At 68.8% G+C, this 57013-nt stretch carries 50 protein-coding genes and 1 pseudogene (1 of these 51 only partly in view); 33 read left to right on the top strand and 18 right to left on the bottom strand.

What is annotated here, in order from left to right; genetic code table 11:
- The 3 genes in view from trbG to HL658_RS17660 are tightly spaced (each overlapping or abutting the next) and all read left to right on the top strand, a layout consistent with a single transcriptional unit that may run on beyond the window.
- A protein-coding gene (gene trbG, locus HL658_RS17650) for a P-type conjugative transfer protein TrbG (protein ID WP_180285039.1) crosses the window boundary here: on the top strand, positions 1–630 show its 3' portion. 96 nt of this gene lie to the left of the window's left edge; only the last 630 of its 726 coding nucleotides appear in the window; its start codon lies beyond the left edge, outside the window; the stop codon is at positions 628–630.
- Positions 627–1379, top strand: a complete 753-nt coding sequence (locus HL658_RS17655; protein WP_180285038.1) for a hypothetical protein — start codon at positions 627–629, stop codon at positions 1377–1379. Before trbG ends, HL658_RS17655 begins: the two co-directional genes overlap by 4 nt.
- Positions 1333–1788 carry a TraB/TrbI/VirB10 family type IV secretion system protein gene (locus HL658_RS17660; protein ID WP_211109775.1) on the top strand — a complete coding sequence of 152 codons (456 nt, stop codon included), beginning with the start codon at positions 1333–1335 and terminating at the stop codon, positions 1786–1788. The genes HL658_RS17655 and HL658_RS17660 overlap by 47 nt, the downstream gene beginning before the upstream one ends.
- Before the next feature lie 122 nt (positions 1789–1910).
- Here the strand turns inward: HL658_RS17660 and HL658_RS17665 are convergent, their stop codons facing one another.
- From HL658_RS17665 to HL658_RS17690, 6 genes are all read right to left on the bottom strand, one after another.
- Entirely contained in the window at positions 1911–2270 is a 360-nt protein-coding gene (locus HL658_RS17665) for a helix-turn-helix domain-containing protein (protein WP_180285036.1), read from the bottom strand.
- Entirely contained in the window at positions 2251–2529 is a 279-nt protein-coding gene (locus HL658_RS17670) for a BrnT family toxin (protein WP_246337670.1), read from the bottom strand. The genes HL658_RS17665 and HL658_RS17670 overlap by 20 nt, the downstream gene beginning before the upstream one ends.
- Before the next feature lie 477 nt (positions 2530–3006).
- Complete coding sequence (locus HL658_RS17675) at positions 3007–3801, bottom strand: ParB/RepB/Spo0J family partition protein (protein ID WP_180285035.1); 795 nt, start codon at positions 3799–3801, stop codon at positions 3007–3009.
- Between the two features lie 52 nt (positions 3802–3853).
- Positions 3854–4882, bottom strand: a complete 1029-nt coding sequence (locus tag HL658_RS17680) for an AAA family ATPase (RefSeq protein ID WP_180285034.1) — start codon at positions 4880–4882, stop codon at positions 3854–3856.
- A 384-nt stretch (positions 4883–5266) separates the two neighbouring features.
- Complete coding sequence (locus HL658_RS17685; RefSeq protein ID WP_180285033.1) at positions 5267–6196, bottom strand: replication protein RepA; 930 nt, start codon at positions 6194–6196, stop codon at positions 5267–5269.
- 693 nt (positions 6197–6889) lie between these two features.
- Positions 6890–7771 carry a LysR substrate-binding domain-containing protein gene (locus HL658_RS17690; protein ID WP_180285032.1) on the bottom strand — a complete coding sequence of 294 codons (882 nt, stop codon included), beginning with the start codon at positions 7769–7771 and terminating at the stop codon, positions 6890–6892.
- Between the two features lie 135 nt (positions 7772–7906).
- Here HL658_RS17690 and HL658_RS17695 point away from each other — a divergent pair, with 135 nt between their 5' ends.
- From HL658_RS17695 to HL658_RS17715, 5 genes are all read left to right on the top strand, one after another.
- Positions 7907–9112 (top strand): saccharopine dehydrogenase family protein, encoded by a 1206-nt coding sequence (locus HL658_RS17695; RefSeq protein WP_180285031.1) that lies wholly within the window; start codon positions 7907–7909, stop codon positions 9110–9112.
- Between the two features lie 66 nt (positions 9113–9178).
- The gene (locus HL658_RS17700) at positions 9179–11203 is read left to right on the top strand and encodes a hydantoinase/oxoprolinase family protein (RefSeq protein WP_180285030.1); all 2025 of its coding nucleotides are present in this window, start codon (positions 9179–9181) and stop codon (positions 11201–11203) included.
- Positions 11204–11205: 2 nt separating this feature from the next.
- Positions 11206–12870: a hydantoinase B/oxoprolinase family protein gene (locus tag HL658_RS17705; RefSeq protein ID WP_180285029.1), complete on the top strand. Its 1665-nt coding sequence runs from the start codon at positions 11206–11208 to the stop codon at positions 12868–12870.
- A 61-nt stretch (positions 12871–12931) separates the two neighbouring features.
- On the top strand, positions 12932–14137 hold the full coding sequence (locus tag HL658_RS17710; protein ID WP_180285028.1) for an ABC transporter substrate-binding protein: 1206 nt from the start codon (positions 12932–12934) through the stop codon (positions 14135–14137).
- Between the two features lie 151 nt (positions 14138–14288).
- Positions 14289–15764 (top strand): aldehyde dehydrogenase family protein, encoded by a 1476-nt coding sequence (locus tag HL658_RS17715; RefSeq protein ID WP_180285027.1) that lies wholly within the window; start codon positions 14289–14291, stop codon positions 15762–15764.
- 59 nt (positions 15765–15823) lie between these two features.
- Here HL658_RS17715 and HL658_RS17720 read toward each other — a convergent pair whose 3' ends face one another.
- The 10 genes from HL658_RS17720 to HL658_RS17765 form a co-directional block, all read right to left on the bottom strand.
- Positions 15824–16792: an IS5 family transposase gene (locus HL658_RS17720; protein WP_180285026.1), complete on the bottom strand. Its 969-nt coding sequence runs from the start codon at positions 16790–16792 to the stop codon at positions 15824–15826.
- Positions 16793–17039: 247 nt separating this feature from the next.
- Complete coding sequence (locus HL658_RS17725; protein WP_246337672.1) at positions 17040–18452, bottom strand: ABC transporter substrate-binding protein; 1413 nt, start codon at positions 18450–18452, stop codon at positions 17040–17042.
- A 184-nt stretch (positions 18453–18636) separates the two neighbouring features.
- Entirely contained in the window at positions 18637–20340 is a 1704-nt protein-coding gene (locus HL658_RS17730; RefSeq protein ID WP_180285024.1) for an acetate--CoA ligase, read from the bottom strand.
- A 68-nt stretch (positions 20341–20408) separates the two neighbouring features.
- Positions 20409–21590, bottom strand: coding sequence for an acyl-CoA dehydrogenase family protein (locus HL658_RS17735; protein ID WP_180285023.1), 1182 nt, complete (start codon positions 21588–21590; stop codon positions 20409–20411).
- A 388-nt stretch (positions 21591–21978) separates the two neighbouring features.
- On the bottom strand, positions 21979–22740 hold the full coding sequence (locus tag HL658_RS17740) for an SDR family NAD(P)-dependent oxidoreductase (RefSeq protein WP_180285022.1): 762 nt from the start codon (positions 22738–22740) through the stop codon (positions 21979–21981).
- 107 nt (positions 22741–22847) lie between these two features.
- Positions 22848–23552: a nitroreductase gene (locus HL658_RS17745; protein ID WP_180285021.1), complete on the bottom strand. Its 705-nt coding sequence runs from the start codon at positions 23550–23552 to the stop codon at positions 22848–22850.
- Positions 23553–23579: 27 nt separating this feature from the next.
- On the bottom strand, positions 23580–24806 hold the full coding sequence (locus HL658_RS17750; protein ID WP_180285020.1) for a CaiB/BaiF CoA transferase family protein: 1227 nt from the start codon (positions 24804–24806) through the stop codon (positions 23580–23582).
- On the bottom strand, positions 24803–25588 hold the full coding sequence (locus HL658_RS17755; RefSeq protein ID WP_180285019.1) for an SDR family NAD(P)-dependent oxidoreductase: 786 nt from the start codon (positions 25586–25588) through the stop codon (positions 24803–24805). The genes HL658_RS17750 and HL658_RS17755 overlap by 4 nt, the downstream gene beginning before the upstream one ends.
- Positions 25585–26766: an acyl-CoA dehydrogenase family protein gene (locus HL658_RS17760; RefSeq protein ID WP_180285018.1), complete on the bottom strand. Its 1182-nt coding sequence runs from the start codon at positions 26764–26766 to the stop codon at positions 25585–25587. Before HL658_RS17760 ends, HL658_RS17755 begins: the two co-directional genes overlap by 4 nt.
- 27 nt (positions 26767–26793) lie before the next feature.
- The gene (locus HL658_RS17765) at positions 26794–27915 is read right to left on the bottom strand and encodes a phosphotransferase family protein (RefSeq protein WP_211109776.1); all 1122 of its coding nucleotides are present in this window, start codon (positions 27913–27915) and stop codon (positions 26794–26796) included.
- Positions 27916–28294: 379 nt separating this feature from the next.
- Between HL658_RS17765 and HL658_RS17770 the strand changes: the two genes are divergently transcribed.
- The 7 genes from HL658_RS17770 to HL658_RS17800 are packed head-to-tail and all read left to right on the top strand — an operon-like array spanning position 28295 to position 36438.
- Positions 28295–29320, top strand: a complete 1026-nt coding sequence (locus HL658_RS17770) for a TRAP transporter substrate-binding protein (protein ID WP_180285017.1) — start codon at positions 28295–28297, stop codon at positions 29318–29320.
- 57 nt (positions 29321–29377) lie between these two features.
- On the top strand, positions 29378–29884 hold the full coding sequence (locus HL658_RS17775; protein WP_180285016.1) for a TRAP transporter small permease: 507 nt from the start codon (positions 29378–29380) through the stop codon (positions 29882–29884).
- Between the two features lie 12 nt (positions 29885–29896).
- Positions 29897–31195 carry a TRAP transporter large permease gene (locus HL658_RS17780; RefSeq protein WP_180285015.1) on the top strand — a complete coding sequence of 433 codons (1299 nt, stop codon included), beginning with the start codon at positions 29897–29899 and terminating at the stop codon, positions 31193–31195.
- Between the two features lie 43 nt (positions 31196–31238).
- Entirely contained in the window at positions 31239–31685 is a 447-nt protein-coding gene (locus tag HL658_RS17785) for a (2Fe-2S)-binding protein (RefSeq protein WP_180285014.1), read from the top strand.
- Positions 31686–31714: 29 nt separating this feature from the next.
- On the top strand, positions 31715–33883 hold the full coding sequence (locus HL658_RS17790; protein ID WP_180285013.1) for a xanthine dehydrogenase family protein molybdopterin-binding subunit: 2169 nt from the start codon (positions 31715–31717) through the stop codon (positions 33881–33883).
- A gap of 33 nt (positions 33884–33916) precedes the next feature.
- Positions 33917–34309 carry a carboxymuconolactone decarboxylase family protein gene (locus HL658_RS17795; RefSeq protein WP_180285012.1) on the top strand — a complete coding sequence of 131 codons (393 nt, stop codon included), beginning with the start codon at positions 33917–33919 and terminating at the stop codon, positions 34307–34309.
- A gap of 56 nt (positions 34310–34365) precedes the next feature.
- The gene (locus tag HL658_RS17800) at positions 34366–36438 is read left to right on the top strand and encodes an FAD-dependent oxidoreductase (protein WP_180285011.1); all 2073 of its coding nucleotides are present in this window, start codon (positions 34366–34368) and stop codon (positions 36436–36438) included.
- A 39-nt stretch (positions 36439–36477) separates the two neighbouring features.
- Here the strand turns inward: HL658_RS17800 and HL658_RS17805 are convergent, their stop codons facing one another.
- On the bottom strand, positions 36478–37230 hold the full coding sequence (locus HL658_RS17805; protein WP_343055184.1) for a FadR/GntR family transcriptional regulator: 753 nt from the start codon (positions 37228–37230) through the stop codon (positions 36478–36480).
- A 319-nt stretch (positions 37231–37549) separates the two neighbouring features.
- Between HL658_RS17805 and HL658_RS17810 the strand changes: the two genes are divergently transcribed.
- The 10 genes from HL658_RS17810 (at position 37550) to HL658_RS17855 (ending at position 47344) form a co-directional block, all read left to right on the top strand.
- Positions 37550–37828, top strand: a complete 279-nt coding sequence (locus HL658_RS17810) for a hypothetical protein (protein ID WP_180285010.1) — start codon at positions 37550–37552, stop codon at positions 37826–37828.
- Positions 37825–38661: an ATP-binding cassette domain-containing protein gene (locus HL658_RS17815; protein WP_180285009.1), complete on the top strand. Its 837-nt coding sequence runs from the start codon at positions 37825–37827 to the stop codon at positions 38659–38661. The genes HL658_RS17810 and HL658_RS17815 overlap by 4 nt, the downstream gene beginning before the upstream one ends.
- Positions 38658–40304, top strand: coding sequence for an AMP-binding protein (locus tag HL658_RS17820; protein ID WP_180285008.1), 1647 nt, complete (start codon positions 38658–38660; stop codon positions 40302–40304). Before HL658_RS17815 ends, HL658_RS17820 begins: the two co-directional genes overlap by 4 nt.
- On the top strand, positions 40301–41101 hold the full coding sequence (locus HL658_RS17825) for an ABC transporter ATP-binding protein (protein WP_180285007.1): 801 nt from the start codon (positions 40301–40303) through the stop codon (positions 41099–41101). The genes HL658_RS17820 and HL658_RS17825 overlap by 4 nt, the downstream gene beginning before the upstream one ends.
- A gap of 9 nt (positions 41102–41110) precedes the next feature.
- Positions 41111–42001 (top strand): branched-chain amino acid ABC transporter permease, encoded by an 891-nt coding sequence (locus tag HL658_RS17830; protein WP_180285006.1) that lies wholly within the window; start codon positions 41111–41113, stop codon positions 41999–42001.
- 3 nt (positions 42002–42004) lie between these two features.
- On the top strand, positions 42005–43075 hold the full coding sequence (locus HL658_RS17835; RefSeq protein ID WP_180285005.1) for a branched-chain amino acid ABC transporter permease: 1071 nt from the start codon (positions 42005–42007) through the stop codon (positions 43073–43075).
- 5 nt (positions 43076–43080) lie between these two features.
- Positions 43081–44247 carry an acetyl-CoA acetyltransferase gene (locus HL658_RS17840; protein ID WP_180285004.1) on the top strand — a complete coding sequence of 389 codons (1167 nt, stop codon included), beginning with the start codon at positions 43081–43083 and terminating at the stop codon, positions 44245–44247.
- 30 nt (positions 44248–44277) lie between these two features.
- Entirely contained in the window at positions 44278–45051 is a 774-nt protein-coding gene (locus tag HL658_RS17845) for an enoyl-CoA hydratase (RefSeq protein WP_180285003.1), read from the top strand.
- A gap of 314 nt (positions 45052–45365) precedes the next feature.
- Positions 45366–46541 (top strand): IS110 family RNA-guided transposase, encoded by a 1176-nt coding sequence (locus HL658_RS17850; protein WP_180285002.1) that lies wholly within the window; start codon positions 45366–45368, stop codon positions 46539–46541.
- 479 nt (positions 46542–47020) lie between these two features.
- Complete coding sequence (locus HL658_RS17855; protein WP_180287647.1) at positions 47021–47344, top strand: hypothetical protein; 324 nt, start codon at positions 47021–47023, stop codon at positions 47342–47344.
- 198 nt (positions 47345–47542) lie between these two features.
- On the opposite strand, the gene HL658_RS17860 is transcribed toward HL658_RS17855, so the two are convergent.
- Entirely contained in the window at positions 47543–48442 is a 900-nt protein-coding gene (locus HL658_RS17860) for a sensor histidine kinase (protein ID WP_246337673.1), read from the bottom strand.
- Between HL658_RS17860 and HL658_RS17865 the strand changes: the two are divergent.
- The 8 genes and pseudogenes from HL658_RS17865 to HL658_RS17900 form a co-directional block, all read left to right on the top strand.
- Positions 48417–48740, top strand: a pseudogene (locus HL658_RS17865) (IS6 family transposase); the annotation flags it as partial. The gene HL658_RS17860 and the pseudogene HL658_RS17865 overlap by 26 nt on opposite strands.
- A gap of 273 nt (positions 48741–49013) precedes the next feature.
- The gene (locus HL658_RS17870; RefSeq protein ID WP_211109779.1) at positions 49014–50309 is read left to right on the top strand and encodes a sensor histidine kinase; all 1296 of its coding nucleotides are present in this window, start codon (positions 49014–49016) and stop codon (positions 50307–50309) included.
- The gene (locus tag HL658_RS17875) at positions 50297–51037 is read left to right on the top strand and encodes a response regulator transcription factor (RefSeq protein WP_180285000.1); all 741 of its coding nucleotides are present in this window, start codon (positions 50297–50299) and stop codon (positions 51035–51037) included. Before HL658_RS17870 ends, HL658_RS17875 begins: the two co-directional genes overlap by 13 nt.
- 204 nt (positions 51038–51241) lie before the next feature.
- Positions 51242–52369, top strand: coding sequence for a sugar ABC transporter substrate-binding protein (locus HL658_RS17880; RefSeq protein WP_180284999.1), 1128 nt, complete (start codon positions 51242–51244; stop codon positions 52367–52369).
- A 44-nt stretch (positions 52370–52413) separates the two neighbouring features.
- Positions 52414–53976, top strand: coding sequence for a sugar ABC transporter ATP-binding protein (locus HL658_RS17885; RefSeq protein WP_180284998.1), 1563 nt, complete (start codon positions 52414–52416; stop codon positions 53974–53976).
- A complete protein-coding gene (locus tag HL658_RS17890; RefSeq protein ID WP_211109780.1) occupies positions 53973–55040 on the top strand; it encodes an ABC transporter permease in 1068 nt (355 codons plus the stop codon). Before HL658_RS17885 ends, HL658_RS17890 begins: the two co-directional genes overlap by 4 nt.
- 7 nt (positions 55041–55047) lie before the next feature.
- A complete protein-coding gene (locus tag HL658_RS17895) occupies positions 55048–55998 on the top strand; it encodes an ABC transporter permease (protein ID WP_180284997.1) in 951 nt (316 codons plus the stop codon).
- A gap of 54 nt (positions 55999–56052) precedes the next feature.
- A complete protein-coding gene (locus tag HL658_RS17900; protein ID WP_180284996.1) occupies positions 56053–57006 on the top strand; it encodes an SMP-30/gluconolactonase/LRE family protein in 954 nt (317 codons plus the stop codon).
- The last annotated feature ends 7 nt before the right edge of the window (positions 57007–57013 follow it).

Consider the following 57013-nt stretch of genomic DNA (forward strand, 5'->3'; position numbering starts at 1 on the left):
ATCGACCCCGGCGATCCGGTGCGCTGGAAGGTGACGCCGACCGTCTTCGGCAGCGGTGCCGCGGCCACCTCGGCGGTGGTGGTGAAGCCGTCGGACAGCGGGCTCACCACCAGCATGACGGTGGCCACCGACCGCCGCCTCTACGTCGTCCCGCTCGTCAGCCGGACCAAGGACTGGATTCCGGTGGTGGCCTTCGCCTACCCCGAGGACGAGCACGCCGCCTGGAAGGCCTACCGCGCCGCACCCGGGCGCGAGGCGGAGGCGGCCGACGGCCTGAGCGGGCTCGACCCGGCGGACCTCGACTTCGGCTTCCGGGTCAGCGTCGACCGCCCGTCCTGGCGGCCGCTCAGGGTCTACACCGACGGTGTGCGCACCTACGTGCAGGTCCCGCCGGCCATGCGCCACGACGAGGCGCCGGCGCTGGTGGCGATCGGCTCGGACGCGCGCGAGCAGCTGGTGAACTATCGCCTCACCGGCGAGCGCTTCGTGGTGGACACCGTGCTGCGCCACGCCGCCCTGGTGCGCTTCGAGTTCGGCGGGGCGGTGGCCGGCCGCTGGTACGCGCGCTCACGGCGCGGTGCCCTGTCGGCCGGCTCGCCCTTCACCGTGCGCGAGGCACTGCCGGAATGATGGACCCAGCGCACACGCCCGACGGGCTGGAGCCGCAACGCGGCGGCCGGCGGGTGACCCGGGTGCCGCTCTACGTGGCGCTGGGGCTGGTGGCGCTGATGGTGGGCGCCATCGGCTACACCTACCACGACCGCCTGGAGCGCCAGCGCGCCGAGGCGGGGCGGGAGGCGAGGGCGCTCGAGCCGGCCGAGCCGCCGCCGCTGCGCGGCGCTCCCGACGCCGGCGTCATTCCCGCCCTCCGCCCGCCGGCTCCGGAAGCCCTCGCGCGCGAGCCGCCGCCTCCGGCCGTGCCGGCCGTCGTGGCTGCGGCCACGGCACCGGACGCGGAGGTGGCCGAGGCGCTGCGCCGGGCCTGGGAGCGCCACGACGCGGAGCGGGCGCGGGTCGAGGAGGAGCACCGCCGGGCGCTGGCCTCGGCGCTGACGGCGGAAACCACGGTGCCGGCGGGGAAGGGTGGGGGCGGGTTCGCGGCGCTGGCGGGCCCGCAGGTCGGCGCGCGCGCGACCGCGGTCGGCCTAGAGGCGCTGGCCGGCGGCTCGGGCGGGGCCGGCCGGTCGGGAGGGGAGGGGCAGGGGGATGCGGTGGACCTGTCGGGCCCGCGGGATGGGCCGGAGACGCCGTACCTGAACGAGACGCGCGAGCCGCCGCGCTCGGTCTTAGCTGAAGGCCGGCGGTGTCATCCCCGGGGTGATGATCGGCGGCGTGTCCAGCGACCTTCCCGGCACGCTGGTGGCGCAGGTGCGTCATAACGTCTACGACACCGCGACCGGCCGGCGCCTGCTGATCCCGCAAGGCGCGCGGCTCGTGGGCCGCTACGACAGCCGGGTCACGCCGGGACGGGAGCGGGTGGAAGTCGCGTGGACCCGGCTGGTGTTCCCCGATGCCTCGACCCTGGAGCTGGGCGGCATGCCCGGCGCCGACCAGGGCGGCTATGGCGGCCTGAGCGACCGTGTGAACAACCATGTCGGCCGGGTCATCGGCAACGTGCTCCTGCTGTCGGTGTTTTCGGCCGGGGGTGCAGCTGTCCCATCCGCAGACGCGCGGCGGCAGCACCTACGACAGCCAGCAGATCGCGGCGGGGGCGCTCGGCCAGCAGCTGGACCGGCTCGGCAGCGAGTACGCCCGCCGCGGCCTGGGGTCCCGGCGTCGGCTCGGTGAGGGAGCGCGGCAGCGCGGACGAGGAGAGCCGGAGGAACCCGGCACAGCAAGCCCGGCGCCCTGCCGGCTCCCGCTCACCCGCGGTTTCGGCTGTCGCGGGCGTGTGCCGCGTCCGCTTCGGCCTACTCCGCGGACAACGCTCGACCTACGGCGTCCGGGTTGCGAACGATCACGGTGAGCAGCGTGCGCGCCGGCCCGTTCGGCTCGAGGCGGTGATGTTCCCTGTCCCGCAGGGTCCAGAGGTTCACGCCGAACTGGCTGGCGAACTGCTCCTGGGCCAGGCCCAATCGGATGCGCAAGGCACGGACATCCGGTGCGGGATGGCGGACGGAGAACTCGCACGCCGGGGTGTCGCCCAGATCCGGTGCGGTGTCCGGATCCATGTCGATCTGACGGCGGATGTCGTCTTCGGAGGTTGCGGACATCATCGCCCAATCGACCGGCTGTGAGGTCCTCGCATCATCAAGGGAAAAACGCGGCATAGACCCTCCGTTCCCCTCGGCTCGCCAGCTGGGCCGAGATGATCCAACGCATGGCGGTGCCGTCCTCGTCGGTGCGCCATGTGTAGACAACGCTCAGGACGTCCGATCCGATCCGGCCGATGGCTATGATCCTCTCCTCGCCGTAGTCCCGGCGAATGTCCGGACGCTCTGGTGCTTCCCAGAAAAATCCGAGCGGCGAACAGAAAGCGGAATCCGCGCTCCCGCTCGTTCGGTTCGTTTTTCCTCTGGTCGAAACCAACGATCATGGGGGCATGCTAGGGGACTGCCTCAGCAGCAGTCAACGCCGCTGACGGCGGTTCTCTCCCTCGTTGCCCCCGGCCGCAGGCTCGTCCAATCGACGATTGCGACCGACCATGATGGCCAAGACATGGCTGATGCCTTGCACCGCCCGCCGTCCAGGCCCGCTGTCCAGGGATGATGGAGCGGCCACCAACGACCACGGCCACAAGGCCGCGTGGCGGCGTTGCTCGAGCTCTTGGGAAATCTCGTGCCGGCCGGGGAGGGTGATGACGCCGACAGGCTCGCAAGTATGGCCGGCTTGGAGGCACTTGCTATCGGCTCGGACGATCGTTGGTTTGCTTTAACGGGGCGCATGCTTGTCGAGGGCGGGGCGGGGCAGTCAGGTACCGGATGCTCCCGCTGTGACATCGCAGGTCGCCGACAGGTTGCATATGCGAACAACCATGGGACGATCTGTGACGTCACAGGGTTGGCGTCAGCCGTCGGCCAACAGATGGCCGATCTCCGCGTGCAGCTCGGCGAGGCGGCTGCGATGGATGTTCGGGAGGGGGGAGCCGTTCGCCTTGAGCTTCTCGATTGCGCGGCCGATGGCCTTGATGGACTTGGCGACGGCGAGCGTCTCGGCGTTGCCGGGCTCACCCGTCGCTTCGGCCTTCTTCGCGGCGCGCAGCTGTTGGACCGTCAGCCCTTGCGACGCCCGCTTCCATAGCCGTCGTTGGGTGTCCTCGTTCCCCGTCTCGGCGATCTCGCGAAGAACGCTGGCGCTGACCGCACGGGCACGGTTTGTCTGATAGTCCGCCAGGATGTCGGATGGCAGGCGCAGAACCGTGAGGGCCTTGGTGACGACCGTGGCGTCCTTGCCGATCACGGCGCCGAGGGCTTCGTGCGTGTAGCCGTGGGTTTCGATCAGGCGCTCCAGACCCCTAGCGAAATCCACCGCGTCGAGATCCTCGCGGAGGACGTTCTCGATGATGGTGATCTCTTCGGGCTTGCCCGTGGTGATGATCGCATAGATCGTCTTGCGCCCGAGCCTTTGGTGCGCCCGCAGGCGCCGCTCCCCGGCCACCAGCCGGTAGGTGCCGCGCTCCGGCAACTCGGCGATGAGGATCGGCTGCTGAAGTCCGTAGCGCTCGATGGAGTCGGCCAGGGCGTTGAGAGCCTCCTCGTCGAACACAGTCCGCGGCTGGTCGGGGTTGTCACGGATGCTATCGATGTCGGCCTCGATCAGCCGGGGGAAGTTCCCCGACACACCGGTGAGGCCGTCGACCACCCCGATTCCCCCCTGGTCGTAGGCACCGAGCTTGGTCGGCTTCCGTGCAAGTCTAGGCGGCATCCGCGGTCTCCATGCGCTCGGCGGCCCCGATCAGGTCCTTGGCGATTTCTATGTAGCTCTCCATGCCCGGCGCTCCGGGGTCGGCGGCCAGGGTGATGGTCTGCGCGGCGGACGCCTGGGCGTAGATGGCGCTGCGCGGCACGGGCTCGTACACTTTGAAATGCTGCCCCCACAGATCACGAATCTCGTCGAGCGAGGCTCGGTCCTGGGTCTGGCGAGCGTTGTACAGGGTCGGCAGGATGCCGAGAACCTTGAGGCGCGGGTTCTCGCGCTTGCGCAGCGCGTTGATCGTCTCCTGGACCAGATCCTCCACAGCCATCACCGCGAAAGACTCCGTCTGGCATGGCATCAGCACGTAGTCGGCCGCCACCAGGGCGTTGAGCGTCACGGTTCCGATGGCAGGAGCGCAGTCGATGATCACGAACGCGTACCGGCCGGAGACGCTCCGGATCACTTCGGAGAGGCGGGCCAGACGCCCGAATTGCTGGCCGTTCAACTCGCTCTCGGCCCGCGCCAGGGCAATGCTCGACGGCAGTATGTCGAGATAAGCAACCTGCTCGACGGGAACGATCGCGTCGACTGCGGGCGTGCGGTCGAGGATCACGTCGGCCAGCGTCCGCTGAGCCTTCGTCAGGGCGACCAGCCGCTCCTTGTCGAGGCCGACATGGACTGAGGCGTTGGCCTGGCTGTCCGCATCCACCAGGAGAGTCCTGTAACCGGCGCGGGCCAGGATGTAGGCGATGCAGACGGCGGATTCCGACTTCGCGCTGCCGCCTTTTGTCAGGGTTGTGGACACCACGAGCGGCCTGCCCGACGTGCCGACGTCCTTGCGCCCTCCAAGCGAGGCGATGAGCAATGTGCCCTCGATCTCCCGTGGGATCTTCTCCCGTTCCGTTTCCCACCGGCTGATCTTCGCGCCGTCGTACCTGCGGGACAGGAGCCCGTTCAGCCACGCGGCGAAGTCGGGCTGATTCAACCCCCTGGCCTCGCGGATGGCCCTCATCTGATTGCCGTCCATGCTGGTTCCCCATAGAAGATGGCGAGGGATCCTATTGGGTTGATACAAGACCGTCAACGGCATCAAGTTGCGGTGCCGGATCGTTGCTGGCTGGTGCTCTCCCGCACCGGCCTGACCGCGGCCTACCGGCGGGGGAACACGCCGCCGCCGGCCGGGAGGAAACGGCGTGTTCCCGCGTCTTCCCGTTACGCGGATCGATCACCGATGGTGATGCCGTCGCCAAGGCCGGTCGGTCGCGCGTAGGCTGTCGGATCGGTGTCCATAAACCGGGCGAAGGGCAGGGGAGCAACGGTGTCGACCGGCGGGTGACAGTCGTAGGTCATACCGGATGTCGCGCGTGACTTCGAACCGGTGTTGTCGCCCTGGTCGCGAAAGTACACGCCCTCAGCGGGCGATCACGCGGCGTTCCGGGATCGGTGGGGGTGACGGGTTCATGACGATCCCGGTTTCGTCGACTCCAACCCGTGCATCGGGATAGACGGCCAGCGCCATCTTCAGGGCCTCGACAAAGCGCGGCTTGAAGTGCTTCATGGTGGCATAGCTGAAGCCGAACTGCTGGTACAGAGCCGCCCAGGTGATCGGGGTTGCCCGTTCCAGCACATGCAGGCGGTAAGCGAGCCAAACGTAGATGTCGATCGCCAGGCTCTTGTTCGCGATGAGCTTCATGGCCGGCTCCCAAACAGGCACCGGGTGCTCCCGCAAAGCCTTGAAGAAACTGTCGGACAGCCGGACCGTGTCGACCCATAGCCGAGGCTGATCTTCCTCCGCCTCGTAAAGCTGGATGCCACCCTTGACGATGCTGTCCTTGGCGAATTGAGCCCGGCGACCATCGTCGTCCCATACGAAGGTCAAGTGGCAGGCGCTGATTCGGGCCGCCTGTTCCCGGACGTCCTTGTATTGCTTTCCACCGACCGATACACCCATGCGGCCCAACCAGTCGCGCATGCTCGAGCCGAGTTCCACTTCCGCCGACCCGGTTTGGATCGCGCGGGTTTGAAGATAGATCAGAATCAGTCGTGCCCGGGAGCCGTAGGGAACGCCATAAAGGCGATCGCCGCCGCCGGGGGTCGGCAAACGGCCGGGTTCGATGATCAGGCGCACCTTGTGGCCGGCCCGGCGCCAGACCTCATCGTCCGGAAGCGCGTTGTGCGGCAGGCTCGTCAGGCAGAAGCCGGCGTAGGTGATGCCCAACGCCCGGCTCTCGTTGGCCAGTGCCTGGGCAGCCACGTCGACCAGACGCCGTTCACCGGCTGACACGAGCGCGCGGGCAGCGTTCACACCATGTCGAGCGATCAATTCGTGGACGTTGCCCATGGGAAGTCTCCGGCGCTTCAGTGCTGGGATCGTGCAACGGTGTTATCCACAGGGCAACTTGTACTTTCGCGACCTTCCTAATTGAAGGTTATTTGTAATCTCTTCTAGTTGCTTGGTCGCCAAAGTACAGTGGATAAGCCCGAGTCGGGTCGAGTCGCCGGTTTGCAACGGTCGCGAAAGTACACGGGTCCGTCGCAGGAGTACAAGGTCCGGGGTGTGGATGATGGGTCCGGTCGCGAAAGTACAAGGGTTCCTGATCGCGAATCGGACATGCGGCTGGGAACGGCCCGGTCGCGAAAGTACAAGGGTGACGAGGTGCGTCCGAGCCATGGCGACGAGAGCGGCCCTGACGGCCCATCCGGTCGTCCGGAGCCATCCGTCAGGGTTCTTGAAGGAGCCATCCCTCAGGGTTCTTGAATATGTGGACCATCAGTTCACACGGATTATCGGCGCAGGTCATGCGGACGGCCGGTTGTGGGGCACCGAAGAGATTGGTGGTATCGCAGACTTCACCGATGCCCCCAGTCAGCTGCAGAAGTTTAGACTAAACCTGACGGTTGGCTAGAATGGCGGGGAGATTGCCGCCGGGGGTGGGGCGGAGCGGAGCCCCGTAGGGGCGCAGCGCGGCACCACTTCCGCGGCGCTCGCCTGATGCTCATGCTTCATCGCAACTGTGATGTTAATCAGCGTCACTCACCGTTCCGCGGGCACGGCTTCGACCTGATCGAGCAGCATCGCGACGAAGGCTTCCACTGCATGGCTTCGGCCCACATCCGGTTGGATGATGAAGTACGGGTTGGGCGCCGGCACCTCGATGCCGATCGGTCGGACCAACGTGCCACGCCGCAGATCTTCGGCACAGAGGATCGAGGTACCGACCGCGATGCCCAGTCCTTCGCGAGCGGCCTGGATGGACAGGTGCGCGTCTGGCAGGATCACCTCCTGACGGAAGTGTATGGGGCGCTTCGAGGAGGCTCCCAACAGGCGTGACCAATCCGTCCGGTCACGGGCATGCAGTCCCACGAGGCCTGAAAGCGATTCCGGCTTCGTGACCTCGCATTGGTAGGCAAGCGCGGGGCTGCAGACCGGGAAGTAGACCTCATCGCGAAGAATGGCGATCCGCGTGCCCGGGGCGGAGCACTCGCCATACGCGATCACGACATCCATCGTACCGTCCGCCTGATCCATTTGATACAGGCGAACGCTCATGAACGGGAAGCTCTGAGCGAAGGCGTCGATCACCCTCATCAGGCGAAGCGCCGCGAACGCGGGCGCACAGGAGACGCGAAGCTCGCCTTTGACATCCGTGGCACTGAGGTCCCGGCACACGGATGCAATATCCGCGAAGGCGCGTCCGACCGACTCGAACAACTTGGTCCCAGCCGCCGTCAGCGTGAGATCACGCTTGCTGCGAACGAACAGTGACTGCCCGACCTCCTGCTCCAACTGCCGCAACTGATGTCGGATCGCCCCCGGCGTGACATTGAGCGCCTTGGCCGCCGCCGCGATGCCACCCGCTGACACCATGGCGTGAAAGGAGCGAAGAGCCGTCAGATTTTGGCTGGGAGTTTTCATGAGCGATCGCCCAATTCGTCAAATGAATTGACGAATTATACTATTTTTATTCGCTCAGGTCAATTCAAGTATCGATGTTAATAATGTGCAACGGTCCTATTGGTGCTGCCACAATTGCGGAGGTCGGTGGGCGCGATGAAGATCCTGGTCCTGGGAGGCGCAGGCGGCATGGCAAGCGGCACAGTCCGTGACCTGGTCGCACCCTATTCTCGAAACGTCATCGACATCGTTGTGGCCGACACGTCATTCCAGAAGGCCGATGCGTTGGTCACCGAGCTTGGAGACACCCGCCTCGGTGCCCGCATGCTCGACGTCTCGGATCGGCGCGCTCTGCGCGACGCTCTCGAGGGCAGGGATCTCTGCATCAATGCCGTGCCGACCTTCGCCGGTCACCAGATGGCGATCTTCGAGGCCTGCTTCGATGCGCGCGTGGCCTATGTCGACTTTGGCGGCATGGGGGTCTTCACGGTTCGGCAGAAGGCCCACCACGCCCGCTGGCAAGAGGCCGGGGTGACGGCGGTTCTCGGACTCGGCGCCGACCCTGGTGTTTCGAACGTCATCTGCAAGGCCGTGGCGGAACGGCTCGACCGGATCGACGCCATAAACCTGTATTGGGCTGCGAAGAAGTTCGGCGCCGAGAGCCCTGTGCTCGAACCACCCTATGCCGTCTCGACCGTTCTCGCGGAATACGCCAACCCCTCGCAGCAATTCATCGGGGGCGAGCTGCGGGAAATGCCGCCCCGGTCGGGTCGCGAGGTGCTCCACCTGCCCGATCCGTTCGGCCCGACGGAGTTCATGTTCACCCAGCATTCCGAGCCGCTCACCGTTCCGTTCGCGGACGGTATCCGCGAGAAGGGCATCCGCGAGTTCACCTGGAAGCTCCATCTGCCCGATCGCGAGCACGAGGCCTGGACGGGCCTCGTGAAGGCCGGGTTCGGCGGCTTCGACGACCCGCTGACGGTCGACGGCGTCGCCGTCACGCCGGGCCGATTCCTCGATGCGCTGATCCGGCGGAACGTCGAGCGGAATTCCCACAGCATTCCGGAGACGACGTCGCAGGAGTTGCACCTCGCCGTCGGCCATGGCGAGGCGAACGGCTGCCCGACGACGGTCAACTGCGCGGTGATGAGCCGCTCGGACCCCTTCTACGCCAAGTACCTCGACGCGGGCACATCGATGGGTCTGTCCATCGGGGTCCAGCTGATGGGCGACGCACCGTTGCGCCCCGGCGTCTGGGGGCCGGAGGAGTACTTCGAGGTCAGCCCCTTCCTCCAGGAGCTGAAGCGACGCCGCTTCATCGTCGTCAACGATCTGCCGCTCGGCCGAGGCGACATTCGCTGAAGCGGCAAAGGATCAGGAACAGGTCAGATGACACAAATGGCGCAAAGATCCGAGCCGCGGGTCAAGATGGCGATCGAGGTCGGTGGCACCTTCACCGATCTCATCTGGATCGAAGGTGACGAGGTCAAGACGCACAAGGTGCCGTCCACGCCGCACGATGCGTCGGTCGGCGTCATCGCCGGGCTGTCCGAGGCGCTGGAGCGCGACCTGTCGCGGCTGGAACAGCTCTTCCACGGCTCCACGGTGGCGACCAACGCGGTGATCGAGCGCAAGGGCTGCCGAACCGCGTTCGTAACCACGGCCGGCTTTCGCGACGTGTTGGCGTTGCAGCGCCAGCTCCGGCCGAATGTCTATGCCATCGCCTGCCGCAAGCCCGAGCCCCTCGTGCCGCTCAATCTTTGCGTCGAAGCGTCCGAGCGGATCGGCGTGCGGGGCGAGACCGTGACGCCTCTCGACGAAGCGGCCCTGATCGACACCATGGCGCGCCTCGTCGAGCGGGAGAAGCCCGAGGCGGTGGCGGTGTGCCTGCTGCACGCCTATCGCGAGCCTGCGCACGAGCTCCGGGTGCGGGAGATCATCACCCGCCACCACCCGGATCTGCCGGTCGTGCTGTCCTCGGACGTACTGCCGACCTTCCGCGAGTACGAGCGTGCCTCGACGACGGCGATGGCCGCGTACCTGGTGCCGCTGGTCGGCCGCTATCTCCACCGGCTGGAGCGCCACCTCGACGAGGGCGCGCCCGGCGGCAAGCTGTTCGTGATGCAGTCCGCGGGCGGCGTCCTGCCCAGCCGAGGTCTGCACGGGCGCGGCGTCGAGATGCTGAACTCCGGCCCCGCCGCGGGCGTGATCGGGGCGACCCGCATGGCGCAGGCCATCGGGGACGCCGACGTCATCACCCTCGATGTCGGCGGGACGAGCGCGGACATCTGCCTGATTGCGCAAGGCCGCCCCAGCGTGACGTCGGAGACCCAGGTGGCGGGGCTTCCTGTCGGCCTGCCGAGCATCGACATCGCCAATATCGGGGCCGGCGGGGGAAGCCTCGGCTGGGTCGATGCCGGCGGCATGTTGCAGGTCGGTCCCCGCTCGGCAGGGGCGCAGCCCGGTCCTGCCTGCTACGGCCGCGGCGGTACCGTGCCGGCACTGACCGACGCGCTGGTGCAGCTCGGCTGGATTCGACCCCATCGCTTCCTCGGGGGCCGCATGACGCTGCTGCCCGACCGTGCGACCGCCGCTCTCACGGATCTGGCCGCTCCCCTCGGCCAGGGTCCCGACGACATGGCCCGCGCCATGGTCGAGATCGGGGCGGCCAATGTCAGCCAGGGAATCCGGCTCGTCTCGGTGCAGCGGGGGCACGACCCGAAGGATTATGCGCTCTACGCCTATGGCGGCATGGGCCCGATGCTGGGGGCGCTCTCGGCGGGCGAGCTGAAGATCCGTCGCGTCGTGGTGCCGCCCTATCCGGGCCTCTTCTCGGCATTGGGCCTCCTGGTCGCGGATCTCAAGCGCATCTATCGTGAGACCCGGTTCCTGCGGGTCACCGACACCGTGGCCGCGGAAGTAGGGGCGGCCTTCGCACGACTGCGTGCCCAGGCCGAAGCCGAATTCGCCGGCTTTGGCCGCGCCCCGGAGGACATCCGGTTCGAGCACGAGCTGGAGATGCGGTTCGTCGGCCAAGGGTACGAGCTGCACTCGGGCATCGATCTGGACCGGCTTGCGGCGGAGGGGCGCCGGTATGTCGAGGCCCGGTTCAAGGCGGCGCACGAGGCCCGCTACGGTGTCGTCCTGGCCATGGACATGGTCGAGATCGTGACGCTGCGCCTGACGGCCTCCGTACCCACCGACGACACCGTCATGGGCTCCCTGACCCGGCCGGGGATCGTGGCGGCAAATCCCCGCATCGAGGAGAGCGCGATCCTGTTCGAGGGCCGGACGGTACCGTGCCGCTTCGCGTGGCGGGCCGACCTCGCGCCGGGCACGGCGCTCCAGGGAGCCGCCATCATCGAGGAGCCGACCGCGACGAGTTTCGTCCCGCCGGGCTGGACGGCGCGGGTCGACGCGACCGGCGCCCTCATCCTGACGTCGGAGGTCTGACGATGTCCGCCAAGCTCAGCCAATCCACCTTCAACATCATCAGCAACGGCCTCCACGGCATCGCCCAGGAGATGGGCGAGAAGCTCGTGCGCTCGGCCTATTCCACCATCATCCGCGAGGCGCGCGACTGCTCGACCTCGCTGCTCGACAGGCAGGGCCGGATCATCGCCCAGGCCCAGTTCTGCCCGATCCACATGAACTCCTTCGGCAAGGTCTTCGAGGCTTTTGCCAAGCGGTTCGATCTCTCGACGATCGGACCCGGCGAAGGCCTGATCACAAACGATCCCTACAGCGGCGCGCAGCACCTGAACGACATCGTGCTGTTCACGCCTGTCTTTCACGGCGGCAGGCTGGTCGCCTTCAGCGCCTCGCTCGGGCATCACATCGATGTCGGCGGCGGTGCGGCCGGCCCGAACGCCTCGGCCTCCGATGTCTACTCGGAAGGGCTCCGCATCCCGCTCCTGCGCTTCGACATCGCACGCGATCTCGGCGACGGCATGCTGGAACAGTTCATCCGGACCAACGTGCGGCCGCCGGATCAGGTCATGGGCGACATCTACGCGCAGATCGCCGCGAACCGCAGCGGCGAGGCGCGTTTCGTCGAAATGCTGGAGCGCTTCGGCGAGGAGACGGTGCTGGCCGGTGCGGCCGAGTTGCAGGACTATTCCGAGCGTCTCGCCCGCGAGGCGATCCGGACGATACCCGACGGCGTGTACGAGGCCGAGGATTTCGTCGACGACAACGGCTTCACGGACAGCCCCCTGCGCGTCGCCGTCAGGATCACCGTACACGGCGACAGCATCGGGATCGATTTCACCGGGTCCGCCCCGCAGACGAAGGGCATCATCAACTCGCCCCTCGCCTCCACGGTATCGGCGGCCCTGGGGGCGATGGCCGTCATGCTCGGCGGCGGCGACATTCCGGTGAACGACGGGCTCTATCGGCCGATCGGACGCATCCACGTCCCGTTCGGCAGCTTCCTCAACCCGAGTCAGCCGGTCGCCGTGCGGGCCCGGAACAACGCCTGTCACCGCGTCTACAACGCCATCATGCTGGCGATGTCCGAGGTCGCACCGACCCGGGTCCTGGCCTCCGGACACGACACGACCAACGCGATCGGCCTCGGGCACATGTCGGAGGACCGCTACCACGTCTACATGGAGGTCGTCGGCGGCGGCTGGGGAGCCTCGGCGGGGGCGGACGGGGCCGATGTGGTCGATGGTTACGTCGGCAACTGCTCGAACGTCCCGGTCGAGTCCCTGGAGGCCGACTACCCCTTCCTGCGCATCGAGGAGTACGCGCTCAGGCGGAACTCCGCCGGGGCCGGCGAGCGACGCGGCGGCCTCGGCGCCCGCCGCGTCTATCGCATCCTGGAGGACGGCGTCACCTTCAACTCCTACTCCGACCGCTTCAAGGTCGCCCCCTGGGGGCTCCACGGCGGCCAGCCCGGCCAGCATTCACGGTTCTTCGTCGAGCGGGAGGGGACCCCGATCCACTTGCCTTCCAAGGGCAACACCACGCTCGGAAAGGGCGACCGACTGATCATCGAGACCGCCGGGGGCGGAGGCTTCGGCCCGCCGGCGAAGCGGGACCGGGCCCTCGTCGCCCGGGAGGTCGCGGAGGGGCTCCTCAGCCCCGAGGAGGCCGCCAGGATCTACGGCTTTTGACGGGGGGCCGGCCCCCGTGCCGCCGGCGCTGGACAACGCAACAACGAAGGAGGCTTCAGATATGACACGACACCTCGTTGCGGGCGCAGCGCTCGCCTTGCTCGGCTGTCTCGGCAGCGCCCCGGTCTCCGCCGAGATCGGGAAACCGGTCATCAGAATCGGGATACTCAACGACAGGAGCGGTCCTTATGCCGATCTCGGCGGCCCGGGATCGGTCGTCGCCGCGCAGCTCGCGATCGAGGATGCCGGCGGCAAGGTCAACGGCGCCGCAATCGAGCTCGTCTCGGCGGATCACCAGAACAAGCCCGACATCGGCTCGGGCATCGCGCGGCGCTGGCTGGACCAGGACGGTGTGGACGTGATCGCCGACGTGCCGGTCTCCTCGGTCGCCCTCGCGGTCCAGGAGATCGGCCGGCAGGCGAAGCGCATCACGCTGATGCAGGCGACGACGTCCGACCTCAGCGGCAAGGCCTGTTCGCCCTACAGCACGGCGTGGCAGGACGACACTTACTCCTTTTCCAAGGCGACCGCGCAGGCGGTCGTCGCAACCGGCAGCAAGAGATGGTTCTTCATCTCGGCCGACTACGCGTTCGGCCATGCGCTGGAACGGGACGCCGGCAAGTTCATCAAGGAGGCCGGCGGCACCGTGACGGGTGCCGTCAGGCATCCGATCAACGCCGGCGACATGAGCTCCTACCTTGTGCAGGCCCAAAGCTCGAAAGCCGATGTCGTCGCGTTTGCGAACGGCGGCGCCGATCTGATCAACTCGATCAAGCAAGCCGACGAGTTCGGCGTTACGGCCGGCGGACAGAAGCTTGTCGGGTTCCTTCTCTATCTCACCGACGTTCATGCGCTGGGCCTGCCGGTCACGAAAGGCCTGTTGCTGTCCGAAGGTTTCTACTGGAATCAGAACGAGGCCGCGCGAACCTGGTCGAAGCGCTTTTTCGAGAAGACGAAGCGGATGCCGACCAAGCAGCATGCCTCCGTCTACGCCTCGGTCGCCCACTACCTGAAGGCCGTGAAGGCCGCCGACACGCTCGATGCCGATGCGGTAGCGGCGCAGATGCGGACAATGCCGGTCGATTACTTCGGCCATTCCGGAACAGTCCGGCAGGACGGTCGTGTCGTCTACCCGATGACGCTCTACGAGGTGAAGTCCCCGGCCGAGAGCAAGGAGCCCTGGGATTACCTCAAGCCTGTGCGGGAGATCACCGCGGCGGAGGCCTTCCGGCCGATTTCCGAGGGTGGATGCGGCCTCGTGAAATGACGGCGACGGCCGTCGGGCCGTCCCCGTCACATCGTTCTTCCACCCGCGCGCCGCGGAAGGTCCGGAGGCCGGGAGCAGGGCGGCGCCCACGGTCGCGGGTCCTTCCCGGCACTGCGGGCGATCCCGGATCGCCACGCTCGGAGCGAGAGGCATGAGATCGGAACTCTACATCGATGGCGAGTGGCGGGCCGCGGCCTCGGGCGGGATGATCGCGGTCGTCGATCCCGCGACCGAGGAGGTCTTCCATCACGTGGCGGATGCCGGCCCGACCGACGTTGATCGGGCCGTGACCGCCGCGCGCGAGGCTTTCGACGGCGTCTGGGGCCGGACGACCGGCCGGGAGCGCGCCGAGGTGCTCCGGGCCATCGCCGGCGCGATCGCCGGGCGGCGCGACGCCTTCGGCACGCTCGAAGTCCGCGACAACGGCAAGCCCCTGGCGGAGGCACTTTGGGATATCGACGACGCGGCCGGCTGCTTCGCGTATTACGCCGATCTTGCCGAAGAACTCGACGGCCGACAGGACGAGCCGGTGGAACTCCCCGATGCCCGTTTCACGTCGCAGGTGCGGCGCGAGCCGGTGGGTGTCGCGGGCCAGATCATCCCATGGAACTATCCACTCCTCATGGCGGCGTGGAAGGTGGCGCCGGCCCTCGCCGCCGGTGCGACGTGCGTCCTCAAGCCCTCCGAACTGACTCCCCTGACAGCTCTCGAACTCGCCGACATCGTGCACCAGGCTGGTCTGCCGCGCGGCGCGCTGAACGTCGTGACGGGTACCGGCCAGGCGGGCGCTGCGCTCGCCGAACACCCTGGCGTCGATAAGCTCGCCTTTACCGGATCCGTGTCCACCGGGGCGAAGGTCATGGCGGCGGGAGCCCGTGATATCAAGGCGGTGAGCCTGGAACTCGGCGGCAAGTCGGCTTTCCTGGTCTTCGACGATGCGGACATCGACAAGGCCGTCGAATGGATCATGTTCGGGATCTTCTGGAACCAGGGCCAGGTCTGCAGCGCGACCTCACGTCTCCTGGTGCAGGCCGGGATCGCCGATGCGTTGATCGAACGGCTTGCGATCGAGGCGGCCCGAATTCCAATCGGGCACGGCCTCGACCCGAAGACGCTGCTCGGACCGCTCGTCAGCCGGGGACACTATGAGAAGGTGACTGGTTACATCGCAGAGGGCCGCCGCGAAGGTCTCCGTTGCATCACCGGAGGAGACAGGCCGGAGCACTTGCCGAAGGGATATTTCCTGCAGCCTACGATCTTCGACGACGTGCCTGAAACGTCCCGGCTCTGGCGCGAGGAAATTTTCGGGCCGGTCCTCTGCATTCGACGTTTTCAGACCGAGGAGGAAAGTGTGCTTTTGGCCAACGCCTCCCCGTTTGGCCTGGCAGCGGCTATCATGTCGGCCGACGACGAGCGCTGCCGTCGCGTGTCGCGCGCGCTTCGCGCCGGCATCGTCTGGGTCAACTGCTCGCAGCCAACGTTCACGCAAGCGCCGTGGGGAGGCGTCAAGCAAAGTGGCATCGGTCGCGAACTCGGCCCATGGGGCCTTGATAATTATCTGGAGATAAAGCAGGTAACGCGCTTTGGCAGCGACGAAAATTGGGGATGGTACATCAAACAACCGTAACCGATGACGTTGGTGCAGAACTCGGCCTGAGGCCGGATTTCGCTCAGCGGCGATTGTGATCAGGCGAGCTTGCATGAGACCGGCATGCCGAGGCTGGTCATCCGATTGAGGACGGCGCAGGCGATCCGGGCCTCGACCTTCTGAGCGGGCAGAGTCCTGGCCCGGAGGCTCCGTCCGATGAGAACCTTGCAGCGGAAGAAAGCGGTTTCCACGAGGGCGCGCCTTCCATAGCCGGTCGTCGCCTGCCAGCTCATTCGGCCCTTCTCGGCGATCTGCTGGATGTGGTGGTCGCGCTGAGTGGGAGTGGTGTCGGCCTTCTGGCCCGGCACCGTCGTGGCGCGGGGCGGGATGATCACCGCGGCAGTGGGGTGGCGGTCGGAAATGGCACGGTAGACGGGATCTCCATCATATGCGCCGTCCGCCAGCACCGCGTTGACCGGGCCGGGGATCTGGTCGAGCAAGGGGCCGACCTGGGAGGCGTCGCCGTCCTCGGTGGTGGTCAGCTCCGCAGCCAGGATGTCACCGCTGTCCGGATCGATGGCAATGTGCAGTTTTCGCCGACTCCGGCGCAGCTTTCCGCCGTGCTTTTCCAAGTGCCACTCGCTGGCTCCGACCATCTTCAGGCCCGAGCTGTCGATCACCATGGTCACAGGGCCGTTCGGCTTCATCAGCGCGGCCGCCAGCGACAGGCGGGCACTGCGTCGGGCCAGCGTCGTGTAGTCGGGAACCGGCAACTCCATGCCGAGGATCTGGACAATGGAGCGCAGCAGCCCCTCCGTCTGCCGCCATGGGCGCCCAAAGGCCAGGCGCAGCATGACCCCGGTCTCTATGGCGATGTCCGAGTGGGCTGCTGGACGGCCTCTCCGGCCGGTGACGGCGGGTGTCCATGCCGCGAGAGCCCCGGGTGTCACCCAGATCGTCAGGCTCCCGCATTGCCGAAGAGCCCGGTTGTACTCTCCCCAGTTCTCGACCTTGTACTTGGACTTCGGGATCCGGTGACGGCGCGGTTCATTGTGCTTATACGGCATGCGGGCACTCGGCGGCGGAGCCCACCTCTATACCGGCTGCGCCGACGTCCCGCACCACGAACCGGATCTATACAACAACGCCACCGGACCCAGCACCACGTAGCCCGATGCGGTCAGGTCGGGGATGCACCGGGGTGACCTGAATGGCTGGTCTGCCCGAAGCGATCCTGGCGCTGATCGATGCCGCGATCGCGGCGCTGAACCGCACCGCCTTGGCCGGCCGTCCTCCCTTGCGGATGGCCGGCTGTCAGGTGCCGCAGTCGCGTGGCGTGATGCCCTTTTCTCGGGCGTATTGCGCCGCGGAGGCCTCGACCATCGGCCGGACGATGGACGGGTCGGGCTGCACCCAGTCGGAGATCATGGCCCATTTCCCACCGTCCCACTGCTGGAAGCGAATGCCCCCGCCGCCTTCATGATCGGCACAAGTCACCTTCAGCGGCGGCATCAGACCGTCGATCCCCAATTGGCGGAGGCGTTCCGGACTGATCTCCATGTTTTCAAGGCCCCAGCGCACCTCGTCGCCGGTCAGCGGCCGGTTGCCGAACCGGGCCATGGCGGTGCGCATGCCTTCCACCAGGACCACGCCGTGCAGCACGCCGCGCACGTAATACACCGACCCGATGCGGTTGGGCTCGACGTTGCCTTTGCCCTTTTCATAAACGAACTTGCGGATATCGCCGAACACCGGGAAGTCCTGGCCGGTGGCATGGAACTGGGAGGTGATGAACCCCTTGGCGGCGTCGCCGGCTGGGGTGACGTCCTCCTCCGACCCGGACCACCACCAACCGATCATCCGGTCGCGCGGGATGGCGACGCGGGCGGCTTCCTTGAGGCCGGCCGTGGTGGCGGATCCCCAGCCGGCGAACAGGATCCAGTCGGGCCGATACTGGCGCACCTGCAGCCACACCGCCCGCTGGTCGAGGCCGGGTGGCGCTATCGGGAAGTTCCGGACCTCGAAGCCGTGCATGCCCGCCTGCTTCTCCAGCACCGGGCCGGTCTCGCGGGCCGAGGGGAAGTCGACCAGGACATTGGCGATCTTCTTCCCCTTCAGCTTTTCGAAGCCGCCTTCCTTCTCGGCGATGAAGCGGATGGTGGCGGTGTTCTGAGTCCAGTAATTGGCGATGAGCGTGAACATGTAGGGGAAAACCCGGCCGTCGGAAGCGTCGGTGCGGCCATAGCCCAGCGTGATGCTCGGAATTTTATCCTCGGTCATGCGCTCGATCAGGGCGTAGACGGATCCGGTTCCCGACGGGGCGAAGGCGGCGGCGCCGGTCGGTCCCTTGTTCTTCAGGCGCTCGTAGCACTCGATCATGCGATCGGGCTGATAGGCCGTCTCGCATTCCTCGAACACCAGCTTGACACCGTTGACCCCGCCGTCGCGCTCGTTCACGAGCGCCAGATAATCGGCGTAGGCACCGTAGATACCGCTTCCGCCGGAGGCGTAGGGGCCGGTGCGATAGATGGCGATCGGGACGAATTGTTCCATCGGCTGGGAGAGGGCCGGGGCTGCCTGGGCAACCGAACCCAGGGCAAGAACGGCCAGAAGGGAACGCGCGAACGTCATGGTTTTTCCTTCCATGGGCGGCCCTGGGCTGTGGTGCCTATCAAAAGGACCAGGCCATCGTTGTCGTCGGACGGTGGGTCTGTCGTGATCGGTCATCGACGCCCGACAAGGGGCGGCAGCCGACGCGGCTTCGCACGCGGGCCGGGAGCTCGTAGCGGAGGGTCGGGTCGGCGGCCCACCAGCCGGCACCCGAACATGGTCGCCGGAAAACCCGGCACGGGTCAGTTCACCCTTGGCCGGGCCCCATCGACCGATGGCGGCCCGGTGCGGGTGACATCTTTCAGGCTCGTACCCGCCCCTGATCATCACCCGCCGGCTGCCCCGCCAACCCCGCCTGCCGGGCGCCGTCGGCCGCCGCCCGCTCCCGCAGGCGCAGCTCCTTGCGGCTGATCTTGCCGGTGATCGTCTGGGGAAGGGCGTCGAGGTACTCGATCGCCCGGGGGTACTTGTAGGGGGCCGTGACGGATTTGACGTGTTCCTGCAGGGCGCGGCTCAGCGCATCGCCTGGCTCGTATCCCTCCTTCAGCACCACGAAGGCTTTGACGATCTCTCCCCGCTCCAGGTCCGGGCTGCCGATCACGGCGCAGGAGATCACCGCCGGGTGCTCCAGCAGGGCGTTCTCGACCTCCAGCGGCCCGATGCGGTAGCCGGCGGAATTGATCACGTCGTCGGAGCGTCCGCGGAACCACAGATAGCCGTCCTCGTCGCGTTCCGCGCGGTCGCCGGTGATGAACCAGCGGCCGGACGGACTGTCGCGGAAGCAGGAACGCGTGCGCTCCTCGTCATTCCAGTAGCCGAGCATCATCTGCGGGTTGGGCGTCAGCACCGCGATGTCGCCCTCGCGATGCGGTGGGAGCGGCGTTCCGGTCTCATCGACGACCTCGACGCGCACACCGGGTCCCGGCCGGCCCATGGAACCATATTTCACCGGCTCACCAGGGATGTTGATCACGACGATCAACGATTCCGTCAGCCCGTACCCCTCGTCGATGCGCGTGCCGGTGGCCGTCTCCCAGCGCTCGGCAAGACCGGGACTGACGGATTCGCCACCCGATATGGTCCGGCGCAGGGCCGACAGGTCGTATCCGCCGATATCCTCGTTGACGATCCGGAACAGCTCCGTGCCGGGGGCGCAATAGACCGTGATCCGATGCTTCTGCAGAAGCCGCAGCCGATGCTTCGGATCGAACGGGCCGTCATAGAGGAAGGTGCAGGCGCCGCAACTCCAGGGACCGAACAGAACGCTCGTCCCGGCCTTGCTCCACCCGGTGTCGGCCGTGCACCAGATCCGCTCGCCCGGCCGCAGGTCGAGCCAGTGGATGGCGGAAACACGCCAGGCGTACAGGCCGCGCGAGGCGTGCAGCACGCCCTTCGGATAGCCCGTCGAACCGGATGTGTAGTACATGACCGCCGGATCCTCCCGCTCCACCGGTTCAGGACGGAGGTCGATGGACGCGGAGTCCATCTCCGCGTCGAAATCCACCCAGTCCGGCGCGCCGCCGATCGCGATCCGGACCGGAATCTCGTCGATCAGATCCGCGAACTTCTCCACCTGGGAGGTTCGGCACACGACCGCCCTGGCGCCCGAGTTCCTCACCCGGTAGGCGATGTCCTTGGACGTCAGCATCTCGATTCCCGGAATGGCGACGGCGCCGATCTTGAGCGCACCGACCATCACGATCATCCATTCAGGGATGCGCGGAAGGATCACCAGAACACGATCACCCTTCTTCACGCCATGCGCCCTGAGCAGGTTGCCGAAGCGGTTGGTCAGCGCCGCGATCTCGGAATAGGTGTAACGCCGCTCTTCCCCCGCATGGTTTTCCCAGATCAGCGCCAGACCGTCGCGCTCCCTCGCCCATCGATCGACCACGTCGGTCCCGAAATTGAAGCGGTCGGGCACGTCCCAGCGGAAGGCGTCTTCAATCTCCTGATAGGATTCGGTGCCATCCAAGTCGATGTTGGTCGACCACACGTCGCGCATTGTCGCCCTCCCTCCTGTCAAGTTCTTCGGCTTGGCGCGTATCCGACGCACCTCGCGGTGTGCAGCCATCAATTCTTACTTTGCAGAAGTTCCTTGCCGATGATCACGCGCTGGATGTCGCTGGTGCCTTCATAGATCTGCGTGGCACGGGCGTCGCGGCTGTAGCGCTCCACGTCGTGATCGGCCAGATAGCCGTTGCCGCCATGTACCTGCAGCGCCGCCGAGCAGACCTTCTCGGCCATTTCGGAGGCGAACAGCTTGGCCATTGCGGCTTCCTTGATGGCGGCATGTCCGGCCGCCTGCAGACGGCAGGCGTGGATGTAGAAGGTGCGCGCCACCTCGATCTGCATCGCCATGTCCGCCAGATGGAAGGTCACCGCCTGCAGCCGGGCGATCGGCTGCCCATAGGCGGTCCTCTGCTGCGCGTAGGCCAGGGCGGCCTCGAACGCCGCCCGCGCGATCCCGACCGACTGGGCGGCGATGGCGATGCGCCCGTCCGCCAGCCCGGCCAGCGCCAGCCGGTAGCCGTCGCCCTCCTCGCCGAGAATGTGGTCGGCCGGAACGCGGCAGCCGGACAGCGTCACCTCGACCGTTTCCGACGAATGCTGCCCCATCTTGGCCTCGACCCGCGTCGCCGCGTAGCCCGGGGTACCGGTGGGCACGATGAAGGCGGTGATGCCCTTCCTGCCCTTCGCGGGGTCGGTCACCGCCCACACCAGCACGGTGCCGGCGGACTTGCCGTTGGTGATCAGGTGCTTGGTCCCGTCGAGCACGAAATGCCCGCCGTCGCGCCGCGCTGTGGTGCGCAGTGCCGAGGAGTCCGAACCGGCCTGCGGCTCGGTCAGGAGGAACGAGCCGATGCAAGCACCGGTGGCCATCGTCGGCAGAAGGCTGCTCTTCTGTGCCTGCGTGCCGAACCGGGCGATCATCAGCGTGGCGCCGAGGCTGTGCACATGGACCGAGGTGGAGACGCCGGCATCGACCGCCGCGATTTCCTCCAGCGCCAGGCAGTAGCCGAGCAGGCTGCACCCGCGGCCACCGAATTCGGTGGGGACCAGCAGCCCCATGAAGCCGGCCTTCCCGAGTTCGGCGATCTCGCGGTGGGCGACGGCTCTCAGCCGGTCCCGCTCGCGGGCGCCATCAGCCAGCAAACTCCGCGCGACACGCCGCGCCTCGGTCCTCAACGCCTCCTCTCCCAGCGGCAGCAAGCTCGGTCCGAGGGTGGGCGACTGTTCCTGGATGTTCGTCATGACGCCGTCTTCGCTTGGTTCCGGATGGCCGCCGGAGGCCACTCGTCCGTCCGGTGATTGTTCGATAGTCCCACACTAAATTTTGACTGTCAACGAGTGCGATGATCAGTGATGCCGAGCTTATCAGAGCTCGCGTACGGGCGGCGGATAGTCATTCAAGACAAGGAATTACTCAGCTTTATCGGTCTCTGCATTCATGAGCGGGCATGGAACGCCGATGTCCTTCGCCGGTGAAACGACGGGACAATGATCGCAAAACGGGAAATTCTCCTTTGCTCCAATCCCGTTTCCGTCGAGAGTGCCGACCTAATGTCCGACCATATCCATGATGACCGTCGTGATCGGCATGCTGGAGCGGCTCGACAGGGGCATGACGGGCGCCGCGGCGTCAGGCGCCCTGCATCCTGAGCGCCGCGTCGAGCCGGATGACCGAGCCGTTGACCATCGGGTTCTCGATGATCGACAACGCCATGCGGGCGTACTCCTCCGGCCGTCCGAAGCGGCGTGGAAAGGGGATCGTCGCGACGATGGCGTCCTGCACCTCCTGCGGCATGGCGGTCACCATCGGGGTGCCGAACAGACCCGGTGCGATGGCCGCGACGCGGATTCCGTACCGCGCCAGTTCGCGCGCGGCCGGAAGCGTCAGGGAGGCGACGCCGCCCTTGGAGGCGGCATAGGCGGCCTGACCGATCTGCCCTTCATAGGCGGCGACCGAGGCGGTGTTGACGATCACGCCGCGCTCGCCGTCCTCCAGCGGGTCGAGCGTCGCCATCGCGGCGGCGGCCAGCCGCATCAGGTTGAAGGTGCCGATGAGGTTGACCGCGACGACGCGGGCGAAATCGTCGAGCGGCAACGGCCCGCCGCGGCCGACGATGCGCCCCGCCGGCGCGATGCCGGCGCAGTTCACCAGGATGCGGGCGGGGCCGTGCGCTTCAGCCGCGGCGGCGACGGCCTGTTCGGCCGATACGGCGTCGGTGACGTCGCAGGCCAGGGCCAGGCCGCCGGTCTCCGCGGCGAGCGGGGACAGCCGGTCGGCGGAAAGGTCGAGCAGGGCGACCGGGGCGCCCGCCGCGGCGAGCGCGCGGGCCGTGGCGGCGCCGAGCCCGGAGGCGGCGCCGGTGACGAGGGCGGGGGCGTTGCGCGGAAGCATGATGGATGTCCCTCGATGGGTGGAGACATGGGAAGGCCGTTCCCGTCCCCGTGGCCGGGACCGGCGCGCAGGGCGGGGACTGGCAGGGTGTCGTGGTGTATGGCGGCTCAGAAGCCGGAGAAGCGCGTGAAGGCGTCCGCCGGTTCGCGTTCGGTGTCGAACCGGTTCTCCGGTGCGTCGGCGTCGGCCTGTCCCAGCGCCATGCCGGAAACGAGAATCTCCGTGTCGGGGATGCCCAGATGGCGGCGGACGATGCGGTGGTGGTTGCAGAAGGCCTGCTGCGGGCAGGTGTCGAGGCCGAGGCCGCGGGCGGTGATCATCACGTTCTGCATGAACATGCCCAGGTCGAGCCAGCTTCCCCTCTCCATGTCGCGGTCGAGCGTGAAGAACAGGCCGACGGGAGCGCCGAAGAAGTCGTAGTTGCGTCCGTGCTGGCGGGCCATCGCGGCCTTGTCGCCCTTGGCGATGCCGAGCGCTCCGTAGAGGTCCCAGCCGACCTTGCGCCGCCGTGCCAGATAGGGCTCCCGCCACGCCGTCGGGTAATAGTGGTATTCCGGCGGCTCGGCCGGGCGGGCCGGATCGGCGTGAGCGGCCAGCAGCTCGGCCGACAGCGCCGCCCGCGCGGCGCCGGCGACGGCGTAGACCTTCCACGGCTGGATGTTGGACCCGCTGGGTGCCCGCGCCGCCAGCGCGAGGATGAATTCCACGGTTTCCCGTGGAACCGGCTGCCTGGTGAAGGCGCGCACGCTGCGCCGGGTGCGCACCGCCTCCACCGCCGACATGAGGCTTCCGTCCGTCCATCCGTCGTGCATCACGGTCTCCTTCCGCACCGGCACCGCCTAGACCACTTTAGCATCGCGCAGGGCGTCGATGTCGGCGTCGCCGTAGCCCAGCCCGCGCAGCACCTCGGCGGTGTGCTCGCCGAGCTGTGGCGGCGGGGCGCGCAGCCGTCCCGGCGTCCCGGAGAACTTGATGGGGAAGCCGAGCTGCGGGATGCGGCCCTCCACCGGGTGGTCCATCTCCGTCAGCATCCCGCGGTGCCGGAGCTGGGGGTCGTCGAAGGCTTCGCGCATCGTGTTGACCGGCGCCACGGGCAGGTCGGCGGGGCCGAGCAGGGCCATCCATTCGTCGCGCGTCCGGCCCGCCATCAGGTCGGCGACGCGCGCCATCTGCGCTTCGGCGGCGTGGCCCTCGGGCCATTGCTGGCCCTTCAGGTCCTCCAGCCCGACGACGTCGCAGAAGCGGTGCCAGAACACCTCCTCGATCAGGCCCAGCGTGATGTGCCGGCCGTCGGCGCAGCGGAACACGTTGTAGCACGGCGCCTGTCCCAGGAAGCGGCGCTCACCGCCCTTCGGCTCCACCCCGGCGAACAGATAGTCCGCCGCGTGGTAGGGCAGCCAGGAGACGAGCCCGTCGGTCATCGACACATCGACGAACTGGCCCTTGCCCGTGTGCTGGCGCGCCAGCACGGCCGCCAGCATGCCGAAGGCCGCCATCAGGGAACCGCCGCCCTGGTCGGCGATCGACAGCCCCGGCACGATCGGCCCCTCCCCGGCCTTGCCGAACAGTTGCAGCGCCCCGGCGAGGGCCATGTAGTTCAGGTCGTGGCCGGGCGTGCGGGCGTAGGGACCGTCCTGCCCGAAGCCGGAGATGGCGCAGTAGATCAGCCGCTCGTTGATGGCCGACAGCGCCCCATAGCCCACCCCCAGCCGGTCCATGACGCCGGGGCGGAAACTCTCGATCAGGATGTCCGCCTTGGCGGCGAGCTGGTGCAGGACGGCCTTGCCCTCCGCCGTCTTGAGGTTGAGGGTCACGCTCTTCTTGTTGCGGTTCAGCAGCAGGAAGGAACCGGACTCCTTCGTCGCCAGCGGCGGGAATTCGCGGTTGTAGTCGCCGCGTCCGGGTTCCTCGATCTTGATGACCTCGGCGCCGAGGTCGGCCAGGAGCTGGGTGCAGAAGGCGCCGGGCAGCAGCCGGGTGAGGTCGAGCACGACCAGCCCGGCGAGCGCATCGCGCGCGGGTGTGGCGCGCGCCGGCGTGTCGCGTGTGGGCGTGTCGGCGGTCATTGGGCGGTCCATCCCCCGTCCACGACGAGGCTGTGGCCGGTGACATAGGAGGAGGCGGCCGAGGCCAGGAAGACGGCGGCTCCGGTCAGCTCGTCGGTGCCGCAGAAGCGGCCCATCGGGGTCTGGCCCAGAAGCCGTTGCGAGATCTTCGGGTGCTCGCGCACGCGCACGGTCAGCTCGGTCTCGACGAAGCCGGGGGCGATGCTGTTCACCCGCACGCCGGACGGCGCCCAATCGACCGCCAGAACCTTGGTGAGCTGTTCCAGCCCGCCCTTGGCGGCGCAGTAGGGCAGGGTCTTGCGCAGCGCCACATGCCCGCCGATGGAGCTGATGTTGATGATGCTGCCGCGCTGGCGCGCCAGCATCGCGGTTCCGAAGTGCCGGCAGCACAGGAAGGTGCCGGTCAGGTTGATATCGATGATGGAACGCCATTCCATCTCGCTGGTCTCTTCCGCGGCACGGTAGATCGGATTGATGCCGGCGTTGTTGACCAGCACATCGACCCGGCCGCTGCGCTCGAGCACCGCGGCGGCCAGTGCCGCCACGTCCTCCTCGCGTGACACGTCGGCCGTCTTCCACCACACCCGCGCGCCCTCGGCCGCCAGTTCGTCCGCGGTGGCGGCCAGCGGCTCGGGGGTGCGCCCGCACAGGACCACCTCGGCCCCGGCGCCGGCGAGCCCCGCCGCCAGCGACCGCCCGATGCCGCGCCCTCCGCCGGTGACCACGGCCACCGATCCGGACAGGTCGAACAGGCTCCGCATGCGTTCCTGCAACGCGCTCATTGAACGGCCTCCCGTGCCAGCTTGCGTGCGATGCTCCATCGGTGGACCTCCGACGGCCCGTCATAAATCCGGAAGGGCCGCACCTCGCGGAAGATGCGCTCGACCACCGTGTCGCCGGTGGTGCCGAGCCCGCCGAGGACCTGGAGGCTGCGATCGACGATGCGCCAGATCGCCTCCGAGCAGATCACCTTCGCCATGCTGGACTCGTGCCGGCCCTTGCCGCCCCGGTCGAGCACCCAGGCGGTGTGGGCGACGACGAGCCGGCAGGTGTGGAGGTCCAGCTCGTTGTCCGCCAGTTGGAAGCCGACGCCCTCATGGTCGATCAGCGCGCGGCCGAAGGCGCGGCGCTGCCGCGCGTAGGCGGTGGCGACGTCGTGCGCGCGCTGTGCGGCGCCCAGCCAGCGCATGCAGTGGGTCAGCCGCGCCGGCGCCAGCCGCACCTGGGCGTAGCGGAAGCCCTCGCCCTCCCGGCCCAGCACGTCCTCCTCCGGCACGAACAGGTCGTGGAAGGAGACGACGCAGTGGCCGCCGGGGAAGCTCTGGTCGATGGTGTCCAGGGTCCGCTCGATGACGATGCCCGGCCGGTCCATGTCGGCCAGGAACATGGTCGCCTTCGGCTCCCCCTCCGGCGAGGCCTCGTCCCGCGCCATGATGATGCAGAAGGCGGCTCCGGTGGCGCCGCTGATGAGCCACTTGGTGCCGCTGACCACATAGCCGCCGGCCACCTTCCGGTAGCGGGTGAGAAGCGCCGAGGGATCGGCCCCCGCACCGGGGCTTGGCTCGGTCATGGCGAAGCAGGAGCGCGTCTCCGCCATCGCCAGCGGCGCCAGCCAGCGGCGCTTCTGCCGCTCGTCGGCGACCTGCTCGAGCAGGTGCATGTTGCCCTCGTCCGGTGCGGCGATGTTGAGCGCCAGCGGGCCGAGCAGGGAATAACCGGCCGCCTCGAACACGACCGCCTTGCCGCGGTGATCGAGGCCGAGCCCGCCCAACCCCGCCGGCATGTGCGGGGCGAGCAGGCCGGCGGCGCGGGCACGGGCGTTCAGCTCGCGCCGGAACGCGTCGGAGGGCCCGTGCGGCGACTGTCGGGGGTCGTTCTCACAGGGGATGATCTCGTCGCGTATGAAGGCTCCGACGCGGCCCTTCAGTGCCTGAAGGTCGTCGGGAATCGAGAAGTCCATGGCGTTCCATCCCTTCGGGCGCGTTCTTCAGAAGACGCGGCCCTGGCTGACGTCGTGGGTGAAGTCGAGGACCGCCTCCGCCAGCTCGCCGAAGCCGGCGTAGCGGGGATCGGTCGTCGTGCCCGCGAGGTGGCGGGCGTGGAGCTGCTGGAAGACGACCGCCAGCTTGAACAGCGCCAGCACCCGGTGGAAGCGGAAGCCGGACAGGTCGCGGCCGGTGCGGGCGGCGTAGCGTTCGGCCGCCTCGCGGCGGCTCGGGAAGCCGTAGCCCGCAGTCGGCATCTGCCCCAGCGCCCGCACCGCCGGCGGGTCGCCGGCCTCGGTCCAGTAGCTGAGCAGCGTCGCCAGATCGAACAGAGGATCCCCGCGCGTGCCCTGGTCCCAGTCGAGAATGGCGACCGGCGCCAGCCGGTGCGGATCGAGGATCAGGTTGTCGAGCTTGAAATCGTTGTGCAGCAACGTCGCCGCAGCCGGGCGCACCCGGCCAACCTCCCGGCCCAGCCAGGCGGCCAGCTCCGCGGTCGGCCCGGTCAGCGCCTCCGGTCCGGCACACAGCGTGGCGCGCCGAACCCAGCCGGTCACCGCACGGTCGAGGAACCCCTCCGGGTGGCCCAGATCGTCCAGCCCTACAGACGCCGGATCGACGGCGTGGATATCGGCAAGCGCGTCGATCAGGAGCGGTCCCAGGCGGGCGCCGGCGGCCGGCTCCCGCGCCAGCCGCGGCGGCGCGTCGCCGGCCAGGGTCACGCCCGCCCGGTATTCCAGCAGGATGAAGGGGCGGCCCGCGACGGCCTCCTCCTCGCACAGGTGCAGGCTGCGCGGTGCGAGGGGCAGGGCGCGCCAGAGACAGCTGAGGATGCGGTGTTCGCGCCGCATGTCGTTGGCGCCGGGCGGCAAGGGGCCGGGCGGCGGGGTGCGCAGCACCACCTTCCGGCCATCGAGCGTGACCAGGAAGTTCAGATTGGCCAGACCGCCGCGGAACTGGCGTGGCGCGGCGCCGGGATCCAGGGTCAGGCCGTGCGCGGCGAGGTGGGTGGCGATGCGCGGCCAATCCAGCGGCGCCGTGTCGGCCGGATTGTGGAACATGGGGTCGTCGAGCGGCATGGTCGCCTGCGTCTCGATTGAGGGGGACTGCGGAGAGGGGCTCATGCTAAGCACGCTCCTTATAGTCCGACAATCCGATCCTATAAGCAGCCAATCGGAGCTGTCAACGGGTTCATTCTCCGGATGGTCATGGAACGGCACTGCAACAACGACGAATGGCCGCCAACGTTGAGGCGTGCCAGGCATTTCCAGTCGATGATGCGGGCTGTTCACGCCTATTTGTTCGTAACGTTGACAAACAAACTGGGCGACGATATGGTGGGATCGTCCGACAAACGGAGCGAGGCCTTTCCGACAGGTGCCGCCTGTCTGGCGCCAGATCGGCGTGATCGTCCCCAAGGATGCGGGGCGAGGTCGCGTGTCCGTCGGACCAACGAGATGGAACAATCAGTAGAACCCGGAGGAAACGATGAAAACGCCTTGGATGAGGCCTCTGCTCGGCGCTGCGCTGCTGGTCGCCGCATCTGGTGTCACACCCACCTCCGCGCAGGAGGGCGGGGCGCTGCGTCTTCGCCTCGCGGACAGCCTGCCAGCCGGCCATTTTCTGACGAACTACGCGACGCGCTACTTCATGGAGGAAGTGACCAAGCGGTCAAACGGCGCGGTGACCTTCGAGCACTACCCGTCGGAGCAGCTCGGCAAGGCCAAGGACATCATCGCGCTGACGCAGAACGGCGTCGTCGACATCGGTTACGCGCCGGTGGCCGCGGTCGCCGACAAGCTGCCCTTGTCGGCCGTGGCCGAGCTGCCCGGCACCTTCACCACCTCCTGCCACGGCACGCTCGCGTTCTGGAAGCTCGCCCGCGAAGGCATCCTCGCGAAACAGGAATTCGCGCCCCAACGTCTCCGCGTCATTTTCGCCTACGTCAACCCGCCCTTCCAGCTCTTCGGCGCCCGTCCGGCCCTCAGCACGGTCCAGGCCTTCCATGGCGCGAAGCTGCGGGCGGTCGGCGGTGCGCAGACACTGACGGTGCGGGCCTTCGGCGCCGTCCCCGTTTCGCTGACCACCAGCGAAGTCCATGAGGGCCTGACGCGCGGCACCATCGATGGGATCCTGTTTCCGGTCCCGAACATCTACTCCTACGACCTGCAGCGGGAACTGAAGACCTACACCGACCGCAAGAACTTCGGCAGCTCCGTGGGCGCCTACATGATCAGCGAGCGGAAGTGGCAATCCCTGCCGCAGCCCGTGCGTGATGTCATGACGGCGGTGGGCGACGAGGCGACGCGGCGCGCCTGCGATCTGGCGGACCGGGACGTGGAGGCCGCCTACAAGCGCTTCCAGGAACTCGGGCTGAAGAAGCTGGAGACCACCCCCGAGCAGGATGCGGCGCTCGAGGCGGCGCTCAAAACGGTCACGGCGGACTGGGTGCAGCGTCTCGACGGGCAGCGCAAACCGGCGCGGGAAGTGCTGGCGAGGTTTGAGGAAGCGCTCGCCGAGGTGCGCTAGGCGGCACCGGCCGCGCGATCCGGGCCATGCCCGCCCCCCCAGTCTGCGAGGTGAGCCATGCACGCCTTCCTTGACCGCATCGAACGGGCGATGGCCGCCTGCGCCGGTGTGGTGACCCTCCTCCTGATGGCCGCGACGGCACTCGATGCGGCGTCCCGTTATCTGCTGCACCGGCCGATCACCGGGATGGTCGAGGTGACCGGCGATTACGCGATCGTGGCGATCGTCTTCCTGTCACTCAGCCATGCCTCGCGGCAGGGGTCGCTGATCCGCATCCCGATGTTCGTCCAGTGGCTGCCGGCATCCGTGGAGCGCTGGGTCAACCACGCGGTGCAACTCCTGTCCGTCGCGGTCGCGCTTCTGCTTGCCGGTGCCATGGTCGGGCAGCTCCAGGATTCCATTGCGATGCGGACCATGTCGGTCGGTGCGGTCGAGTATGTACTTTGGCCATCCTACGTCGTGGCACTGGCGGGGTTGTCGGCCTTGGCGCTCCGCCTCCTCATCGACCTGCCGCGGGTCGGGTCGAAGACCACCGGCATCTTCGCCGATTCTCCCGATCTGTAGGTGGACACGACCATGCTGTATGTTCCCTTCGCCATCCTTGTGGCAGCGCTCCTCTTCGGCGTGCCGATCGCGTTCAGCCTGACGCTCGCGGGCGCCTTCGGGCTCTGGATCACCCTCGGCGATGTCGGGCAGGTGGTCGAGGTCGTCGGGACCACCGTGTTCTCCTCGGTCGCGGACTACACGTTGTCGACCGTTCCGCTGTTCATTCTGATGGCGTTCCTGGCCTCGCAGAGCGGCGTCGCGCGGGAGCTGTTCGCGGCGCTGTCATCCTGGACTTCGAACATACGCGGCGGGCTCGCCGTCGCCACGGTGGGCGCCACCGGCATGTTCGGCGCCCTGTCGGGTGCCAGCACCGCCGCCGCCGCGGTGATGTCCCAGGTCGCGGTGCCCAACATGCGGAGTCACGGCTATGCCGATGAAGTGGCGGCGGGCGCCGTCGCCGTCGGCGCCACCACGGCCATCCTGATCCCGCCGTCCATCGCGCTGGTCATCTACGGCCTGATGACGGAGACCTCGCTCGGCGACCTGCTGATCGCCGGCATCCTTCCCGGCGTGCTGCTCGCCGTGCTGCTGGCGGCCACCATCCTGATCTGGGTGCGGATCAATCCTACCCTGGCACCGGAGACCTACCCCTCATCCTGGAGCGAACGCGTTGCCAGCCTGCGGGGCGTGTGGCCCAGCGCGACGTTGATCCTGCTGATGCTGTCGCTGCTCTATTCCGGCATCGCCACCCCGACCGAGGTCGGGGCCATCGGCGCGGTGAGCGCGATGGCGCTGGGCTTCGCGCTGCGCCGGCTGACCTGGCAGGGTGTGATGATCGCCGTGCACCAGACACTGCGCGCCTCCGCCATGATCTTCCTCATCTTCATCGCCGCGAAGATCTTCGGCTACTACCTGTCGCTCAGCCAGATCCCGCAGATGCTGGTGACCTGGGTCGGCCATCTGGCGGTCAACCGCTGGTTCATCATCGTCGGAATCATCGCCGGCTACTTCGTCCTCAGCATGTTCATGGACGAGCTTCCGCTGATGGTGATCACGTTGCCGCTGACCTTTCCGATCATCGTGTCGCTCGGCTTCGATCCGGTGTGGTTCGGCGTGCTGACCATGATGATGATCGCCATGGGCCTGGTGTTCCCACCCGTCGGCATGGTCGCCTTCGTGGTCAGCGCCTCGGGCGGCGTGGCGCTCTCCAAGGTCTATAAGGGAACTTTGTTCCTCATCCTTTCGATCTTCGCCGCCACGGCGCTGCTGATGGTCTTCCCGGAGATCGCGCTGTACCTGCCCGCACTCGTGCGCGGCCGCGAGTTCTGACCGGCCGCCATCCGACAATCCACTGGTCCACGGGAGGACAACCATGACGACCCTTTCGGTCAACGGGCGGAAGCATGCGATCATGCTGCCCGCGGACGTTCCGCTCCTCTGGGTTCTGCGCGACCATCTCGGCCTCACCGGCACGAAGTACGGCTGCGGGATCGGTCAGTGCGGCGCTTGCACGGTGCATGTGAACGGCGAGCCGGTCCGTTCCTGCACGATCCCGGTCGGTGAGCTGGACGGTGCCGCCGTACGCACGGTCGAGGGGCTGTCGCCCGACCGGTCCCACCCCGTGCAGGCGGCTTGGATCGCCGAGCAGGTGCCGCAGTGCGGCTATTGCCAGTCCGGGATGATCATGGCCGCGGTCGCGCTGCTCCAGCGCACCCCGGCGCCGACCGACGCCGACATCGACGCCGCGATGACCAACATCTGCCGCTGCGGCACCTACCAGCGCGTCCGCGCCGCCATCCATCGGGCGGCCAAGGCATGACCGGGCGACAGGACCAGGGAGGAACCGCCATGTCCGGAACCATTGCGCTCGACCGCCGCGCGCTGCTGAAGGGCGGCGTGGCACTCGGTAGCGGGCTGCTGCTCGCCGTTCCCCTGTCCGGTCCGGTGCTGGCCGCCGCCGGGCCGGCGGCCGCCACCGATCTGGGCGCCTTCCTGCGGATAGCCGCCGACGACACCGTCACCGTCATCGTGCCGGTGGTCGAGATGGGGCAGGGCGCCATGACCGCGCTCGCCGTGGTGATCGTGGACGAGCTGGGCGCCGATTGGAGCCGAGTTGCCGTGGCGCCGCCGCCCGCCGGCACCGCCTACCAGCGGCCGGACGTGACCAAGTACCAGCTCACCTCCGGTAGCTGGAGCGTGCGGCTGTGGTACGCCCCGCTGCGCACCGCCGCCGCCGCCGCCCGGACGATGCTGGTGGCCGCCGCCGCGAAGGAGTGGGGCGTCGATGCAGCGTCCTGCGCCACGGAGGCGGGGCGCGTCCTGCACCGGCCATCCGGCCGGTCGATCGGGTTCGGCGCGGTCGCCGCCGCGGCCGCCCGGCTGCCGGTGCCGGAAAAGCTGGTGCTCAAGGCCGCCGCCGACCTCACGCTGATCGGCCGGTCGGTGCCGCGCGTCGATGTGCCGTCCAAGGTGGACGGCAGCGGTGTGTACGGCATCGACGTCACGGTGCCCGGCATGGTGCACGCGGCCATCCGGCATGCGCCGGTCTATGGTGGCGGTGTCCGGTCCGTCGATCGCGCCTCCATCGCCGGCGAGCCGGGCGTGCTGGCGGTGGTCGAGGTGCCTGGGGCGGTGGTGGTGGTGGCCGAGAGTTTCTGGCAGGCCAAGGCCGCGGCCGAGCGGCTGGATGTCGCCTTCGCCCCGACGCCCCACGACACGGCCGGCACCGACGCCCTGATGGCCGAGGAGCGCCGCAAGCTCGACGCGCCGCAGGCGGCGCGCTTCCGCAGCGTCGGCGACGCTGCGGCGGCGATCGCCGGGGCCGCGCGCGTGGTGACCGCCGACTACAGCGTGCCCTTCATCCACCACGCGACGCTGGAGCCGATGAACTGTACCGCCAGCGTCACCGCCGACGGCTGCACGCTGTGGGTCCCGACCCAGTGCCACACCACCGCGCTGGAGGCCGCGGTTCGGCTGACCGGTTTCGACGAGAGCCGGATCCGCATCCACGCCACGCTGCTCGGCGGCGGCTTCGGGCGGCGCATCCACACCGACTTCATCGAACCGGCGATCCTCTCCTCCAAGGCGGTCGGGCGGCCGGTGAAGCTGCTGTTCACACGCGAGGAGGACATGCAGCACGGCTTCCATCGCCCCGCCATGACGGCCCGCCTCACCGCCAGCCTCGACGCCGGGGGCGGGATGACCGGGCTGTCGATGCGGGTGGTCGGGCCCTCGGTGCACGAGCATTTCTGGCCCGCCTTCTTCAAGGACGGGCTCGACTACGCGGCCGTCATGGGGCTGACGACCAAGGCGACCAGCTCGGGCCTGCACTACCGCATCCCGGCGCAGCACGTCGATTACATCTACCAGCCCACCCATGTGCCGATCGGCTACTGGCGTTCGGTGGGGGCGTCGCACAACGGCTTCTTCATGGAGACCTTCATCGACGAGGTCGCCCACGCCGCCGGCGCCGACCCCTACCGGTTCCGCCGCGCGCTCCTGCAGGACAGCCCCCGCGGGCTGGCGGTGCTCGACAAGGCGGCGGAGCTGGCCGGCTGGGGGAAACCGTTGCCGCCGGGTCATGCCCGGGGCATCGCCTTCTGCGAGAATGTCGACAGCATCGTCGCCGAGGTGGCCGAGGTGTCGGTCGTCGAGGGGCGGCTGCGCGTGCACCGGGTGGCCGCGGCGATCGACTGCGGCACGGTGATCAACCCCGACACGGTCGTCATGCAGATGCAGGGCGGCATCGTCAACGCGCTCAGCGCCGTGCTGGGGGAGGAGATCACCGTCGAGGACGGGCGCTGCGTCCAGAGCAACTTCCACGACTACCCGGTGCTGCGGCTTGCCGACGCGCCGGTCGTGGATGTCCACATCCTGCGCAGCGACGGGCCGATCGGCGGCGTCGGCGAGGCGATGGTCCCCACCTTGGCGCCCGCCGTGGGCAACGCGATCTTCGCCGCCACCGGACAGCGGCTGCGCACGCAGCCCTTCGCCCGCGACGGTCTCACGGTCGGCTGATCGCGGCGGCTCGACGACGGAGGAACGACGGACATGGATGACAACGACTTCACACGTGGAGAGGCCATGCGGCGCCGCGTGCTCGGCGACGCGCACGTCGATCGCTCGCTCGGCGGTGCCACCGACTTCACGCGCCCGATGCAGGAATTCGTGACCGAGGTGGCGTGGGGCCGGGTGTGGACGCGGGACGACTTGCCGCCCGCCACCCGCAGCCTGGTCACCGTGGCCTTCCTGATCGCGCTCGGCCGGCCGCATGAGCTGGCGGCGCACGCGCGCGGTGCGCTCCGCAACGGATGCAGCGCGGCCGAACTCCGGGCCGTGCTGCACCAGGCCGCCATCTACTGCGGCTTCCCGGCGGCGCTCGATGCGCAGCGTGTGGTGGCGGAGATGCTGGACAGGATCGCCGCCGAGGAGCCGCCTCCCTGACGGGCGCCGGGCGCCGCCGGGAACGCACAAGGACCACAGGAGGAAGGGAAGAGGGTATGGAGACGATCGAGACCGACGTGCTCGTCATCGGCGGCAACCCGGGCGGCTGCGCGGCGGCGATCGCGGCGGCGCGCTCCGGACGGACGGTGCTGCTGCTCGAATCCACGAAGACGCTGGGCGGCATCAACGCCAACGGCGTCTTCGGCTTCGACACCGCGGAGCCGGAGGCGCTGAGCGGCATCGCCAAGGAGATCGAGGCCGCGGTGCGCGCGCATTACGAGCGAGTCGGCCTCAAGGATCCGCTGTTCGAACGGCGCACCGATCAGGTGTGGGAAAGCCATGTGCTGGCCAGGGTCTGGCAGGAGGCGGTCGAGGCCACGCCCGGGATCACGATGCGGTGCATGGCTGTTCCGGTCGGCCTGGACACCGACGACGGCCGGATCCGCGAGGTCCGCTGGCAGGCGGCGTCGGACGTGATGGGCAATGTGGAGCCCGGCGGGCCGGTCGCCGGCGTCGCCCGTGCCCGGATGGTCGTCGATGCCAGCTACGAGGGCGACGTCACCGCCTGGTCGGGCGCCCCGTACCGCATCGGGCGGGAGGGGCGGTCCTGGCACGAGCCGCACGCCGGCATGATCTTCACCAACGACATGCACCCGTCCCCGGACGGGTGGATGCCGCACACGATCCTTCCCGGCAGCACGGGGGAGGGCGACGACGCGATCATGGCCTTCGCCTGCCGCCTGCACTGCCGCATCTACGACGACCGCTCGCCGGACGCGCCGCACCGGCTGAGGGAGCCGCCGCCGCATTACGATCCCGCCAACTACGACTGGAAGCCGCAGGCCGTGCGGCCGGACGGCAGCAAGGTCTGGTTCGCGACGCTCTATGTGCTGGTCAACGAGAAGTTCCTGGTCAACCGCATGGCGCGCGGGAATGAGCTGGTCGGGCCGAACCGCGACTACATCCTGGCCCACCCGTCGGAACGGCGGGAGCTGCGCCAGCGCTTCATCGACCATGCGCTCGGCTACCTGTACTTCATCCAGACCGAGGGAGGCATGCCGGAGCTGGGGCTGGCCCACGACGAGTTCCCGGACAACGGCAACATCCCCTACCAGCTCTACATCCGCGAAGGGCGTCGCATCGTCGGTCACGCCGATATGACCGAGGCCGATGTCAGCCCCTACATCACCGGGGACGGCCTGCGGCCGCCGCTGAAACCCGACGCCGTGGCCGTCGGCGACTGGACCTTCGAATCCCACGCCTGCCGCGACGGAACGCCGGAGGGCTACGTCTTTCCGGAAGGCTGGATCCTCAACCGCGCCACCCGCACTCCCTACCAGGTGCCGTATGGCTGCCTGCTGCCGCGGAGCGTCGACAATCTGCTGGTCGCCGGCCCGATCAGCGCCAGCCATCTGGCCTTCGGCGCGGTCCGCTGCGAGGCGGCGCGCCTGCAGATCGGCATCGCCGCCGGTGTCGCCGCCGCCCTGGCGCTGGAGCGCGGCTGCCCGCCCGCCGAGGTTCCGGTGGGCGCGGTGCAGGACGAGCTGATCGCCCGGCGCGGGCAGCTCACCTTCTTCAAGGACGTGCCCGGCCATCATCCGCATTTCGGCGGGATCCAATGGGCGGCGCTGCGCTGCTTCGTGCCGGCCGATCCGAAATGGCGCTTCTTCCCCGACCATCCCGTCGGCTGGGGCGAGTTCGCGGAGGCCACCATCCGGGTGCTCGGCCTGCCGGTCAGCGTCACCGGCATGCATTTCGAGGGCATCACCCGGCAGACCCCTTGCTTCCGCTATGTGGAGAGCCTGTACGATCTGGGCTCGCGAGCCGGCATCGATCTGTTCGGGGTGATGAAGCTGGCGCAGGTGGATCCCATCCCGGAGATCCTCCGCCTATACAGCGAGCCGCGACTCCTCCCCTTCACGCCGGACGCGCCGCTGACCGGGGCGGAGGCCGCCGGCTTCCTGTCGCGGGTTGTCGATGCGGTCGGACGCCGACCCGAGGACGGCGTCAACGGGCTTGCCGGGTTGGACGGCGGCGGCTGGCTTACCCGCGGAGCGATGTGCACCCTCCTGCGGGCCGCAGACGCCGCGATGGGGCCGGGGGCGGGCGTCCGGGCCGGGCGGCCCTGATCGTGGCCGCGACGGCGAGGCTTTCCGGAGGCCTCGCCGTCAGCCGCCGTAGGGCGAGGCGTCCACGGGCTGGTTGATGTCGAGATTGGCCAGTTCGTAGCCGCGGCGGAAGTCCTTGATGTGCTTCTCCATCCACAGCGCCGTGTGCTTGGGGTCCCGGCCGCGGATGCCGGTGACGATCTCGGTGTGCGCGGCCAGCAGCCGGTCCTTGGCGTTCAGCCGCGACATCACCTTGTAGAAGGCGGGGTAGAACAGCAGGCCGATCGGCTCGCGCGCCAGCAGCAGCGCGCGGTTGCGGGCGGCCCGGGCGACGGTCAGATGAAACTCGATGTCGAGCTTCACCAGCCGCTCCTCATGCTCCAGGCACTCCCGGGTGGCGGCGAGGTTGGCGTCGAGGAGCGCCACGTCCTCCTCCGTCGCCCGCAGGGCGGCCAGCTCCGCGGCCCGCGTTTCCAGCGTCAGCATCGTCTCCCAGAGTTCCTGGAAGGTGATCTCGTGCAGCACCATCGCCCGGCTCATGCGGGAGGCCAGTTCGCTTTGCCGTGGCACGCTGATCACCAAGCGCCGCGCGCTCTTGCGGAAGACGAGCCCGTTCTGCTCAAGGACGCGGATCGCCTCGCGCACCGTCGAGCGGTTGACGCCGAGCTGCTTGGCGAGGTCCAGCTCGGACGGAAGCTGCTGGCCGGGCTTGAAGGTCCCCTCCATGATGCGCTTCTCGATCATCGACGCGACGAGCTGATAGGCCGGCTGCGTCTCGACGCGATCGAAAACCAGGGGCTGGACTGCGGACACGGCTTTCCTCGTTGATGCCGGAGATGGGACTGCCACTTCCACAGAAGTAATGCCCGACAGACCAACAGTCGAGCGCTTTTGCGGACTATACGCCTTTCACGATTGTACACCAAACTCTTTTCGCACCGGACCACACCCTCTGTCTCCAGCGGAATCGCACCAGTTCGGAGCGCCTGCAAGACATCAGGGGTATGGATCCATGGCGTGATTCGAAACTGGCTTGACAGCACAGATGGACGAAACGATGATCCGATAGTCGGACAATAATTGCGGAGGCGACCCTGTTGCCGCCTCAGCAAAAAGGGAGGAGGTCATCACCATGACGCGCCGCATCGCAGTGGCCATGCCGGCCATCGCTTTTGCACCGCAGTCCGCCGCGGCCCATGCACAGGAGCCGTTCACTCCCTTCGCCATCGACCGCACCAGCCCGAAGGCGATGGCCGAAGGGCTTTCTGGTTTCTCGATCAGCGATGGTCGGACAGATGGAGTGGCCAAGCGGCTGCTTTCTCATGTCCTTCCGCCGGCCCCCGCCGCTCCGCAATGCGCCGGGAATGGGGGATCACGCCACACGGCAGCGGTCGGGGACGGTCCGGCATGATGTCCGAAACACAGCCGCTGCTGGCCGTCAACGGCGTGGAGGTGGTCTACGACCGTGCGGCGCTGGTGCTCAAGTCGGTGTCCCTGGCGGTTCCGGAGGGGGGCGTGGTCGCCCTCCTCGGTCCCAACGGCGCCGGCAAGTCCACGACCATGAAGGCCGTCGCCAACCTGCTCCGTGCCGACCGCGGCGAGGTCACCCGCGGCAGCATCGTCTACGACGGCCGGCGCATCGACCGTCTGGGTGCGGCCGATCTGGCGCCGCGCGGGCTGTCGCTGGTGATGGAGGGCCGGCACTGCTTCGCCAGCCTGAGCGTCGAGGAGAACCTGCGCGTCGGCGCCTTCACCCGCCGCGACGGCCGGGCGGCGGTGGCCGACAGCCTCGACCTCGTGTACCGCTGCTTCCCCCGGCTGAAGCTGCGCCGCGACAGCCCCGCCGGCCTGCTGTCGGGCGGTGAGCAGCAGATGTGCGCCATCGGCCGCGCGCTGATGGCGAAGCCGCGGATGATCCTGTTGGACGAGCCGTCCATGGGGCTGGCGCCGCAACTCGTCGATGAGATCTTCGAGATCCTCCGGCGGCTGAACCGCGAGGAGGGCGTCAGCTTCCTGCTGGCCGAACAGAACGCGGCGGCCGCCCTGCGCTACGCCACCCACGCCTATCTGCTGGAGAACGGACGGGTGGTCCTGGACGGCGGCGCCGCCAGTCTGCGCGCCGACCCGGTGGTGCAGGCGTCCTATCTCGGGCTCGACGCCGACGGCCGGCAGACCTTCCGTGATCCCGCAGCCGCCCGGCCGCGCCAGCGCTGGCTTTGCTGCGGCCGATGGAGACCAGAATGACATCCCTTCCCCCGCAGGGGGCGCCGCCCGGTGCCGACACCCTGCCGAAGCTGATCGCGCACCACGCGCGGACGCGGCCGACCCGCCCGGCGATGCGTCACAAGCGCCGCGGCATCTGGCGGACCTGGACCTGGGCCGGGCAGGCCACCGACGTCGCGGCCATCGCCCGGGTGCTGGCCGAGGCCGGCGTGGCGACCGATGCCGTGGTCGCCACACTCGGCGACAACCGGCCGGAGCTGTACCACGCCATGCTCGCCGCCCAGTGCCTCGGCGCGACGGCCCTGCCGATCCCGGCAACCGCCGATGCGGATCGTCTCGCAGCCGTGCTGGCGGGACACGTTCCGGCCGTCGTCGTCGCGGAAACCGAGGAGCAGGCGGACACCGTTCAGCGGGTCGCGCGGCGGGCCGAACCGGTCGTGCTCCGGCTGGCAGCGCCGGGTGCGTCCGCCTCGTCCATCCCGACGCTGGAGGAGCGCGCCGCCCGCTTCCGCGACACGCCGGCCGACTGGTTCGCGGCCAAGGCCGCCGCCACGCGGGCCGACGCCGTGGCCGTCGTGCTGCACAGCGCCGGGATCCAGGGGAAGCCGCGCCCGGTGCCGCTGAGCCACGCCGATCTTCTGTCGGCGGCATCGACCGGCGCCGCGGCACTGGCGCTGACGCCGGAGGATCTGGCGCTGGCGTTCCTGCCGATGGACAGCGTGCTCGACCAGGGTATGCTCGTCGTGCCGGCGCTCGTGGCCGGCCATTGCGTCGCCTGCGCCGAAAGCCCGGCGACCATCGCGACCGACCTCCACGACCTGGCGCCGACGGTAATCGTCGCACCCCCACGCGCCTTCGAACTGATCGACCGCCGCATCCGCCGCCACCTGCCGGTGGACCGGCCACTGGTGCGCATCGCCAGCGCGCTGGGAGCGGCCGGGCGCCGCCTGCTGCTGTCGGCGCCCCTTCTCAACGCGCTCGGCCTGCGCCGCTTGCGCGTCGCGGTCTCGGTCGGCGACGCGCTGGGGCCCGGCTGCGCGGTCCGGCTTCGTGCGCTCGGCGTCCCGCTGCGCCAGGGATATGGGCTGGCGGAGGCAGCCGGGCTGGTGGCGCTGGAGCGGGACGAGGGCGGCACGATGCAGCCGCTGCCGGGGGTGTCCGTCACCACCGTGGACGGTCAGCTCCGCGTCCGGCGCGACGATGGCCGCTGGATCGACACCGGTGATGCCGCGAGCCTCACACCGGATGGCGGCATGACCCTGCTCGGCCGTCGCGACGCCCGGCTCGCCGTCGGCGGGCACCCGCTCGACCCCGCGGCGGTCGAGGCGGATCTGCGTGGCCACGACGCGATCGACCGGGCCTTCGTCCAGGGGGACGGCAGCGGTCGGCTGGCCGCCCTCCTGGTGCTCGACCCCGACACGGTCGGACGATGGGCGCACCGGCAGGGGATCGCGCTGGCCGGTGGCATGACGACGGGGCCGGTGCGCGACCTCGCCGCCCGTCTCGTCGAGGCGACCAACGCGGCGCTGCATTCCCGACACGGCGCCGACGCGATCGCCCGGTTCGACATCGCGACCGGCCGCATCGACGCGGCGCTCACTCCGACCGGGCGGCTGCGCCGGCATCTGCTGGCGCGCGCGGTGCCGCGGGGGAGGGAGGCATGATCCCGCGCAGGCCCATCGGCGACGTGCTGCTCAGCGCCCGCTCCATCAGCCTGTCCTTCGGCGGCGTGAAGGCGCTGAACGACATCTCCATCGAGGTCCGCCGCCACGAGATCCTGTCGATCATCGGCCCGAACGGGGCCGGCAAGACGTCGATGCTGAACGTCATCAACGGCGTCTACCACCCGCAGGCCGGCGACATCACGTTCCGTGGCCGCCGCTGGACACGGATGGGCGGCGCCGAGGCGGCCGCCCAGGGCATCGCCCGCACCTTCCAGAACGTCGCCCTGTTCCGCGGCATGTCCGTCCTCGACAACATCCTGAGCGGGCGTGCCCGACGTTTCCGGGCGTCGATCGTCGCGCAGGCGCTGAACCTGCCCCACGCCGTGCGGGAGGAGGTGGCGGAGCGCGGGCGGGTGGAGGAGCTCATCGAGTTCCTGGACCTGCAGGCGGTCCGCCGGACGCCCGTCGGCACGCTGCCCTATGGTCTGCAGAAGCGGGTGGAACTGGCCCGCGCGCTGGCGGCGGAGCCGGAACTGCTCCTGCTCGACGAGCCGATGGCCGGCATGACGTTCGAGGAGAAGCAGGACATGTGCCGTTTCGTCCTCGACGTGAACCGCGTGCTCGGCACGACCGTCGTGCTGATCGAGCACGACATCGGCGTCGTCATGGACCTGTCCGACCGCATCGCGGTGCTCGATTACGGCCGCAAGATCGCCGACGGCCCGCCGGACGCCGTACGCGGCAACGCCGAGGTGATCGCCGCCTATCTCGGCACCAACCACGGCATCGCCGCCTAGGAGGATCCCATGGACGGGCTTTGGTTCTTCGTGGAGGCGCTGGTCGGGGGGCTCCTGTCCGGCGTCATGTACACGCTGGTGGCCCTCGGCTTCGTGCTGATCTACAAGGCCTCCGGCGTCTTCAACTTCGCCCAGGGCGCCATGGTCCTGTTCGCCGCGCTGACCTTCGTCGGCTTCGTCGAGCTGGGCCTGCCGTTCTGGATGGCGCTGGCGGCGGCGTTGGGCGTGATGATGCTCCTCGCCGTCGGCATCGAGCGCGTGGTGCTGCGCCCGCTGGTCGGGCAGCCGCCGATCATCCTGTTCATGGCGACCATCGGGCTCAGCATCTTCCTGGAAGGCTTCGCCCAGGCCGTCTGGGGCAGCCAGGTGCGCGCGCTCGACCTTGGCATTCCCGACATGCCGATGGAGATCGACCGTGTGCTGATCAGCCGGTTCGACCTGACCGCCGCCGTCATCGCGGCCGGGCTGGTGATCGCGCTGTCGCTCTTCTTCAGCCACACCCGCATGGGCCGCGCCTTGCGCGCGGTGGCCGACGACAGCCAGGCGGCGCAGGTCGCCGGCGTGCCGCTGAACCTGATCTGGGCGGTGGTCTGGGGAGCGGCCGGGCTGGTGGCGCTGGTGGCGGGGCTGGTCTGGGGTGCGCGCCTCGGCGTCCAGTTCAGCCTGACGCTGATCGCGCTGAAGGCGCTGCCGGTGCTGATCCTCGGCGGCTTCGATTCCGTCGCCGGCGCCATCGTCGGCGGGCTGATCATCGGCGCCTCCGAGAAGCTCGCCGAGATCTACGTCGGCGCCCTGATCGGCGGCGGCATCGAGAACTGGTTTCCCTACGCGCTGGCCATCGCCTTCCTGCTCGTCCGTCCGGGCGGGCTTTTCGGCGGCAAGCGGGTCATGAGGGTCTGACGCATGTACTACCGGGACGCCGGAGAGATCCGGACCACCTACCGCCAGGACCGGGCCATCTTCCCCATCGCGCAGGAGCGCCGGGGCATGGCCGTCCTGCTGGCCCTGGCCTTCGTCGCCGTGCCGCTGGCCGCCGACGCCTATTGGCTTGGCTCCATCGCCATCCCCTTCCTGGTGCTGTCGCTGGCGGCGCTGGGGCTCAACATCATCACCGGATACGCGGGGCAGCTCTCACTGGGGGCTGCGGCCTTCATGGCGGTCGGCGCCTACGTCTCCGCCAACCTCGTGCTGCGCCTGCCCTGGCTTCCCTTCCCGGTCAGCTTCCTGCTGGCGGGGCTGGCGGCGGCGGCCGTGGGTGTCCTGTTCGGGCTGTCGAGCCTGCGCATCCGCGGCTTCTACATCGCCGTCGCCACGCTCGCCGCGCAGTTCTTCATCGAATGGCTGTTCACCCATGTGCCCTGGTTCACCAACGGCAACGCCTCGGGCGTCATCAGCACGCCGCCGCTGGCCCTGTTCGGCCTGTCGTTCCGCACGCCGGAGATGCGCTACCTGCTCGTCCTCACCGTGGTGGTCGGGCTGGCCTTCGCCGCCAAGAACCTCGTGCGATCCTCCATCGGGCGCGCGTGGATGGCGGTGCGCGACCACGAGACCGCGGCCGAGCTGATGGGCATCCGCCCCTTCGGCGCCAAGCTTTCGGCCTTCGCCGTCAGCTCCTTCTACTGCGGAATCGCCGGAGCGCTGTGGGGCTTCCTCCACCTCGGGACGGTGGAGGTGGAGGCCTTCACGCTGCACCGCTCCTTCCAGATCCTGTTCATGATCATCATCGGCGGGCTGGGCAGCATCCTGGGGTCCTTCCTCGGGGCGGGCTTCATCATCCTGCTGCCGATCGCCATCACCAACCTCGCCGCCCTGTTCGGCGGCACCCTGCGGCCGGACCTCCTCGCCAACCTCGAGCTGATGGTGTTCGGCGGCCTCATCATCGCCTTCCTGATCCTCGAACCGCACGGCCTCGCCCGGCTGTGCACGGTGCTCAAGACCCGACTCCGCCACTGGCCGCTCCACCATCAAGGATGACACCCATGCCGGGCCACATCATCGGCTGGGCGCACACGCGCTTCGGCAAGCTGGACGACGAAACCCTGGAATCGCTGGTTGCCCGCGTGTCCGCCGACGCGGTCGCCGATTCCGGACTCGATCCGGCCGACATCGACGAGGTGTTCGTCGGCCATTTCAACCAGGGCATGGTGCCGCAGGGCTTCCCCGCCTCCCTGGTCCTGCAGGGTGACGCGGTGCCGCGCTTCACCCCGGTGACCCGGGTCGAGAACGCCTGCGCCACCGGCTCCGCCGCCTTGCGGCAGGCGGCGGCGGCGATCGGATCCGGACAGGCGCGGGCGGTCCTCGTGGTCGGCGTGGAGACGATGACCGCCGCGTCCGCCGAGCAGGTGCGCACGGCGCTGGTGTCCGCCAGCTACGTGCGGGAGGAGGGCGGGGAGGGCGCCTCCTTCGCCGGCATCTTCGGGCGGATTGCCGACCTCTACTTCCAGCGGCACGGCGACCGCTCCGAGGCGCTCGCCCGGATCGCCGCGAAGAACCACCGCAACGGCGCCGCCAACCCGCTGGCCCACATGCGCAAGGACCTCGGCTTCGACTTCTGCAACGCAGTGTCGGAGAAGAACCCGATCGTCGCCGGTCCGCTGCGCCGCACCGACTGCTCGATGGTCTCGGATGGCGCCGCGGCGCTGGTACTGGCGCATCCCGACGTGGCGGCGACGGTCGGCAAGGCCGTCGCGCTACGCGCGCAGGCGCAGGTGAACGACTTTCTGCCACTGGCCCGTCGGGACATCGTGCGCCTGGAAGGCTGTGCCGTGGCCTGGGCCAGGGCCCTGGAGCGGGCGGGCCTGACCCTCGCCGACCTCGACTTCGTCGAGACGCACGACTGCTTCACCATCGCCGAGCTGATCGAGTACGAGGCGATGGGGCTCACCGGTCCGGGGCAGGGGCACCGCGCGATCATGGAGGGCTGGACGGAGATCGGCGGGCGGCTGCCGGTGAATCCCTCCGGCGGCCTGAAGGCCAAGGGCCATCCCATCGGCGCCACCGGCGTGTCGATGCATGTGATGGCGGCGATGCAACTCGCGGACGCACCGGTCGGCCTGCCGGTGCCGGGCGCGGCGAAGGCCGGCATCTTCAACATGGGCGGCGCCGGTGTTGCCAACTACGTCAGCATCCTCGAACGGGTGCGCTGACGGCACAGCGCCATGACCAGGGAGCGAACCATGTACGAAACCATCCTCGTCGAACACCGCGGGCCAGTCGCGCTCGTCACGCTGAACCGGCCGAAGGCGCTGAACGCGCTGTCGGACCAACTCGTGACCGACCTGGGGCACGCCATCGACGCGGCCGAGGCCGACGACAACATCGGCGCCATCGTCATCACCGGGTCGGAGAAGGCCTTCGCCGCCGGCGCCGACATCAAGGAGGTGGCCCGCTTCACCTACATGGACGTGTATCAGTCCAACTTCATCACAGCCAAGTGGGAGCGGGTGGCGAGGTGCCGCAAGCCGGTGGTGGCGGCGGTGGCCGGCTACGCTCTGGGCGGCGGCTGCGAATTGGCGATGATGTGCGACTTCATCCTGGCCGCCGACAACGTCAAGTTCGGCCAGCCGGAGATCACCATCGGGACCATCCCGGGGGCCGGCGGCACCCAGCGCCTGACCCGCTTCGTCGGCAAGTCCAAGGCCATGGAGATGGTGTTGACCGGCCGCAACATGGACGCCGCCGAGGCCGAGCGCACCGGGCTGGTCAGCCGCATCGTGCCAATGGCCGAGCTGGTGGACGAGGCTGTGAGGGTGGCCGAGCGCATCGCCAATCTGTCGCGCCCGATCGCCATGATGGCCAAGGAGTCGGTCAACAAGGCCTACGAGACCACCCTCGCCGAGGGTGTCGCTTTCGAGCGGCGCCTCATGCACGCGACCTTCGCGGTGGAGGATCGGAAGGAAGGCATGACCGCCTTCACCGAGAAGCGCCAGCCCGTCTGGAAGCACTGCTAGATTCGGAGTGATGGGGCGCCGACCGATGGCACCGTCGGTTGGCACATTCAAGGCGGGTGGTCGGCGGGTGCGAGAGGTGCCGCTATCGGCGATCGGGGCAGCCCTTATCCGCCACGGCGATCGTGCCCCGAGGCGTGGTGTAGGAGCCGGGTCGCTCCATTGGTCTCCGGCTGATCTGGCTGGTGTGTCATGCGACCATGGCGGGCAGAATGAAAATGGCATCATCGCCGAGCGGGGCGATGGTTTCCAGATGCTATGGGCCAGCGTGATCGTCGCGGCACGCTGAGATGTCTGGAACCGACGGAGACGATCCCATGCAGCAGCCCGAGATTGGCCGCTCGACGGCCACCATCGTTCCCGAGGAAATCCTGGTCGTGGTCATCGAGATGAGCCTGTCGAGCTGGCTCGTCGCCGGGCTTGTCCCCGGTGTCGACCGCCGGCCCTTGAAGACGCTGAGCCCTGACGAGAACGCTCTCCTGCTCTTGCTGGAGGGCTGGCGCCGCGAGGCGATAGCCGCCGGCCGGGACGTCACGCGAATGGTGGTCGCCTACGAAGCCGGCCGGGATGGCTACTGGCTGGCACGATGGCTGCGCGCCAGGGGTATCGAAGCCCGGATCATCCACGCCAGCAGCGTAGCGGTGTCGCGCGACCGTCGCCGCGCCAAGACCGATCGGCTCGATACGGAGCTGCTCATGCGCGTCCTTTTGGGGTGGCTGCGCGGCGAGCCCGGACACTGCACGATGGTGGCCGTGCCGGGGATCGAGGAGGAAGACGCCAAGCGTCCGACGCGCGAGCGGGAGAACCTCGTGGGCGAACGAACCCGGATCATCAACCGGATGAAGGCCGCCTTCGCCCGTCTGGGGATCCGCGACGTCAACCCGGCGCTGCGCAAGACGGCCGAGCGACTGGACGGGTTGCGCACCCCTGAAGGCGTGACGATCCCCGCCAATGCGATGTCGGAACTCCGCCGCGATACAGCCCGACTTCGGATGGTCGAGGAACAGATCGCGGAAATCGAACGCGAACGCATGGAGCGGATGGCCCAGGCAGCTCCGCAGCGCGGCCACGCCGATGCTATGGTCCGCATGTTGTCGCGCGTGGTCGGCATCGGGGTGGAGACGGCCGACCTGCTCGTGCAGGAGATCCTGCTTCGCGACCTGCGGGACCGCCGGGCGGTGGCGCGCTATGCCGGATTGACCGGCTCTCCCGATGAGAGTGGCGCGCGCCGACGCGAACGCGGATTGTCGCGCGCCGGTAACGCGCGGGTCCGCAAGGGCATGGTCCAACTCGCGTGGCGCTTCCTTGTCTTCCAGAAGGAGAGTGCGCTGGTGAAATGGTTCCGGGAGCGGACGGCCGATGGCCGAGGCCGGACCCGCATGGTGCTGATCGTTGCGCTCGCCCGCAAGCTGCTGATCGCGTTGTGGCGGATGGTGAAGACCGGCGAAGTGCCCCAGGGCACGCTTGTCCGGCCCGACCCTGCTGCGGCGTAGCTCTCGACGGGACGGCGGCCGACCGTAGCCGCTTGGCCGTCCTGGCGGGTCCGAGGTGGCGGCAGCCCGTTACATGACGTGGTCTTCGTACCGCATTCCAGATAGGGACCGCCGCCCCGGAGCCTGGTTGTCGATGCGGATGCCTGCATCAAGGTTCGGGTTCTCACGGACCCACCGAATACAAGGTCGCAGCGCACCTCGTGCGCTCCGCAAACCGGCTCCACCTCTGACCACTTCGTGCCGCCTGATCTCGACGGTCGCCACCAGATAGCTCTCCGTCATGCTGCCCTCCATTAGCAATGTCAGACAAACACTGCAGCCCGGCATTCGGCGATGCCGAGCGGTGGGGGCATCCACACCATCAGTTCAATGACGTGGATGACGCCTCGCAAGTCGGTCCACTGCGGGACCAGATCGCCGAGCCACTCGATGCCGTCGTCGCCGACGGTGCTTACGACCAGAGCGGCGTCTAAGAAGCCGTGACCAAGCGGCACCCAGGGGCGGGCGTGGTCGTGCCGCCGCGCTCTACCGCGGTACCGAGCGATACCGCGCAGAGCGCACCGACACAGCGGGATCGGCATCCGCAGGCCATCGCCGCAGGTGGACGCAGCGCGTGGCAGGCAACATCCGGCTACAACCTGCGCGCGCTCGTGGAAGCTTACTTCAGCCGCTACAAACACGTGATCGGGGAGGGTCTCCGCTTCCACAGCGACGACCGGCAGCAGACCGAGATTAGCGTCGCTGTCATGGTCCTGAACCGCATGTTCGACCTTGGACGTCCGGAGTCCGTCCGCATCCGATGATCAGACGCACCGATCTGCCGGCATCAGCTCTCGCCGCCTCGCTGCAACAGCGTCCGCCGGTTCACCAAGCCGGTGATGGCGCAGGAACTGCTGACCACCATCGGCGCCTTGTTGCCGGTGGCGAGTTAACCCGGCCCCTGTGCCGGGCACCGCACCGAGGGTCATCGACACCCCCTAGCAGCACGGCGATCCCCGTCGTCACCGCTTGTCGGCGAGGAATCGGTCGAGAACATCTCCGAGCTGCCGGGCGGTGACCGGCTTGTGGACGACATGGAGGTCATGCGCAGCCGCATCGTCCTGCGGCTCGCTTCCGGTTTCCCCGGTCAGAATGATGCCCGGCACGTTGGTGCCATAGACCTCCCGGACCCGCAGGATCGCTTCGGTCCCGGAACGCCTCTCGCGCAGGCGGTAGTCGGCGACCACGATGTCCGGTCGTCGGCCCCGTTCCCGAAGACGTGCCAGCGCCTGGTCCGCTGACCCGGCGGCCAGCACCTCATACCCCCACGCCTCGAACGTCGCCTTCAGCCCGAGCAGGACGATGGCGTCATCGTCCACCACCATCACAAGGCGGCCGTTGCCTCTTATCTCTGTCACCGCTGTGGTCGCTTTCTGTGTCCTCGCATGGCCGAGCGGAACCTCGATGGAGAACACCGAACCTCGCCCAACCACCGAGCGCACCGCCACCGGATGCTCCTGCAGCGCGGAGAGGCGCTGCACGATGGCGAGGCCCAAGCCCAAGCCGCGGTTACGGTCGCGTTCGGGATTGCCGACCTGATGGAACTCCTCCCAGATCCGCTCCAGATGATCGGGCGGAATGCCGATGCCGGTGTCGTTCACCTCGAGGCGCAGGCGGCCTTCAGCCTGGTGGCACTCGATGGCGATCCGTCCGGCCTCGGTGTACCGCAGCGCGTTCTCGACCAGGTTGCTCAGCATCCGTGACAGCAGCGTGCGGTCGCTGCGCACGACGGCCGGACATGGTGCGACGTGGAACGCAAGGTTCTGTTGCAGCGTTTGCGACGGAGCGAAGATCGGGTAGAATCCAGCCCTTTTTGGCAGCTGGGGTGACGGAGTGATGCGCAGCGGGAAGAGCCCGTTCAAGGGCCGACAGTTCACGGCGGAGGTGATCCTGTGGGCGTTGCGCTCGTACCTGCAATTTCCGATCAGCTACCGCGATCTCGAACGGATGTTGGCTGACCGCGGCGTGGTGGTCGATCACACGACCATCTTCCGCTGGATCCAGGCCTACGCCCCGGAGTTGGATCGGCGCATCCGTCCCAGCCTGCGCATGACGAACGGTTCCTGGCGGGTCGACGAAACCTACGTCAAGGTGAAGGGACGGTGGATGTACCTGTACCGCGCCGTCGATGCGCGCGGGCAGACGATCGATTTCCGGCTCTGTTGCAATGCTGGTCCGCATTCGGCGGAATGGCCGGAACGAAAGAGGGACTGGGCCGTGACGGATTTCAAGGGTCGCCACTTTGGGGGCGAGACCGTCGTGATCCTCGACGGCGTCGGGCCGATGCACCCGCGCCTCATCGCGGCCAACACACCGGCAGGCTGACACCACAAGAAAGGTGGCAGACGGGCCAGCGTGGTTCCCCGTCCGCCCCAACCGCGCTACAGTCGGCAGAGAACAGGCGCCAATGTCCGGCGGGGAGGAGGCATCAGGATGGCCATGGCCGCGGAGCAGGAGGCCGGAGCCGGCTGGCCCGACGACTCCGCCGTGACGTTCCGGCTGCTTGCCATCTCCCGCGCCATCGCGGGGCTGACCGACGGCGACGCGATTCTCCAGGCTCTGGCCGCCGAGATCCGCCACCTGATCCCGCACCAGCACCTCGACATCGCGCTGCTCGGTCCGGAGTCCCAGCTCCAGCACGTCTACGAGGCGGGCATGAAGACGCTGTGGAGCCGCGGCTCGTCCCGGCAGCGCCCGACCGCGCGGAGTCCCATCCGCACTGTGCTGTGGGGCATCGACCCTTTCCTGCTGACCGCCGACGCGCCGGCCGACGACCGTTTCCACTTCGACGGCGCCGACGACGAACCGATCTTCACCCACAATCTGCGCAGCCGCATCCATGTACCGCTGCGCGTCCAGGGCGAGGTGATCGGCGCCGTCAGCATCAGCGCCCACCGTCCCGATGCCTATGGTGAGAAGGACGTGGCTTGCGCGCGGCAATGCGCCGACCTCATCGCGCCCTATTTCTGGGCGCTCAGCCGCGGCGAGCAGGCCCAGCGCGCCGCGGTCGCCGAGGGCGAGGCGCGGGCGCGCGAGAGCCTGCTGCGGCAGGGGGCGCTGCGCCTGACCGAGGGCATGGAGCGGGAACGCCAGCGCATCGCCATGGATCTGCACGACCAGACGCTGGCGGATCTCGCGCGGATCGCACGCTCGCTGGCGCGTCTGCGCGAGGAGCGCGGGGGCCGCGCCGACGACCCTTTGGCCGCGGTGGAACGGGACGTCATCGCCTGCCTCAACGACCTCCGCGGGGTGGTCGAGGATTTGAAGCCGGGCGTCCTCAACCTGTTCGGGTTCGGCGAGGCGGTGGAGGCGCTGCTCTCCGGCCAGTGTGCCGGCCGGGAGGGGCGGCGCTGGTGGATCGACGACCGGGCGGACGGCGCGGTCGATCGCCTGCCAGATACGGTGCGGACCGCGCTCTACCGCATCACTCAGGAAGCGGTGAACAACGCCGTGCGGCACAGCCTCGGCACGGAGATCGCCGTCGTCATCGAATCCGCCGACGACGGTCTGGTGATCGCGATCCGGGACGACGGCGTCGGGATACCGGCCGGCTCCCCCTGCCGCGCCACCGGCGGCGTCGGCCACATGAAGACGCGGGCCGAGCTGGTGGGGGCCCGCCTGTCGATCGGGTCGGCGGAGGGCGCGGGAGGCGGCACGCTGGTGCGGGTGCTGCTTCCGGCCGGCGCGTGGTGGCCGTCCCGGACCGGGGATGCGCCATGCGAATCCTGATCGCCGAGGACGACCCCCTCCACCGCGCGTTCCTGCGCACCACGCTCGAGCGCCTGCTGCCCGCCGGCGCCGATATCCTGGAGGCGGCGGACGGCATGGTGGCGGAGGCGCTCGCCCGCGACGGCACCCTCGACGCGGCGGTGCTCGACCTGCAGATGCCGCGCCTGTCGGGCGCCGAGGTGGCGCGCGCGATCTGGCGCCGCCGTCCGGCGACCCGAATCCTGTTCTGGTCGAACTACGCCGACGAGGCCTATGTCCGCGGCGTCTCCAAGATCGTGCCCTCGGCGGCGGTCTATGGCTACGTGCTCAAATCCGCGTCGGAGGACCGCATCCGCTTCGCGTTGCGCGGCGTCCTCATCGAGGAGCAATGCGTCATCGACCGCGAGATCTGGGGGGTCCACCACCGCGCCAACGACCGCCGCCAGGGCCTGACGGAATTCGAGTACGAGGCCCTCGTCGACATCGCGCTGGGGCTGACCGACCGCGCCATCGGGCAGCGGCGCAACCTGTCGATCCGCGGGGTGCAGAGCCGGCTGCACGGCCTCTACGACAAGCTGGGCATCCACGGCCAAGGGGACGGCGAGGACGCCGGAGCCGGCCCCTTCAACCCGCGCAGCCGTGCGGTGTTCGCCGGCTTCGCCCGCGGCCTGCTGAACACCGACGGGCTGGAGCGGGAGGACGCCCGGCTTGCCGCTTGGCTGAAGGAACGCGGGCACCGCTCCGACTGAGCGTTCCGGTGGACTGTGGGAATCCACAGTCGTGGCTGTGGGCTCGCGCGCAAGATCGCGCGGGCATGATTGTTTCACCAACTATCAGTACATAATACCATCTGGCTGTCCGGCGAACCGCCGTCGGCGCGCCGGTTCCGTGCGACGCCGCCACGGGCCGCCGCAAGAAGACGACACCGAGGAAACGCGACGAGGAGATCCGCCATGTCGATACGCTGTTTCGCACGCGCCGCGCTCGCCGCGACGGCTCTTCTGGCCGCCGGTGCCGCGTTGGCGGCGCCGAAGGTGGTGGCCGGCCCGGGGGCCGACCCGCAATGCTTCAAGCCGTGGGAAGCCTCGACCACCCATCTGCAATGGCCGGCGAAGACCGGCCCCTACCGGGTGGCGCTGGTCAACGGCTTCGTCGGCAACACCTGGCGGATCCAGATGATCCAGACCGCCAAGGCCTATGTCGAGAAGCCCGACATCAAGCCGCTGATCAAGGACTTCAAGGTGGTGTCCACGGGGACCGACGCGGCCGCGCAGCTCGGCGCCATCGAAGACTTCATCAACCAGGGCTTCGACGCGATCGTCACCATCGCCGTCAGCCCGACCGGCTTCGACCGCGTCATCCGGGCCGCCAACCGCGCCAACGTGGTGCTGGTGCCCTTCGACAACGTCCTCGACACCAAGGAGGTCATGCAGGTCAACGAGGACCAGCTCGAGATGGGCCGCATGCACGGCCGCTGGCTGGTCGAGAATGTCGGCAAGTCGGGCGCGTTGCTGGAGGTCCGCGGCATCGCCGGGAACTCCGTGGACCGCGACCGCCATATCGGCTTCCGCGAGGTCGTCGAGGCGCCGGGCACCTCCTTCAAGATCGTCGAGGTGGTCGGCAATTGGGACGACGGCGCCGCGCAGAAGGCGGTGGCCGACGCGCTTGCGGTGCACGGCAAGTTCGATGGCCTCTACGTCCAGGGCGGCACCACCGGCGCGGTCCGCGCCCTGATGGACGCCGGGCACCCGCTGGTTCCCGTGTCCGGCGAGGCGGAGAACGGCTTCCGCAAGCTGATCGCCGAACACAAGGACAAGGGCCTGAAGGGCCTGTCCGTCGGCCAGTCGCCCGGCATGGTCGCGGTGGCGATCAAGGCCGCGCTGTCCGCGCTTCAGGGCCATCCCATGCCGCAGCTCATCTCCATGCCGATCCCGTCCGAGAGCTACAAGACGCTGGAGGCCGGCAAGAACTTCTGGCCGGAGCTGACCGACAACTTCTTCACCGCCAACGCCTTCCCGGCCTGCGGGGTGGACATCTCCGGCATCGAGATCATGGCGCAGACCAAGGAGGACCGGAAGTAGGGGGCGCGACGCGCCCTCCCTACGTCCGAGGCCGGGGGATTCCGATGACCGACGCTACGGCACCGCTGCTCGAACTGCGCGACGTGTCGAAGAGCTACGGCGGGGTGCACGCGCTCCGCAACGTCGACTTCGCCGGGCGCGCCGGCTCGATCCACGCCGTTCTCGGTGAGAACGGGGCCGGCAAGAGCACGCTGATGAAGATCGTGTCCGGCGTCATCCGGCCGGACACCGGGGAGATGCGGCTGGACGGCCGACCGGTCGCCTTCGCCTCGCCGCGCGAGGCGGTGGCGGCCGGGGTGGTTTGCGTTTTCCAGGAACTCTCCCTGGTGCCCGACCTGTCCGTCGCCGACAACATTTGCATCACGGACCCGCCGCGCCGCTTCGGCCTGATCGACCGCCGCGCCCAGCGGCGGGTGGCGGCGGCGCTGCTGGACCGGGTCGGCTGCCCCGGTCTCGACCCCCGCACGCGGGTCAAGGATCTGCCGCTGGCGCAGCGCCAGCTCGTCGAGATCGCCAAGGCGCTGGGCCGCAACCCCCGCGTCCTGGTGGTCGACGAGGGGGCGTCCGCCCTGTCGGGGGCGGAGCTCGCCCGCGTCTTCGCCGTGCTGCGGGAGGTCCGCGACGGGGGCGCGCTGGTGATCTACATCTCCCACCGGATGAACGAGATCCGGGAGCTGGCGGACCGCTGCTCGGTGTTCCGCAACGGCCGCCACGTCGAGACGTTCGACGCCCACACGCGCGGCCATGACGACATCATCCGCATGATGATCGGCCGCGAGATGACGGGGGTGTTCCCCGCCAAGCCGGCGGCGCCGCGGGACTACCCCCCGGCCATCCGTGTCGACCATCTGTCCTGGGACGACCGCCTGCGCGACATCGGCTTCACCATCGGCAAGGGCGAGATCGTCGGGTTGGGCGGGCTGGACGGCCAGGGCCAGCGGGAACTGCTGCTGGCGCTGTTCGGCGTGCTGCGCGGTGTCGAGGGCACCGTCGCCATCGACGGGCGGCCGCGCCGCATCGACGGCCCGGCGGCGGCCAAGGCGCCCGACATCGCCATGGCGCTGATCCCGGAGGACCGCAAGACCGAGGGGCTGGTGCTCGCCATGTCGGTGGCCGACAACATCGCGCTGTCCTCGCTCGGCGGCCACGGTGGCGGGATCCTGATCGACCGCGCCCGCCTCGAAAGCGACGTCGAGTCCATGGTCCGGAGCCTTCAGATCAAAGTGGGAGACGTGAACCGCGCGGTCGCCACCCTGTCCGGCGGCAACCAGCAGAAGGTCGTGCTGGCCAAGTGGCTGATGACCAAGCCGCGCATCCTTCTGCTCAACGACCCGACCCGCGGCATCGACGTCGGCACCAAGCAGGAGATCTACGCCCTGCTGCGCCGGCTGGCCGACGAGGGCGTCGCCATCCTGCTGTTCTCCACCGACCTCGCCGAGCTGATCGGCTGCTGCGACCGCGTCCTCGTGCTGTACCGGGGCGGCATCGCGCGTGAACTCGCCGGAGACGACATCACCGAAATGAACATTCTCGGAAGCGCCTTCGATGTCGCCCTGACGGGCAGCCCGGGACCGGCACGGGCCGCCGGGGCAGAGGTCCGGCCGTGACGCGGGGCCTGCGCGCCGCGCTGTCGCGGAATCTCGGCCTGCTGCTCGCCGTCGGGCTGTTCGCCGCACTCTACGGGCTCTATTCGGCGCAACACCCGCGCGGCGGCTCGGCGGCGCTTCTGGTGCAGAACAGCAACGAGTCGTTCGCCCTGATCCTCGCCGCCATGGCGCAGACCGTGCCGGTGCTCACCGGCGGACTCGACCTGTCGGTGGGGCCGCTGATGACGCTGGTCAACTGCCTCGCCTCGCGCGTCCTGTCGGGTGGGCCGGTGGAACTCGCGTTCGGCATCCTCGCGTGCCTCGCGGCGGGGACGCTGGGCGGGCTGGTCAACGGCTGTCTGGTCGTTTACGGCCGCATGCAGCCGATCATCGCCACGCTCGCGACCGGCGCCGTCTACATCGGGATCGCGCTGTTCCTGCGGCCCACCCCGGGCGGGGCGGTGAACGCCGACCTGTCCGCCATGCTCACCTACGACCTCGCGGAGACGGCGGCGGTGCTGGGCGTCTTCGACGGCGGCCAGGCGGCGTGGTTCCAACCTTTCGCCCCCATTCCGGTGCCGCTGCTGCTCGTCCTCGCGGTCCTGCTGTTCGTGTGGGTCCCGTTCCGTGGCACCGAGATGGGGCGCGGCTGCTACGCCGTCGGCTCGTCGGAGGGATCGGCCTATCTGTCCGGGATCGATGTCGACCGCTCGCGGCTCGCCGCCTACACGCTGGCCGGGCTGTTCGCCGCCATGGCCGGCCTCTATCTGGCTTTGCAGACCGGGACGGGGAACGCCGACGCGCCGCAGGCCGGGGCCTACACGCTGAACTCGATCGCTGCGGTGGTGATCGGTGGAACCTCGCTGTTCGGTGGGTCCGGCGGCGTGGTGGGATCGTTGTTCGGGGCCCTCGTCCTGCGCTCGATCTCCTTCAATTTCCGGGTGTTCGACGAGGCTTCCTGGCTCGGCGCGCTGGCCGATCCGCTGCTGCAGCCGCTGTTCGAGGGTATGGTGCTGCTGATCGCCGTGTCGCTGGGTGCTGCGCGCGCGCTCAGGATTCGCAACCGGTTGCAGCTTTTCGGCTGAGGATACGATGCGCAACCCCTTGACGGCCCTCGACAAGCCGGCCCTCTTCGCCGCGGGGTCGATCCTCCTGATCCTGGCGGTGGGATCGCTCTACACCCTGTCGACCGGGGGCGGGCTCACCATGCTGTCCCCCGCCTACCTGTCCCAGCAACTCCAGATCGCGGCCTTCCTCGGCCTCATCGCCGGCGGGCTGATGATGGTGATCCTGCTCGGTCACATCGACCTGTCGATCCCCTGGACCCTCACCGCCGCGGCGATGATGGCGACCAGCGTCGGCGGTCCGGCGGCGGTGCCGGTGGCGCTGGCGGTCGGGCTGGCGGTGGGTGTCGTCAACGGGCTGGGCGTCGCCTGGCTGCGGGTGCCTTCGATGATCTTCACGCTGGGCGTCAACACGGTGCTCCAGGGCCTGATGGTCCTGCACACCGGCGGCCACGCCCCGCAGAGCCGCTCGACGGGCCTGATGGAGTTCCTCGCCACCGGCCATGTCCTCGGCCTGCCGATGGCCGCCCTGGTCTGGGCCGCGGTGTCGGGCCTGCTGGTGGTCCTGCTGACGCGCACGGCGATGGGCCGTGCGGTGTACGCCATCGGCAACCGGGAGTCCGCGGCCTACCTCTCGGGCATCCCGACCAACCGGGTGATCGTCGGCTGCTTCGCCATCTGCGGCGCCTGCGCGGCGCTGGCCGGCTGTCTGCTCGCGGGATACTCGACCAAGGCCTACCAGGGGATGGGCAACGCCTATCTGCTGCCCGGCATCGCCGCCGTGGTGATCGGCGGCACCCATGTGCTGGGCGGGCGAGGCACCTACACGGGCACCGTGCTCGGGACCATCCTGATCGTCGTGCTCCAGAGCGTGCTGTCAGTCATGCAGATGCCCGACGCCGGCCGGCAGATCATCTACGGGCTGGTGATCATCGCCATGCTGTTCGCCTATGGCCGGGATACCGGGCGGGCTGGCTGAGCCGGCGCCCGTCACCCCATGCCGCCGTCAAACCGCGCAAGGAGCTTCCGGATCATGGACGAGGTCTGCAACAGGCTGGCACCGGTGGCGCCGGCACCTCCACCCGCCGGGGTGGTGGTCGCCCACGACCGCCGGTTCGCGACGCTGGTCCGCGAGACCGCCACGCTGCGCCGGATCATGGGCGGGCTCTTGTGGGCGGAGGGGCCGGCGTGGTTCGCCGACGGCGGCTTCCTGCTGTGCAGCGACATCCCGAACAACCGCATCCTGCGCTGGATCGACGGCGTCGGGGCAAGCCTGTACCGCGCGCCCTCGCACTACGCCAACGGCAACACCCGCGACCGCCAGGGTCGCCTCGTCACCTGCGAGCACGAATCGCGCAGCGTCACCCGGACCGAGCCGGATGGCCGCGTGACCGTGCTCGCCGCCGCCCATGAGGGCCGGCGGCTGAACTCGCCCAACGACGTGGTGGTGTCGGGCGACGGTGCGGTCTGGTTCACCGACCCCAGCTACGGGATCATGAGCGACTACGAGGGCAGCCGGGCGGAACCGGAATTGGCGGGCCGCTACGTCTTCCGCATCGACCCCGGCAGCGGCGCGCTGCGGGTGGTGGCCGACGACTTCCTGCAACCCAACGGCCTCGCCTTCTCCCCGGACGAGCGCACGCTGTACGTCGCCGACAGCGGCGCGTCGGACGATCCCGCCGCACCGCGCCACATCCGGGCCTTCGACGTGGCCGACGGGCGTTTGACCAACGGACGGGTGTTCGCACGGATCGAGGAGGGCGTGCCCGACGGCATCCGGGTCGATGGAGACGGAAATCTGTGGTCGAGCGCCGCCGACGGCGTCCATTGCTTCGCCCCGGACGGCACCCCGCTGGGCATGGTCCGCGTGCCGGAAACGGTGTCGAACCTGACCTTCGGCGGACCGCGGCGCAACGTGCTCTACATCACGGCCACCACGGGCGTCTACGCCATCGCCACCGGCATCCGGGGCGCCCAGGCACCGTGACGGCGGC

The sequence above is a fragment of the Azospirillum oleiclasticum genome (assembly GCF_013423485.1).
Classification (GTDB): domain Bacteria; phylum Pseudomonadota; class Alphaproteobacteria; order Azospirillales; family Azospirillaceae; genus Azospirillum; species Azospirillum oleiclasticum.

What these genes read in the sequence shown, in the direction of transcription:
- HL658_RS17655 (WP_180285038.1), top strand. Translation starts at nt 627, where the DNA reads ATGATGGACCCAGCGCACACGCCCGACGGGCTGGAGCCGCAACGCGGC.
- HL658_RS17665 (WP_180285036.1), bottom strand. Translation starts at nt 2,270, where the DNA reads ATGCCGCGTTTTTCCCTTGATGATGCGAGGACCTCACAGCCGGTCGAT.
- HL658_RS17680 (WP_180285034.1), bottom strand. Translation starts at nt 4,882, where the DNA reads ATGGACGGCAATCAGATGAGGGCCATCCGCGAGGCCAGGGGGTTGAAT.
- HL658_RS17685 (WP_180285033.1), bottom strand. Translation starts at nt 6,196, where the DNA reads ATGGGCAACGTCCACGAATTGATCGCTCGACATGGTGTGAACGCTGCC.
- HL658_RS17690 (WP_180285032.1), bottom strand. Translation starts at nt 7,771, where the DNA reads ATGAAAACTCCCAGCCAAAATCTGACGGCTCTTCGCTCCTTTCACGCC.
- HL658_RS17695 (WP_180285031.1), top strand. Translation starts at nt 7,907, where the DNA reads ATGAAGATCCTGGTCCTGGGAGGCGCAGGCGGCATGGCAAGCGGCACA.
- HL658_RS17700 (WP_180285030.1), top strand. Translation starts at nt 9,179, where the DNA reads ATGGCGATCGAGGTCGGTGGCACCTTCACCGATCTCATCTGGATCGAA.
- HL658_RS17705 (WP_180285029.1), top strand. Translation starts at nt 11,206, where the DNA reads ATGTCCGCCAAGCTCAGCCAATCCACCTTCAACATCATCAGCAACGGC.
- HL658_RS17710 (WP_180285028.1), top strand. Translation starts at nt 12,932, where the DNA reads ATGACACGACACCTCGTTGCGGGCGCAGCGCTCGCCTTGCTCGGCTGT.
- HL658_RS17715 (WP_180285027.1), top strand. Translation starts at nt 14,289, where the DNA reads ATGAGATCGGAACTCTACATCGATGGCGAGTGGCGGGCCGCGGCCTCG.
- HL658_RS17720 (WP_180285026.1), bottom strand. Translation starts at nt 16,792, where the DNA reads ATGCCGTATAAGCACAATGAACCGCGCCGTCACCGGATCCCGAAGTCC.
- HL658_RS17725 (WP_246337672.1), bottom strand. Translation starts at nt 18,452, where the DNA reads ATGACCGATCACGACAGACCCACCGTCCGACGACAACGATGGCCTGGT.
- HL658_RS17730 (WP_180285024.1), bottom strand. Translation starts at nt 20,340, where the DNA reads ATGCGCGACGTGTGGTCGACCAACATCGACTTGGATGGCACCGAATCC.
- HL658_RS17735 (WP_180285023.1), bottom strand. Translation starts at nt 21,590, where the DNA reads ATGACGAACATCCAGGAACAGTCGCCCACCCTCGGACCGAGCTTGCTG.
- HL658_RS17740 (WP_180285022.1), bottom strand. Translation starts at nt 22,740, where the DNA reads ATGCTTCCGCGCAACGCCCCCGCCCTCGTCACCGGCGCCGCCTCCGGG.
- HL658_RS17745 (WP_180285021.1), bottom strand. Translation starts at nt 23,552, where the DNA reads ATGCACGACGGATGGACGGACGGAAGCCTCATGTCGGCGGTGGAGGCG.
- HL658_RS17750 (WP_180285020.1), bottom strand. Translation starts at nt 24,806, where the DNA reads ATGACCGCCGACACGCCCACACGCGACACGCCGGCGCGCGCCACACCC.
- HL658_RS17755 (WP_180285019.1), bottom strand. Translation starts at nt 25,588, where the DNA reads ATGAGCGCGTTGCAGGAACGCATGCGGAGCCTGTTCGACCTGTCCGGA.
- HL658_RS17760 (WP_180285018.1), bottom strand. Translation starts at nt 26,766, where the DNA reads ATGGACTTCTCGATTCCCGACGACCTTCAGGCACTGAAGGGCCGCGTC.
- HL658_RS17765 (WP_211109776.1), bottom strand. Translation starts at nt 27,915, where the DNA reads ATGAGCCCCTCTCCGCAGTCCCCCTCAATCGAGACGCAGGCGACCATG.
- HL658_RS17770 (WP_180285017.1), top strand. Translation starts at nt 28,295, where the DNA reads ATGAGGCCTCTGCTCGGCGCTGCGCTGCTGGTCGCCGCATCTGGTGTC.
- HL658_RS17775 (WP_180285016.1), top strand. Translation starts at nt 29,378, where the DNA reads ATGCACGCCTTCCTTGACCGCATCGAACGGGCGATGGCCGCCTGCGCC.
- HL658_RS17780 (WP_180285015.1), top strand. Translation starts at nt 29,897, where the DNA reads ATGCTGTATGTTCCCTTCGCCATCCTTGTGGCAGCGCTCCTCTTCGGC.
- HL658_RS17785 (WP_180285014.1), top strand. Translation starts at nt 31,239, where the DNA reads ATGACGACCCTTTCGGTCAACGGGCGGAAGCATGCGATCATGCTGCCC.
- HL658_RS17790 (WP_180285013.1), top strand. Translation starts at nt 31,715, where the DNA reads ATGTCCGGAACCATTGCGCTCGACCGCCGCGCGCTGCTGAAGGGCGGC.
- HL658_RS17795 (WP_180285012.1), top strand. Translation starts at nt 33,917, where the DNA reads ATGGATGACAACGACTTCACACGTGGAGAGGCCATGCGGCGCCGCGTG.
- HL658_RS17800 (WP_180285011.1), top strand. Translation starts at nt 34,366, where the DNA reads ATGGAGACGATCGAGACCGACGTGCTCGTCATCGGCGGCAACCCGGGC.
- HL658_RS17810 (WP_180285010.1), top strand. Translation starts at nt 37,550, where the DNA reads ATGACGCGCCGCATCGCAGTGGCCATGCCGGCCATCGCTTTTGCACCG.
- HL658_RS17815 (WP_180285009.1), top strand. Translation starts at nt 37,825, where the DNA reads ATGATGTCCGAAACACAGCCGCTGCTGGCCGTCAACGGCGTGGAGGTG.
- HL658_RS17820 (WP_180285008.1), top strand. Translation starts at nt 38,658, where the DNA reads ATGACATCCCTTCCCCCGCAGGGGGCGCCGCCCGGTGCCGACACCCTG.
- HL658_RS17825 (WP_180285007.1), top strand. Translation starts at nt 40,301, where the DNA reads ATGATCCCGCGCAGGCCCATCGGCGACGTGCTGCTCAGCGCCCGCTCC.
- HL658_RS17830 (WP_180285006.1), top strand. Translation starts at nt 41,111, where the DNA reads ATGGACGGGCTTTGGTTCTTCGTGGAGGCGCTGGTCGGGGGGCTCCTG.
- HL658_RS17835 (WP_180285005.1), top strand. Translation starts at nt 42,005, where the DNA reads ATGTACTACCGGGACGCCGGAGAGATCCGGACCACCTACCGCCAGGAC.
- HL658_RS17840 (WP_180285004.1), top strand. Translation starts at nt 43,081, where the DNA reads ATGCCGGGCCACATCATCGGCTGGGCGCACACGCGCTTCGGCAAGCTG.
- HL658_RS17845 (WP_180285003.1), top strand. Translation starts at nt 44,278, where the DNA reads ATGTACGAAACCATCCTCGTCGAACACCGCGGGCCAGTCGCGCTCGTC.
- HL658_RS17850 (WP_180285002.1), top strand. Translation starts at nt 45,366, where the DNA reads ATGCAGCAGCCCGAGATTGGCCGCTCGACGGCCACCATCGTTCCCGAG.
- HL658_RS17870 (WP_211109779.1), top strand. Translation starts at nt 49,014, where the DNA reads ATGGCCATGGCCGCGGAGCAGGAGGCCGGAGCCGGCTGGCCCGACGAC.
- HL658_RS17875 (WP_180285000.1), top strand. Translation starts at nt 50,297, where the DNA reads ATGCGAATCCTGATCGCCGAGGACGACCCCCTCCACCGCGCGTTCCTG.
- HL658_RS17880 (WP_180284999.1), top strand. Translation starts at nt 51,242, where the DNA reads ATGTCGATACGCTGTTTCGCACGCGCCGCGCTCGCCGCGACGGCTCTT.
- HL658_RS17885 (WP_180284998.1), top strand. Translation starts at nt 52,414, where the DNA reads ATGACCGACGCTACGGCACCGCTGCTCGAACTGCGCGACGTGTCGAAG.
- HL658_RS17895 (WP_180284997.1), top strand. Translation starts at nt 55,048, where the DNA reads ATGCGCAACCCCTTGACGGCCCTCGACAAGCCGGCCCTCTTCGCCGCG.
- HL658_RS17900 (WP_180284996.1), top strand. Translation starts at nt 56,053, where the DNA reads ATGGACGAGGTCTGCAACAGGCTGGCACCGGTGGCGCCGGCACCTCCA.